Origin of the sequence: Gordonia sp. Swx-4 (assembly GCF_030316175.1) — a bacterium.
Lineage (GTDB): Bacteria > Actinomycetota > Actinomycetes > Mycobacteriales > Mycobacteriaceae > Gordonia > Gordonia alkanivorans.
The window spans coordinates 3621278-3678558 of the sequence record NZ_CP128197.1 but is presented as its reverse complement, the minus strand read 5'-3'; the positions used below and the strand labels follow the sequence as shown (position 1 = coordinate 3678558).

The 57281-nt window shown below is 67.2% G+C and carries 51 protein-coding genes and 3 pseudogenes (1 of these 54 cut by a window edge); 36 read left to right on the top strand and 18 right to left on the bottom strand.

Features of this window, described 5'->3' with window-relative positions; all coding sequences use genetic code 11:
• Positions 1-63: 63 nt before the first annotated feature.
• The gene (locus PWF70_RS16805) at positions 64-690 is read right to left on the bottom strand and encodes a TetR/AcrR family transcriptional regulator (RefSeq protein ID WP_035751209.1); all 627 of its coding nucleotides are present in this window, start codon (positions 688-690) and stop codon (positions 64-66) included.
• Positions 691-801: 111 nt separating this feature from the next.
• Here PWF70_RS16805 and PWF70_RS16800 point away from each other — a divergent pair, with 111 nt between their 5' ends.
• The 5 genes from PWF70_RS16800 to nrdF all read left to right on the top strand — a co-directional run bounded on the left by PWF70_RS16800 (position 802) and on the right by nrdF (position 6069).
• The gene (locus tag PWF70_RS16800) at positions 802-1359 is read left to right on the top strand and encodes an NAD(P)H-dependent oxidoreductase (RefSeq protein WP_006359438.1); all 558 of its coding nucleotides are present in this window, start codon (positions 802-804) and stop codon (positions 1357-1359) included.
• A gap of 414 nt (positions 1360-1773) precedes the next feature.
• Positions 1774-2010, top strand: a complete 237-nt coding sequence (locus PWF70_RS16795) for a redoxin NrdH (protein ID WP_005198719.1) — start codon at positions 1774-1776, stop codon at positions 2008-2010.
• A gap of 226 nt (positions 2011-2236) precedes the next feature.
• Positions 2237-2701 carry a class Ib ribonucleoside-diphosphate reductase assembly flavoprotein NrdI gene (gene nrdI, locus PWF70_RS16790; RefSeq protein WP_286352666.1) on the top strand — a complete coding sequence of 155 codons (465 nt, stop codon included), beginning with the start codon at positions 2237-2239 and terminating at the stop codon, positions 2699-2701.
• Positions 2702-2800: 99 nt separating this feature from the next.
• Positions 2801-4996, top strand: a complete 2196-nt coding sequence (gene nrdE / locus PWF70_RS16785) for a class 1b ribonucleoside-diphosphate reductase subunit alpha (protein ID WP_286352665.1) — start codon at positions 2801-2803, stop codon at positions 4994-4996.
• A gap of 68 nt (positions 4997-5064) precedes the next feature.
• Positions 5065-6069 (top strand): class 1b ribonucleoside-diphosphate reductase subunit beta, encoded by a 1005-nt coding sequence (gene nrdF, locus PWF70_RS16780; protein ID WP_006359435.1) that lies wholly within the window; start codon positions 5065-5067, stop codon positions 6067-6069.
• 47 nt (positions 6070-6116) lie between these two features.
• On the opposite strand, the gene PWF70_RS16775 is transcribed toward nrdF, so the two are convergent.
• Complete coding sequence (locus tag PWF70_RS16775) at positions 6117-6926, bottom strand: SWIM zinc finger family protein (RefSeq protein ID WP_006359434.1); 810 nt, start codon at positions 6924-6926, stop codon at positions 6117-6119.
• Positions 6923-9934 carry a DEAD/DEAH box helicase gene (locus tag PWF70_RS16770; RefSeq protein ID WP_502876414.1) on the bottom strand — a complete coding sequence of 1004 codons (3012 nt, stop codon included), beginning with the start codon at positions 9932-9934 and terminating at the stop codon, positions 6923-6925. The genes PWF70_RS16775 and PWF70_RS16770 overlap by 4 nt, the downstream gene beginning before the upstream one ends.
• 124 nt (positions 9935-10058) lie before the next feature.
• Between PWF70_RS16770 and PWF70_RS16765 the strand changes: the two genes are divergently transcribed.
• Complete coding sequence (locus PWF70_RS16765; protein ID WP_197028031.1) at positions 10059-10217, top strand: hypothetical protein; 159 nt, start codon at positions 10059-10061, stop codon at positions 10215-10217.
• A gap of 81 nt (positions 10218-10298) precedes the next feature.
• On the opposite strand, the gene PWF70_RS16760 is transcribed toward PWF70_RS16765, so the two are convergent.
• From PWF70_RS16760 to PWF70_RS16745, 4 genes and pseudogenes are all read right to left on the bottom strand, one after another.
• Positions 10299-10787: a beta-class carbonic anhydrase gene (locus PWF70_RS16760; protein WP_042375579.1), complete on the bottom strand. Its 489-nt coding sequence runs from the start codon at positions 10785-10787 to the stop codon at positions 10299-10301.
• A gap of 951 nt (positions 10788-11738) precedes the next feature.
• A pseudogene (locus tag PWF70_RS16755) lies at positions 11739-12548 on the bottom strand (IS256 family transposase); the annotation flags it as partial.
• A gap of 8 nt (positions 12549-12556) precedes the next feature.
• Positions 12557-13867, bottom strand: coding sequence for an ISL3 family transposase (locus PWF70_RS16750; RefSeq protein ID WP_006358616.1), 1311 nt, complete (start codon positions 13865-13867; stop codon positions 12557-12559).
• A 140-nt stretch (positions 13868-14007) separates the two neighbouring features.
• A pseudogene (locus tag PWF70_RS16745) lies at positions 14008-14460 on the bottom strand (transposase); the annotation flags it as partial.
• A gap of 1552 nt (positions 14461-16012) precedes the next feature.
• Here PWF70_RS16745 and istA point away from each other — a divergent pair.
• Positions 16013-17524, top strand: a complete 1512-nt coding sequence (gene istA / locus PWF70_RS16740; RefSeq protein ID WP_075863973.1) for an IS21 family transposase — start codon at positions 16013-16015, stop codon at positions 17522-17524.
• Positions 17521-18306, top strand: a complete 786-nt coding sequence (istB, locus tag PWF70_RS16735) for an IS21-like element helper ATPase IstB (RefSeq protein WP_006361228.1) — start codon at positions 17521-17523, stop codon at positions 18304-18306. Before istA ends, istB begins: the two co-directional genes overlap by 4 nt.
• Positions 18307-18793: 487 nt before the next feature.
• Here istB and PWF70_RS16730 read toward each other — a convergent pair whose 3' ends face one another.
• Entirely contained in the window at positions 18794-19771 is a 978-nt protein-coding gene (locus PWF70_RS16730; protein WP_286352982.1) for an ABC transporter substrate-binding protein, read from the bottom strand.
• A 338-nt stretch (positions 19772-20109) separates the two neighbouring features.
• On the opposite strand from PWF70_RS16730, the gene ctaD reads away from it, so the two are divergent.
• From ctaD to PWF70_RS16710, 4 genes are read left to right on the top strand one after another with little or no spacing between them, the layout of a single operon-like run.
• Positions 20110-21894: an aa3-type cytochrome oxidase subunit I gene (ctaD, locus tag PWF70_RS16725; RefSeq protein WP_127962718.1), complete on the top strand. Its 1785-nt coding sequence runs from the start codon at positions 20110-20112 to the stop codon at positions 21892-21894.
• A gap of 3 nt (positions 21895-21897) precedes the next feature.
• Positions 21898-23139, top strand: a complete 1242-nt coding sequence (serB, locus tag PWF70_RS16720; RefSeq protein ID WP_075863831.1) for a phosphoserine phosphatase SerB — start codon at positions 21898-21900, stop codon at positions 23137-23139.
• Position 23140: 1 nt separating this feature from the next.
• Positions 23141-23947, top strand: a complete 807-nt coding sequence (locus PWF70_RS16715; RefSeq protein WP_286352663.1) for an aminoacyl-tRNA hydrolase — start codon at positions 23141-23143, stop codon at positions 23945-23947.
• Between the two features lie 19 nt (positions 23948-23966).
• Positions 23967-24419 (top strand): cupin domain-containing protein, encoded by a 453-nt coding sequence (locus PWF70_RS16710; RefSeq protein ID WP_286352662.1) that lies wholly within the window; start codon positions 23967-23969, stop codon positions 24417-24419.
• A 15-nt stretch (positions 24420-24434) separates the two neighbouring features.
• Here the strand turns inward: PWF70_RS16710 and PWF70_RS16705 are convergent, their stop codons facing one another.
• Positions 24435-25448, bottom strand: a complete 1014-nt coding sequence (locus tag PWF70_RS16705) for an LLM class flavin-dependent oxidoreductase (protein WP_006359425.1) — start codon at positions 25446-25448, stop codon at positions 24435-24437.
• Positions 25449-25544: 96 nt separating this feature from the next.
• Here PWF70_RS16705 and PWF70_RS16700 point away from each other — a divergent pair, with 96 nt between their 5' ends.
• Both PWF70_RS16700 and PWF70_RS16695 read left to right on the top strand, forming a co-directional pair.
• Positions 25545-26378 (top strand): ABC transporter ATP-binding protein, encoded by an 834-nt coding sequence (locus tag PWF70_RS16700; RefSeq protein ID WP_006359424.1) that lies wholly within the window; start codon positions 25545-25547, stop codon positions 26376-26378.
• Positions 26378-27202 (top strand): NUDIX hydrolase, encoded by an 825-nt coding sequence (locus PWF70_RS16695; RefSeq protein WP_042377934.1) that lies wholly within the window; start codon positions 26378-26380, stop codon positions 27200-27202. Before PWF70_RS16700 ends, PWF70_RS16695 begins: the two co-directional genes overlap by 1 nt.
• 4 nt (positions 27203-27206) lie before the next feature.
• Here the strand turns inward: PWF70_RS16695 and ligD are convergent, their stop codons facing one another.
• Positions 27207-28187 carry a non-homologous end-joining DNA ligase gene (gene ligD / locus PWF70_RS16690; RefSeq protein WP_075863830.1) on the bottom strand — a complete coding sequence of 327 codons (981 nt, stop codon included), beginning with the start codon at positions 28185-28187 and terminating at the stop codon, positions 27207-27209.
• A 102-nt stretch (positions 28188-28289) separates the two neighbouring features.
• Here ligD and PWF70_RS16685 point away from each other — a divergent pair, with 102 nt between their 5' ends.
• The 5 genes from PWF70_RS16685 to PWF70_RS16665 all read left to right on the top strand — a co-directional run bounded on the left by PWF70_RS16685 (position 28290) and on the right by PWF70_RS16665 (position 32436).
• Complete coding sequence (locus tag PWF70_RS16685; protein ID WP_075863829.1) at positions 28290-29078, top strand: enoyl-CoA hydratase-related protein; 789 nt, start codon at positions 28290-28292, stop codon at positions 29076-29078.
• Between the two features lie 55 nt (positions 29079-29133).
• On the top strand, positions 29134-30114 hold the full coding sequence (locus tag PWF70_RS16680) for a class I SAM-dependent methyltransferase (RefSeq protein ID WP_127962721.1): 981 nt from the start codon (positions 29134-29136) through the stop codon (positions 30112-30114).
• 111 nt (positions 30115-30225) lie between these two features.
• On the top strand, positions 30226-30483 hold the full coding sequence (locus PWF70_RS16675; protein ID WP_006359419.1) for a hypothetical protein: 258 nt from the start codon (positions 30226-30228) through the stop codon (positions 30481-30483).
• A gap of 61 nt (positions 30484-30544) precedes the next feature.
• Positions 30545-31744: a class I SAM-dependent methyltransferase gene (locus tag PWF70_RS16670; RefSeq protein WP_035751228.1), complete on the top strand. Its 1200-nt coding sequence runs from the start codon at positions 30545-30547 to the stop codon at positions 31742-31744.
• A gap of 59 nt (positions 31745-31803) precedes the next feature.
• Positions 31804-32436: a DUF3887 domain-containing protein gene (locus PWF70_RS16665; protein ID WP_075863827.1), complete on the top strand. Its 633-nt coding sequence runs from the start codon at positions 31804-31806 to the stop codon at positions 32434-32436.
• Positions 32437-32509: 73 nt separating this feature from the next.
• Here the strand turns inward: PWF70_RS16665 and PWF70_RS16660 are convergent, their stop codons facing one another.
• The gene (locus tag PWF70_RS16660; RefSeq protein WP_006359416.1) at positions 32510-33847 is read right to left on the bottom strand and encodes an outer membrane protein assembly factor BamB family protein; all 1338 of its coding nucleotides are present in this window, start codon (positions 33845-33847) and stop codon (positions 32510-32512) included.
• Positions 33848-33938: 91 nt separating this feature from the next.
• Here PWF70_RS16660 and PWF70_RS16655 point away from each other — a divergent pair, with 91 nt between their 5' ends.
• Positions 33939-34700: an acyltransferase gene (locus tag PWF70_RS16655; protein WP_006359415.1), complete on the top strand. Its 762-nt coding sequence runs from the start codon at positions 33939-33941 to the stop codon at positions 34698-34700.
• 4 nt (positions 34701-34704) lie between these two features.
• Here PWF70_RS16655 and PWF70_RS16650 read toward each other — a convergent pair whose 3' ends face one another.
• The 3 genes from PWF70_RS16650 to PWF70_RS16640 are packed head-to-tail and all read right to left on the bottom strand — an operon-like array spanning position 34705 to position 38366.
• A complete protein-coding gene (locus tag PWF70_RS16650; RefSeq protein WP_035751231.1) occupies positions 34705-35994 on the bottom strand; it encodes a glycosyltransferase family 4 protein in 1290 nt (429 codons plus the stop codon).
• Positions 35991-37544, bottom strand: coding sequence for a 1,4-alpha-glucan branching protein domain-containing protein (locus tag PWF70_RS16645; RefSeq protein WP_035751232.1), 1554 nt, complete (start codon positions 37542-37544; stop codon positions 35991-35993). The genes PWF70_RS16650 and PWF70_RS16645 overlap by 4 nt, the downstream gene beginning before the upstream one ends.
• A 3-nt stretch (positions 37545-37547) precedes the next feature.
• Positions 37548-38366, bottom strand: a complete 819-nt coding sequence (locus PWF70_RS16640; RefSeq protein WP_035751233.1) for a class I SAM-dependent methyltransferase — start codon at positions 38364-38366, stop codon at positions 37548-37550.
• A gap of 231 nt (positions 38367-38597) precedes the next feature.
• Between PWF70_RS16640 and PWF70_RS16635 the strand changes: the two genes are divergently transcribed.
• The 11 genes and pseudogenes from PWF70_RS16635 (at position 38598) to ligA (ending at position 49463) form a co-directional block, all read left to right on the top strand.
• The gene (locus PWF70_RS16635; protein ID WP_035751234.1) at positions 38598-39383 is read left to right on the top strand and encodes an electron transfer flavoprotein subunit beta/FixA family protein; all 786 of its coding nucleotides are present in this window, start codon (positions 38598-38600) and stop codon (positions 39381-39383) included.
• Between the two features lie 52 nt (positions 39384-39435).
• The gene (locus tag PWF70_RS16630; protein ID WP_035751235.1) at positions 39436-40392 is read left to right on the top strand and encodes an electron transfer flavoprotein subunit alpha/FixB family protein; all 957 of its coding nucleotides are present in this window, start codon (positions 39436-39438) and stop codon (positions 40390-40392) included.
• A 97-nt stretch (positions 40393-40489) separates the two neighbouring features.
• Positions 40490-41407, top strand: coding sequence for a GNAT family N-acetyltransferase (locus tag PWF70_RS16625; RefSeq protein WP_035751236.1), 918 nt, complete (start codon positions 40490-40492; stop codon positions 41405-41407).
• A 14-nt stretch (positions 41408-41421) separates the two neighbouring features.
• The gene (locus PWF70_RS16620) at positions 41422-42261 is read left to right on the top strand and encodes a lysophospholipid acyltransferase family protein (protein ID WP_035751361.1); all 840 of its coding nucleotides are present in this window, start codon (positions 41422-41424) and stop codon (positions 42259-42261) included.
• 63 nt (positions 42262-42324) lie between these two features.
• Positions 42325-42804 carry a DUF4334 domain-containing protein gene (locus PWF70_RS16615; protein WP_006359407.1) on the top strand — a complete coding sequence of 160 codons (480 nt, stop codon included), beginning with the start codon at positions 42325-42327 and terminating at the stop codon, positions 42802-42804.
• A 125-nt stretch (positions 42805-42929) separates the two neighbouring features.
• Entirely contained in the window at positions 42930-44150 is a 1221-nt protein-coding gene (locus PWF70_RS16610) for a cysteine desulfurase family protein (protein ID WP_155225411.1), read from the top strand.
• The gene (gene mnmA / locus PWF70_RS16605; protein WP_035751239.1) at positions 44150-45268 is read left to right on the top strand and encodes a tRNA 2-thiouridine(34) synthase MnmA; all 1119 of its coding nucleotides are present in this window, start codon (positions 44150-44152) and stop codon (positions 45266-45268) included. Before PWF70_RS16610 ends, mnmA begins: the two co-directional genes overlap by 1 nt.
• Positions 45214-46281, top strand: coding sequence for a uroporphyrinogen decarboxylase/cobalamine-independent methonine synthase family protein (locus PWF70_RS16600; protein ID WP_286352661.1), 1068 nt, complete (start codon positions 45214-45216; stop codon positions 46279-46281). Before mnmA ends, PWF70_RS16600 begins: the two co-directional genes overlap by 55 nt.
• Positions 46282-46344: 63 nt before the next feature.
• Positions 46345-46728, top strand: coding sequence for an MmcQ/YjbR family DNA-binding protein (locus PWF70_RS16595; protein WP_006359403.1), 384 nt, complete (start codon positions 46345-46347; stop codon positions 46726-46728).
• 197 nt (positions 46729-46925) lie between these two features.
• Positions 46926-47294, top strand: a pseudogene (locus tag PWF70_RS16590) (MmcQ/YjbR family DNA-binding protein).
• Between the two features lie 84 nt (positions 47295-47378).
• Positions 47379-49463, top strand: coding sequence for an NAD-dependent DNA ligase LigA (gene ligA / locus PWF70_RS16585; RefSeq protein WP_241548777.1), 2085 nt, complete (start codon positions 47379-47381; stop codon positions 49461-49463).
• A gap of 77 nt (positions 49464-49540) precedes the next feature.
• Here ligA and PWF70_RS16580 read toward each other — a convergent pair whose 3' ends face one another.
• On the bottom strand, positions 49541-50053 hold the full coding sequence (locus PWF70_RS16580) for an O-acetyl-ADP-ribose deacetylase (protein WP_035751242.1): 513 nt from the start codon (positions 50051-50053) through the stop codon (positions 49541-49543).
• Between the two features lie 15 nt (positions 50054-50068).
• Entirely contained in the window at positions 50069-50740 is a 672-nt protein-coding gene (locus PWF70_RS16575; RefSeq protein ID WP_286352660.1) for an ACT domain-containing protein, read from the bottom strand.
• A 186-nt stretch (positions 50741-50926) separates the two neighbouring features.
• Here PWF70_RS16575 and gatC point away from each other — a divergent pair, with 186 nt between their 5' ends.
• Positions 50927-51238: an Asp-tRNA(Asn)/Glu-tRNA(Gln) amidotransferase subunit GatC gene (gatC, locus tag PWF70_RS16570; protein WP_006438859.1), complete on the top strand. Its 312-nt coding sequence runs from the start codon at positions 50927-50929 to the stop codon at positions 51236-51238.
• The gene (gatA, locus tag PWF70_RS16565) at positions 51235-52740 is read left to right on the top strand and encodes an Asp-tRNA(Asn)/Glu-tRNA(Gln) amidotransferase subunit GatA (protein ID WP_035751243.1); all 1506 of its coding nucleotides are present in this window, start codon (positions 51235-51237) and stop codon (positions 52738-52740) included. Before gatC ends, gatA begins: the two co-directional genes overlap by 4 nt.
• A gap of 2 nt (positions 52741-52742) precedes the next feature.
• Here gatA and PWF70_RS16560 read toward each other — a convergent pair whose 3' ends face one another.
• A complete protein-coding gene (locus PWF70_RS16560; RefSeq protein WP_308218282.1) occupies positions 52743-53921 on the bottom strand; it encodes an alpha/beta-hydrolase family protein in 1179 nt (392 codons plus the stop codon).
• A 59-nt stretch (positions 53922-53980) separates the two neighbouring features.
• Positions 53981-54694: a hypothetical protein gene (locus PWF70_RS16555; RefSeq protein WP_279957757.1), complete on the bottom strand. Its 714-nt coding sequence runs from the start codon at positions 54692-54694 to the stop codon at positions 53981-53983.
• Positions 54695-54861: 167 nt separating this feature from the next.
• Between PWF70_RS16555 and PWF70_RS16550 the strand changes: the two genes are divergently transcribed.
• From PWF70_RS16550 to PWF70_RS16540, 3 genes are all read left to right on the top strand, one after another.
• Positions 54862-56145: a sensor histidine kinase gene (locus PWF70_RS16550; protein WP_279958007.1), complete on the top strand. Its 1284-nt coding sequence runs from the start codon at positions 54862-54864 to the stop codon at positions 56143-56145.
• A gap of 10 nt (positions 56146-56155) precedes the next feature.
• Positions 56156-56848: a response regulator gene (locus PWF70_RS16545; RefSeq protein WP_279958008.1), complete on the top strand. Its 693-nt coding sequence runs from the start codon at positions 56156-56158 to the stop codon at positions 56846-56848.
• 77 nt (positions 56849-56925) lie between these two features.
• A protein-coding gene (locus PWF70_RS16540) for a 6-phosphofructokinase (RefSeq protein WP_006359392.1) crosses the window boundary here: on the top strand, positions 56926-57281 show its beginning. It continues 679 nt past the right edge of the window; only the first 356 of its 1035 coding nucleotides appear in the window; it begins with the start codon at positions 56926-56928; the stop codon falls past the right edge of the window.

Sequence of the window (57281 nt, the reverse complement as noted above, 5' to 3'; positions counted from 1 at the left end):
CGCGACCGACGGCGGCGCGCCCCGAAGGCACGGTCGTGACGATGCTGCCCGACCGGGCGGGAGTCAGCGTGAACCGCGGGAGGTCGCGAGCACGGTGACCATGTCCTGCCACTGCGTGGTGATGGTCTCGAGATCGAGGCCGACCTCGACCATCAGGTACCGGACCGATCCGGCGGCCAGCGGAGCCTGCACGGCCAGCGACATGAAGTCGAGATCGTCGGCGAATCCCAACTGCCGCAGCAGGATCTGAACGTGCTGAGTCGACGCGCGGCCCACCGGGTGGGTCATGAAGTCGTCGGTGGCCGCTCCCGCCTCGAGCAGGATGTCGAGGTGGTCGCAGGTCAGTTTGAGCCGGGCGCGGCCGTAGGCCAGCAGCCGGTCGAGCGGCGGCGCACCAGGGCCCAGCGGCTCGGGTCCGGAGAGGTAGGCCTGCTGCATCTCCGATTCGGAGTGGTCGAGGAGTGCGAGCATCAGCCCGGTGCGGTTGCCGAAGCGCCGGAACACCGTGCCCTTGCCCACGCCGGCCTCACGAGCGACCGCCTCCATGGTCACCGCGGCGGCACCGTGGTGATCGATGAGGTTCTTGGCGGCAGCCAGCAACAGACGCCGGTTGCGTGCGGCGTCGGCACGTTCGGTCCCCGAGGTGTTGAAGGAAATCTGGAGCGGGGAGTGGTCTGGCCCGTTCGGCACGTGATGAGGGTAACTCTTCACCCCGATCGGGAATCAATCGGACCCGGGTCCGGTTGCTGGCTTCGTATCCACCGCCCTCAGCGGGCCGGTGCCCTCGTCGAAAGGAATGACATGTCGGATCGAGTCGTCGAACTGGTAGCGCTCGTCGGAAGCCTTCGTGCTGCATCCATCAACCGGCAGCTGGCCCAGGTCGCTGCCGACAACGCTCCCGCCGGAGTTCACATCACCGTCGTCGACCATCTCGGTTCGCTGCCGTTCTACAGCGAAGACGTCGATGTCGAGGGCGCCCTCGACGCCGGTGTGATCGCCCTGCGTGAGGCCGTCGCCAAGGCGGACGGCGTGCTCATCGCCACCCCCGAGTACAACGGCACCATCCCCGCCGCGTTGAAGAACGCCATCGACTGGCTCTCGCGCCCGTACGGCAACGGGGCCCTCAACGGCAAGCCCGTCGCCGTCCTGTCCGCCGCGCTCGGCCAGTACGGCGGCCAGTGGACCCGCGAGGACACCCGTAAGTCGGTCGGCATCGCCGGCGGCCGCGCGATCGAGGACGCCGACCTCGGTCTGCAGATCCCCGCGCTCCCCGAGGGCGGCCTGACCGATCCCGCGATCGTGGAGAAGGTCGTCGCCTCGGTCGCCCGCATCGTCGACGAGGTCGCCGTCAGCGCCTGATCTGTCTTCCGTTTTCCTCGACGCCGCGCCGGGTACATGCCCGGCGCGGCGTCGTCTGTCCGGGTGCACAGGAAGAGGGGTGGCGACCCGGGCCTTGTGGACTGGCGGTGCACATGTTGTGGAGGACCGTTGGACAACCTGTGAGCGACACGCCGGACGCGACCGTGACACGCCGGAATTTATGATCCTGCACCCGTCCGACCTGCATGTCTTCCACCAATGTTATTCACAACCCCTTGTGGTGACCAGAAATGTCAGCCACTAGGTGTAGTGTTTGCCCTACCAGTCAGGCGGACAAGAGGAAGCGGATGTACTCCTCCGGAAACGCCAGGAAGCCGGTGACCCAGATCACCATCTTCACACTGGGAAACTGCACGTCACTGGCGATTCCAACGACCCGAGGAGAACCACTCGATGTCTTCCATCACCGTCTACACGAAGCCGGCATGTGTCCAGTGCAACGCCACCTACAAGGCCCTGGACAAGCAGGGTCTGTCCTACGAGATCGTCGACATCAGCCAGGACCCGGAAGCCCGCGACTACGTGATGGCGCTGGGTTACTTGCAGGCCCCGGTCGTCGTCGCCGGCGACGAGCACTGGTCGGGCTTCCGCCCCGACCGCATCAAGGCGCTCGCCACCGCTGCTGCCTGATCTCCCGCCGTCTGCCGTCACCATCGACCCCGCCGCGGGTGTGATCCGAAGGGGAAGCCGGATCCGCCGCGTCGGGATGTGACAGCAGAGATGAGTGTGGCCATCGGCCCGGATGCGGGAAATGGTCACGACGGTTCCGGCGTTGGAACCAGCAGGCGTCCCGACATCGGGCGCAACGAACAAACGCCATCACAATCGGTCACCGTCACCAGGGTTGGAGGGAGACATGTCGGCCACCTCGCCGTTGATCGTCTACTTCTCCTCGGTCTCCGAGAACACCCACCGGTTCGTCGAGAAGCTGGACATGCGTTCCGTGCGCATCCCGCTGACCGGCGCAGTCGGTGAATTCGGTGTCGACGAGCCCTACGTGCTGATCTGCCCGACCTACGGGGGAGGCAAGGCGACGGGTCAACCCGGCGGCTTCGTCCCCAAGCAGGTCATCCGCTTTCTCAACGACGAACACAACCGATCCCTGATCAGGGGGGTGATCGCGGCGGGAAACACGAACTTCGGTGAGGAGTTCTGCTACGCCGGCGACATCATCTCGCGTAAATGTCGCGTGCCCTACCTGTACCGATTCGAACTGATGGGCACCACCGACGACGTCGACCGCGTCCGCGCGGGACTGGCCGACTTCGCCCAGGGCCCGGCGTTCGCAACCGGTGTGTCGCTGCACGCCACACCAGCCTGACGCCCCGCCGAGCGCGTCACCACCGGACTGTCACACCCCGCCCATACGCTGCCCATGAGGCACTTGGTAAGCCCCCACTATCCGCAGGAGTCATCTGTCGTGTCGCCCACCGCCGCCGCCGTCTCGGACACCTCTTCAGCAAGCAAGTCGGGCGTGCATGCCGGCCCGTCGGGTCATGAACCCGGCGAGCTCGACTTCCATGCGCTCAACGCGATGCTCAACCTGTACGACGCCGACGGCAAGATCCAGTTCGACAAGGATCGCGAGGCCGCGCGACAGTACTTCCTGCAGCACGTCAACCAGAACACCGTGTTCTTCCACGACCTCGACGAAAAGCTCGACTACCTCGTCGAGGAGAACTACTACGAGCCCGAGGTCCTCGACGAGTACGACCGCGAATTCGTGAAGGGCCTGTTCAAGCACGCCTACGACAAGAAGTTCCGCTTCCCGACGTTCCTCGGCGCGTTCAAGTACTACACGAGCTACACGCTCAAGACCTTCGACGGCAAGCGCTACCTCGAGCGCTTCGAGGACCGCGTCTGCATGGTGGCGTTGACGCTGGCCGACGGCGACACCGCCCTGGCCCGCAACCTGGTCGACGAGATCATCTCCGGCCGCTTCCAGCCCGCAACCCCGACCTTCCTCAACTCGGGCAAGAAGCAGCGCGGCGAGCCCGTCTCGTGCTTCCTGCTCCGCATCGAGGACAACATGGAGTCGATCGGCCGCTCGATCAACTCGGCGCTGCAGCTGTCCAAGCGCGGCGGCGGAGTTGCGTTGCTGCTCTCCAACATTCGCGAGCACGGCGCGCCGATCAAGAAGATCGAGAACCAGAGCTCGGGCGTCATCCCGATCATGAAGCTGCTCGAGGACTCCTTCTCGTACGCCAACCAGCTCGGTGCGCGTCAGGGCGCGGGCGCGGTGTACCTGCACGCCCACCACCCCGACATCTACCGCTTCCTCGACACCAAGCGCGAGAACGCGGACGAGAAGATCCGCATCAAGACGCTGTCGCTCGGCGTGGTCATCCCGGACATCACGTTCCAGCTGGCCAAGAACAACGACGACATGTACCTGTTCAGCCCGTACGACGTCGAACGCGTCTACGGCGTGCCGTTCGCCGACATCAACGTCACCGACCGCTACCACGAGATGGTCGAGGATCGTCGTATCCGCAAGACCAAGATCAAGGCGCGCGAGTTCTTCCAGACCCTCGCCGAGCTGCAGTTCGAGTCGGGCTACCCGTACATCATGTTCGAGGACACGGTGAACCGGTCGAACCCGATCGACGGCAAGATCACCCACTCCAACCTGTGCTCGGAGATCCTGCAGGTCTCGACGGCGTCGACCTTCAACGACGACTTGTCCTACTCCCAGGTGGGCAAGGACATCTCGTGCAACCTCGGGTCGTTGAACATCGCCAAGACGATGGACTCACCCGACATCGGCCAGACCATCGAGACCGCCATCCGCGGACTCACCGCGGTGAGCGACCAGACCTCGATCACCTCGGTGCCGTCGATCGAGCACGGCAACAACAACTCTCACGCCATCGGCCTCGGCCAGATGAACCTCCACGGCTACCTGGCCCGCGAGCGGATCTTCTACGGCAGCGACGAGGGCATCGACTTCACGAACATCTACTTCTACACGGTGCTCTTCCACGCACTCCGCGCGTCGAACCGCATCGCCCGCGAGCGCGGTCGGGCGTTCACCGGTTTCGAGAAGTCGAAATACGCGTCGGGTGAATTCTTCGACAAGTACACCGCCAAGGTGTGGGAGCCGGAGACCCAGAAGGTCCGGGACATCTTCGGGCAGGCCGGGATTCACATCCCGACCCAGGACGACTGGCGTGAGCTGAAGGAAGCCGTGCAGCGCGACGGCATCTACAACCAGAACCTGCAGGCCGTCCCGCCGACCGGTTCGATCAGCTACATCAACCACTCGACCAGCTCGATCCACCCGGTCGCGGCGAAGATCGAGATCCGCAAGGAAGGCAAGATCGGTCGCGTCTACTACCCGGCGCCGTACATGACGAACGACAACCTGGAGTACTACCAGGATGCGTACGAGATCGGGTACGAGAAGATCATCGACACCTACGCCGCGGCGACCCAGCACGTCGACCAGGGCCTGAGCCTGACGCTGTTCTTCAAGGACACCGCCACCACGCGCGACGTCAACAAGGCGCAGATCTACGCATGGCGCAAGGGCATCAAGACGCTGTACTACATCCGTCTGCGCCAGATCGCGCTCGAGGGGACCGAGGTGGAGGGTTGCGTTTCGTGCATGTTGTGATCCTTTGCCACACAATGCCTTTCAGTAGCTTTGGCCCCCACTCGACCAGTTAGACGAGGAACCGTCACATGACCTCCACCGAAAGCCACAGCCCCGCCGACGGCGCACCCATCAAGCTGGTCAGCCGGGTCTCGGCGATCAACTGGAACCGCGTCCCCGACGAGAAGGACGCCGAGGTGTGGGATCGCCTCACCGGCAACTTCTGGCTGCCGGAGAAGGTGCCGGTGTCCAACGACATCCCGTCGTGGGGCACGCTGACCGAATACGAGAAGCAGCTCACCATGCGGGTCTTCACCGGCCTGACGCTCCTCGACACCATTCAGGGCACCGTCGGCGCGGTGTCGCTGATCCCGGATGCCACCACTCCGCACGAGGAGGCGGTGCTCACCAACATCGCGTTCATGGAGTCAGTGCACGCCAAGTCCTACAGCTCGATCTTCTCGACCCTGTGCTCCACCAAGGAGATCGACGAGGCCTTCCGCTGGTCGGAGGAGAACGAGCAGCTGCAACGCAAGGCCCGCATCGTCATGGACTACTACCGTGGCGAGGATCCGCTCAAGCGCAAGGTCGCCTCGACGCTGCTCGAGTCGTTCCTGTTCTACTCGGGCTTCTACCTGCCGATGTACTGGTCGAGCCGCGCCAAGCTCACCAACACCGCCGACCTGATCCGCCTCATCATCCGCGACGAGGCCGTCCACGGTTACTACATCGGCTACAAGTACCAGCGCGGCCTCGAGACGCAGACGCCGGAGCGTCGCCAGGAACTCAAGGACTACACCTTCGAGTTGCTGTTCGAGCTGTACGACAACGAGAGCGACTACACCGAGACGCTCTACGACGAGGTCGGGCTCACCGAGGACGTCAAGAAGTTCCTGCGGTACAACGCCAACAAGGCGCTGATGAACCTCGGCTACGAGGCGATGTTCCCGAAGGACGAGACCGACGTGAACCCGGCGATCCTGTCGGCACTGTCGCCCAACGCCGACGAGAACCACGACTTCTTCTCGGGGTCGGGCAGCTCGTACGTCATCGGCAAGGCCGTCAACACCGAAGACGAGGACTGGGACTTCTAGTCCCGCACCGTTTTATAGCCCGAAGCCGCGCCCAGCGCGGGTTCGGGCTATAAGTCTGTGGCGGTCAGGCGGTCGTAGAGATCGCCGAGTTCGTCGATGGTCTCGGCGATGTCGGCCGGCGCCACACCTGTCGCCCGCAGCGCGGCGCGGAGATCCGAACCGTCGAGCGCGGTGAGCGGGTTCATCCGTGGGACCGACGGGAGCGGCGGCAACGGCGACGAGGTGCCGTAGAAGTCGTCGGGCCGCAGCGAGCCCGACGACGAGTCGTCGTCGGCGGCGGGGGATTGTGCGGGCCGCGAGTCGATTTCGGCGAGCAGGTCACGGAGATCGGTACCCATCACCGTCAGCAGTGTCAGCGGAGACCGGTCGATCTCGGCGGCGATCTCATAGCTCGTCACCAGCGCGTGGACGCACCGCGGAGCCTCGTCGGGGCAGGTGCAGTCGGTGGCGATGTCCGCGGATTCGGTGGGCACCAGGAGTTCGCCGAGGATAGGTGGCTGCTCGCCGCGCGTGAGTCGCATCAGTTCCTCGACGCCGCCTCGGTCGCGGAGTAGCCCGGCCAGCGTCGGTGTGTCGACCGTGCGGGTGGTGATGATGACGTCGAACGGTTCCAGTTGCGTGCCCTCCACCGACGCCGTCACCTGGCCCGCACCGATCCGCAGACCGCGCACATGCCGGTCACGGAAGTACCTGCGTGCCTTGGTGATGTGTCGGCTGTCGGCGGCCGCCTCACCGTCGGCGCCGCGGCCCTCGACCACGTCGACGAACGCCCGCGACCACGGCGTGAGACCGTATCCGCGGACGGCGATGGTGCCCCGTTCGCCTTTGCGTTGGGTGCCCTTCTTGCGCACGGTCATTCGCTCACCGCCTCGTCGCGGAGCCGGAAGAGTTCGAAGAGTTCGTCGTCGGCGAGGTCGGACACCCAGTTCTCGCCGGCGGCGACGGTGAGCCGGGACAGTTCGCGCTTCTTGGCGATCATGTCGTCGATCCGTTCCTCGATGGTGCCCACGCAGACGAACCGGTGCACCGACACCTTCTGGTTCTGGCCGATGCGGTACGCGCGGTCGGTCGCCTGATCCTCGACGGCGGGGTTCCACCACCGGTCGACGTGGATGACGTGGTTGGCCGCGGTCAGGTTGAGGCCGGTGCCGCCGGCCTTGAGGGTCGCCAGCATGACCGGGGGACCGTCGTCGGATTGGAAGCCGGCGACCATGCGGTCGCGTTCCGTGCGGCCGAGTCCGCCGTGCAGCAGCGGGATCGCGGTGCCGAACTGTTCGGCGAGCCATCCCGACAGCATCTCGCCGAACGTCGCGAACTGGGTGAAGACGAGTGCGCGGTCGCCCTCGTCGGCGACGGTGGAGACGATGTCGGCGAGCAATTCGACCTTGCCGGAACGATGTTCGCCGTCGCGGATGAGGTCGGTGCCGTCGGCGAGGTAGTGCGCCGGGTGGTTGCACACCTGCTTGAGCCGCGTGAGTGCGGCCAGCACGTTGCGACGACGCAGCGCGCGCTGCTGTTTGTCGCGCAGCGCTGCCATGAGTTCGTCGATGACCGCGCGGTAGAGCGCGGCCTGTTCGACGGTGAGGTTGGCGCGCACCGTGAAGTCCGCCTTCTCCGGCAGATCGGCGGCGATGGCCGGGTCGGTTTTCTCGCGGCGCAGGATGAACGGCCGTGTGATCGCGGACAGTCGCCGTAGGGCTCCGGGGTCGCGGTCGCGTTCGATGGGTTCGGCATAGCGCGCGCGGAACACCGACGCCGACCCCAACAGTCCGGGGTTCACCAGGTCGATCACCGCGCGCAGGTCCTCGAGGCGATTCTCCACCGGGGTGCCGGTCAGCGCGAGACGGCGATCGGCGGGAATGTTCCGGATCGCCTTGGAGGCAATGGTGTTGACGTTCTTGAGGTGCTGGGCCTCGTCGACGACGACGCGGTGCCAGGGATGTCGGGAGAGCAGTTCGAGGTCGCGGCCGGCGATCGCGAAGGTTGTGACGACGATGTCGACGGAATCGCGGATCGTGGTGAAGACCGCGCCGGCGGCTCGCGACGGGCCGTGATGGATGGCCACACGCAGTCCGGGTGCGAACCGCGCTATCTCGCGAGACCAGTTGCCGACCAGCGACATCGGGCAGACGACGAGCGTCGGTCCGGGCCGGTCGGCGTCGTCGGCGATGACGCTGCGCTCGTGGCACTCGAGTGCGATCACCTGGAGGGTCTTGCCCAAGCCCATGTCGTCGGCGAGTACGCCTCCGACGCCGAGGTTCGACAGGTGTGCCAGCCAGTCCAGCCCTCGTTGTTGGTACGGCCGCAGCACGGCTTCCAGATCGGTTGGGGGTGTGACCGGTTCGGGTCGGATGGCGCCGCCTTCGGCGACGTCGTCGAGCCACGAGAGTCCTTCGACCCGGGCGACGGGGACCGGGAGCTTGTCCGACTCGCCGGTCACGAGACCGAACAGTTCGCCGAAGTCCGCGGGCGGCTGGGTTGCGGCGAGAGCACGTTGCGTCGCTACGAAGGCGGCGGCGCGCGTCAGTGCCGAACCCTCGGCGCGGACCCACACGCCACGCACCCGGACCAGATCGCCCTTCTGGCCGGACAATTCGTCGAGATCGGCGTCGGTGAGGGTGATGGCGTCGGATGAATCACCCAGTGCCAGTCTCCATTCGAACTCACGGATCTCGCGGAGACCGACCATGGCTGCGGGCGCCCCGCCGCCGGGTGGTGGCAGGGCACGCAGCGTGAGACTCGGCCGGACCTCGGCGATGGTGCGGGGGAGCAGCACCGGAATCCCGGCCGCGCCCAGTGCCGCGGCGCCGGTGGCGAACAGTTCGGCGGCGACGTCGGTGGGGAGCAGGAAGTCGAGGGAGCCGCGGTCCGGGTCGGCCCGGTCGAGTTCGGGGAACTCGCGTACCGCGGTGGCCAGCGCTGTGGTCAGCTCGTCGAGTTCATGAGCGTCGAGGCGGTGGGGTGCCACCGGCTCGATCTGACCGTCGATGCTGCGCCGGCAGACCTCGAGTCGCCAGCGCGAGGCGTCGGCGACCTCGTCGCGCGTGGGCAGGTCGAAGGTGTCGTCGTCCCACGCGTCGTCCCAATGGCTCTCGGTCAGGTCGTCGTACTCGGGTTCGTGGAGACGGAAGATCAGTGACTGGTCGTCTCGTGGCACGCCGGCATTCCACCGGGACCAGCTCCCCACAGCGGCCGCCAGACGCTCGGGGGAGCAGGGCGGGCCGACGTCGGTGCCGGGCAGCAGCGCGCGGACGACGGGCGACGCCGGACGCGGTTCGCCGAGCCGGGGGATCGAACGAGCGATCGTCGTGCGGCATTCGTAATCGACGAGCTCGGCGAGAAAGTCGTCGAGCGAGGCGTGGGAGCCATTGTGCAGCAATGCATCCGGCGCACTGCCGAGGACGACGGCATGCCAGCTGCGCCACGTCGGCGTCGGAATGACGACCCAGCGGAGCAGCCATTCGCCCGCGACCTGCTCGGCCGACGGCGCCACCGAGCCGGCGGCGACGAACGAACGTACGCCGTCGAGCAGGTAGCGATACCACCGGACATCGCCGGTGACCGTCGCCGACCGAGACGCGTCGAGCAGGGACACCGCCGACGTCAGGCCGAGCGTCGCCGCCCGGACGAACCGTCGGCGATTGCCCTCGCCGACGATCGGGATCTCGCTGCGGAACCGGCGGCCCGACAGGGCGTCGCGCAGCGCCTCGGGCAGGTCTGCCGGTTCGCCGTCGATCCACACGGCCATCCCCACACCGGGCCGCCACAGGACGTGGAGCGGCGCGACGGAACGGGGCCGGTGGATTGAGGGCGAGGGGGCGGAGTCCGGCGGAGTCGGCCCACTGAGCTGCGGTTCTGATGGCATCGAGGATCGCCCGCCAGTCTAACGACGGCCCCCGACACTGCCGGTTTCCACGTCGTCCGACGAGGGTAAGGGAGAAGATCGATTCCGCAGGCTCAACGCGGCACGAGAGTGCGAGGAGGCACCGATGGGACAGTCGAAGGACCAGCAGGCCGAACACGACGAGGGCACTGCCGAGGTTCGCAAGGACCCGCCCGGCCCCAAGGACCACGGACGTGAGGGCGGCATGGCGACCCGGGAGAACGCTCCCGACGCGGTGAAGCGCTCGGACCACTCCGCGGACTGACGGGAAGCGACCGACGAGACGAAACCGACCGGGTACGCGGCACCGCGCGTACCCGGTCGGTTCTGTCTGGAGTCAGATGAGTCAGGAGACCTCGCGGAGGAGGCCGGTCGCGACGTCGAACACGAACCCGCGCAGCGAGCTGGTCTTGGTGATGAACGGACTGTTCTTGATGCGGTTGAGCGACTGCCGCACGTCGTCGTCTACATCGCTGAACGCCTCGGCGGCCCACTCCGGCTTCTGTCCGATCTCGGTCTGGATGTCGCGCTTGAAGTCGTCGTCGGTGAAGGTGAGCATCCCGCAGTCGGTGTGGTGGATCAGGACGATCTCGGTGGTGCCGAGCAGCCGCTGGCTTATGGCGAGGGAGCGGATCTCGTCGGCGGTGACGACGCCGCCGGCGTTGCGGATCACGTGGGCCTCGCCCTCGTTGATGCCGAGGACGCGGTAGACGTCGAGGCGGGCGTCCATGCACGCGACGACGGCGATGTGCTTGCTCGGCGGCAGCGGCAGGGGACCGTTGAAGGTCTTGGCGTATTCGGCGTTGTTGGCCAGGTACTGATCGGTGACAGTCATGCGCACACAGTGATGGATCGATGGTCCCATCGGGGAGGGTTTGACCTGTGCTGATCGGAACCTGTGGACCTCGAACATGTTAGTGCGACTCGATGCTAGGCCGAAGCCGACCCCCGCTCAAGCGAAGGGAGAGCGACGATATCTGCTGGCGGTGTCGTCGACGGTCGTCGCGGAACATGGTGTAGCCGGTGGGCAGAAGATCGTGTCAGTCGCCGAGGACGTGGCGTTGATCGAGGGCGACGACTTAAGCGAGTGCTTCAGGAACAGTCTGCAGCGAGACGCTGACTGAGGTCCGGATGGAGATTATCGCTTCCTGCTCGAAAGTTGAGATCTTGAACTGACTCTGAACACGCTGGGTTATCGCTCTCTAACGAGTGTCTTTCCTAAGCGACAAAGCGTGATTAAGTACAAGCTCGAAGTGCGCCGGGCTCAGGTCTGCGCCTCCCATCTCGAGCATGGTCCTCGAGGTTGACGCCAATGCCGGAGACACTCTTTCTAGCGCGGTGATGACGCCAAGCGCTGCGAGTTCGCACACGACGTTTAGCGCGTTGCCTCGTGCAGTTGCGCTCGACCATTCCTTTTCCTTTCGTTCGACGTCCATCTGGAGCGCGTCAAGGAGTAGTCGTGGCCCTATTGGGTCCAGCTTGCGATGCGCATGCACGTATTCGCCCAAGGCGCGGTTCAGCGGGCTAAGCCTGCCCCATCCCGCAGCCTCGAGCCAGCGACCCGGCGGTGTTTGGGGTGTCTCTAGCTTCTCGGCTCGCGCGGGCTTTGTCACCCAAACCATGATGCGAGAGGACTGCTCCAATACAGTTCGTAGACATGCCATTGCTCGGTCGTCGTCCTCGAGCCACAACCAGTACGCCGAGCGAAGGGCGACAGCGCCCCGTGGGGTGGTGGACTTCGGATCGGCGTGTGCCACGCGTTGTGATCAACGAGTCGTGATGGATGTTAGGCGATTTGGCGTGGCGCGTCGACCTGTTGGGCGGCCTGGTGTTTGGCGGCGATAACCTTGCGCAGCTCGGCCATGCTGATGTCGGAGAGGTAGCGGCGGGTGACTTGCCATTCGTCGTGGGCTTCGATCACGACCGCGGTGGCCAGCCGGAGAAACGCCGGCGGGTTGGGGAAGATCTCCACGACATCGGCGCGGCGCTTGATTTCCTTGTTCAGCCGCTCAATTGGATTGTTCGACCAGATCTTCTGCCAGTGCGCCTTCGGGAACGCCGTGAACGCGAGCACGTCGGGTTTGGCCTCAGCCATCATCGCCGCCACTTTCGGGAACGATGCTTCGAGGGTGTCGGCGACCTGGTCCCACTGTGCGGCGACCTCGGCCGGTTCGGTGTGGGCGAAGATCGTTTTGACCGCAGCGGTCACCACCGGCGCTTGTTTGGTCGAGACCGCGCCATGCAGGTTCCGCATGAAATGCACCCGGCAGCGCTGCCACGCTGATCCGGTAAACTGCTGGGCCACTGCCGTTTTCAACCCTGCATGGGCATCGGAGATCACCAGATGCACCCCTGAGAGTCCTCGGGCTTTGAGTGAGGCGAGGAACTCACGCCAGAACTCGAAGGATTCCGAATCACCGACTGCAGTGCCGAGCACCTCACGAGTTCCGTCCATCGACACCCCGGTGGCCACGACAAGGGCTTGGGAGACGACGTGGGCGCCGACTCGCACTTTGCAGAAGGTGGCATCGGCGAACACATAGGGGAACTCGGTGTGGGTCAGAGGCCGTTCCCGGAACGCCGAGATTTCTGGCTCTTCCGGATTCAGAGTGCATGCAGGTGTTCTGCGAGTTGGCCGGAGTGGATGAGTGACCGCAAGATGTAGTGGGTGAGGTTACGGAACCCGAGCGCGATCCCGCGCAGATGCTCGAGGCGCCCGTTGATGGCTTCGACCGGCCCGTTGGAGGCACCGGTGTCGAAGTAGGCGAGGATCTCGGCTCGCCGGGCCCACAGGGATCGGCCCAGCTGCGCCATTTCAGCCAGCCCGGTCGGCAGACCGGTGTGGATGCGTTTGAGCAGCTTGTACATCGCGATCTTCCCGTCCCGCTTGTTCGGTTGGTCGTAGGCGTCGATGAGGTCTTGGTAGATCGCGTAGGTGACCGCAACGGCCACATGCTCGTCATGGGCGTCGAGGCCGGTGCGCAGGCGGGTCTTCTGTTTGTCGGTGAGCAACCCGATCCGGGTCAGCAGGGTCCGACGGATACCGTAGAGGGGATCTCCACTGCGACCCCGATGTCCACACGTATCCTGTTGCACCCGTTGGCGACACAGGGTGAGTTTCTCCGCGGCCAGGTGCACCACGTGGAATGGGTCCATCACGGCCCGCGCCTTGTCGAGGGACTCTGCGGTGGCGGTGCGGTAGCCGCTGAACCCGTCCATGGTGACCACTCGGATTCGATCGCGGAACGCCTGATCGCGAGCGTCGAGCCAGTCCTTCAACGCGGCTTTCGACCGGCCGGCGACCATGTCCAACAAGCGGGCCGGACCGGTCCCGTCGACGATCGGGGTGAGGTCGACGAGGACGGTCACGAAACTTGAATCACCCTGGCCACGAACATGTTTCCACTTGTGCTCATCAACCCCTAAGACCCGCACACCGGACAGCCGGACGGGTGCAGTAGCCAGGGTCCGGGCCGCTTCGCAGGCCAGGGTGTTGACGGTGTTCCAGCTCAACCCCACCGCCGCGGCCGCGGCCGAGACCGACATTTTGTCGCAGATCATCGCCCGCATGATCCAGGTGGTGGTGCGGCGGGTGACCTGCGCACGCGAGGCCACGATCGCACTGAGGTCGGCCCGGAAGATCGACGTCGCGCAGTCGCTGGTGGCGCATGTGTAGCGCGGTACCGTCAGATGCAGCCGGGTCGGATGCCCCACGATCGGCAGATCGGCGACCTCCCGGTCGACGTGATCACGCAGCCGACCCACTCGCCCGCAGGTCGGGCACGTGTTCTTTGGGTCCAGGAGCTGGCAGAACAGGTGGGTGCGGTCCTCGCCGTCGACGGCGGCATCGGTGATCGTGACGCCGAGTTCGATGGTGCGGCAAATCGTGTCGGCAATAGCGCTACGCTGCGTCATGGGTCCTGTGAGTGTTCGGATGAGTGTGTAGGAGCTTTCATCCTCACACCACAGGACCCGCCCACATCACGCAGAGGCTCACACCCGCAAATCCGACCTACATCTTGTGGCCAGTAGAACCTGTTTCACGCACCGTCAATCCGGAAGAGCCAGATTTCTTTGTCGAGGCCGGCGCAGATACGGGACACCTCGGACTTGGAGATCCCGGCCGAGACGCCGAGGGCGTTGACGAGGTCATCGACGCTGCGGGTGGACACACCGTGTACGTAGGCTTCCATCACCACCGCGTGCAGGGCTTTGTCGATGCGGCGGCGTCGTTCGAGCAGGCTGGGGAAGAATGACCCGGACCGGAGCTTGGGGATCTTGACTTCCACATCGCCCGAGGTCGTCGATACGGTCTTAGTTCGGTGGCCGTTGCGGTGGGTGGCGCGTTCCGCGGAACGCTCATACCGGCCGGCGCCGATCTTTTCGGTGGCCTCGGCCTCGATCAGTGCTTGCAGGCCAGCTCGGATCAACTCGGCGAACACCGCCCCGGAATCGGCGGAGGTGAGTGCATCGAGCTGGGCGAGCAAGGCAGAATGGTCCTGGGTCATCGTGTGGTGTGTCCTTCTGTGAGTCACTTGGTAGGTAACTCATTGACCACTACGCGATGGCCCGCCCAACAGGGTCACCGACACGCTCAGCAGCAGCTCACCTCAGCCCCGAAACCCCACCACCTCAGGGGACTTACCCCGAAGGGCTGACGAAACGTTCTGAAGTGCCGCTGATACAACGTTGCTCGTCCAGATACTAGTTACTGCAGCCAATTCGGACACCAGTACGTAGAGTGCGCCTCGGTCTGCGAGGGACTGAAGGTCGAAACCATCTCCGAGGACGAGCGCTTCTTCCTCGAGCGCGTGCTCCGCGAAACGTGTTGCGCTACAGCGATGTGCGTCGAAAACGAGCGTTAGTAACTCGTCATCTCGATAGAGGCGACCCGCGGGTCGAATACCGTCGGTAACACCTAGGTATTCGCTTTCGCGGGTGCGAAGGAAGCTGACGACGTCGCTGCGAAGACCCTCTGATGGGGCCAGGGGCATGATCGCAGCCAGATTAGGGGCGACAGCGTCGCCGGGCACTTCGCGCCTGGGGATTTCGCGATCGCCAATTCGCGCTGGCGTCCAGAATTCGCGGGCCTCTGATTGGAGGTCTCGTTGGGTTAATCTGTGATGCCAGGAACGATAGTCCGCGAGAAGGTGAGCTCGGGTGTGACGGCCTGCGTGATGAAGTGCAGCAGCAGTAGCCATGCCGATCTGGATCAGGCACAGCGAAATTGCGTCTGAAACTGCGCCGACCGCTACGGCCACTCCTATCGGGATGTCCCGTGGACGGAGCAGTTGTTGTGCGTCCCACGTTGTGACGTCCAGGCATTCCCTTGCGTGCAATATCTCAGACAGGGCGACGTAGACGACTGCGGGACAAACCTCTGTTCCATCAGAGAGCCCGACGTGTGTGTGGTCTACAAGCGGCTCTTCTGTCCCGCCGAGCCTAGGTTCGCCAAGATCGGCGCCGGAGTCGACCAACGGAAGGTCGCCAGCCAGATCGTCGGAGCTGGCAGTTACGAATCCTGTCCACGCACGAGCAACATACTCGGCGGTATCCTCGCCTGGTTGCTGACATAAATCCAGAACGCTTGCGAGGACAACTGTCCATCGTTCCAGCTGATGTCGAGCGATCGCAGCTGCCCCGACTACTTGCCCCGCTAGGAGCAGGCGTGTGGCAGCAACGGCGCTATCCACTCCCCACGCAAGGTCTCGCTGCCAAGCACCTGTATACAGCACCGGAACGCGTGGAAGGGGCTGCCCTAGTTCACGATGTGCAGCGTCGAGGAGTGGGACCGGCCCAAGCGATTCGATAGACTTAACACGGTAATAACCTGGCAGCGCCATCAGGTTTTCCATCCGCTGATTGTGCCGAGCTACCAGAGTTTCCGCGAGACGGTTGTCCATGGCCATGAGAAAGTCCCCACTGGTGGCCAGGTCGAGGTCCCCGCTGGTGGCCAGATAAAAGTCCCCACCCTGTGTTCGTCGTGTCGACCCGGAACTGAGGGCCCAGGCGATGACGGTGAAGGTGCCAACCGATCACCATCACCGCCTGGGAGTTCCATTGAAGTCTGCGAAGGACCGTATGGACATCATTTCTGCTTACCGAGAACTCGGAAGCTATCGCGCCGCAGCCGAGGTGTGCGGCACCACCCACAAGACCGTCAAACGTGTGGTCGACCGGTTCGAGGCCGACGATCAACCACCCGATCGCAAGGAACGGGCCCGCAACTACGACACCGTCGCCGAGCTGGTCGCCGAGCGAGTCGAGCGGTCACACGGCCGGATCACCGCCAAACGTCTGCTACCAGTAGCGCGAGCGGCGGGCTATGCAGGCTCGGCCCGCAACTTCCGTCGTCTCGTCGCCCAGGAGAAAACACAGTGGCGCCGTGATCACCATCGTGGGCGTCGCCCGGCAGTGTGGGCTCCGGGTGACTACCTGGTCATCGATTGGGCCGTGATCGGCGGCCTGCACATGTTCTGCGCGGTGTTGGCGTTCTCACGCTGGCGGTTCGTTCGGTTCGCCACCAATGAAACATCCACCACCACACTCGGATTCATCGCTGAAGCCTTTGAGGAGATCGGTGGAGTACCTAACAAGGTACTCGCTGATCGGATGGGCTGCCTCAAAGGTGGAGTCGTCGCCAACGTCGTCGTACCCACCCCCTCGTATGTGCGGTTTGCCACCCACTACGGGTTCGCCCCGGATTTCTGTCACGGCGCCGATCCGGAATCGAAAGGGATCGTGGAGAACCTCTGCGGGTACGCGCAGTCAGATCTGGCGCAACCGTTGTGGACCGAAGCCAAGATCGCCGCTGGTCGTGACGACGTGCAGCTGGATGTGCACGCAGCGAACCGGGCCGCGCGGGACTGGTGTGTCGAGGTCAACACCCGCCGCCACAGCGACACACTGTGCGTGCCTGCTGAGCAACTCGATGTGGAACGAGAAGTGCTGTCGACGTTGCCATCTCTGCGGGCCCAAGTCGGCCCACCGCCGGTCACCCGAAAGGTCGATCGCCTCTCATGTATCCGGTACGCCTCGGCCCGCTACTCGGTACCCAACCGGCTCATCGGCACCACCGTGACCCTCATCCAGGACGGTGAACGGCTCCTGATCGCCGAACCCGCCTCAGGCGAGGTGATCGCCGAACATCTGCTGGCCGCACCCGGAGAGGTCGTCCTCAACGATGACCACTACGGCGGGCCACGCACACCGCCCAGTCGTGCACCACGACCCAAAACCGCAGCAGAGAAGCAGTTCTGCGCTCTCGGTGAGGTTGCTGAGCAGTTCCTGGTCGGTGCCGCCGCGATCGGTAACACCCGCCTAAGCGGTGAACTCGACGACATCCTCGGGCTCGTCACCTCCCACGGCCACGAACAGGTGCTCACCGCCCTGACCAGGGCGGTGGCATTCCGACGGTTCAAGGCCGCCGATGTGCGTTCGATCCTCGATGCCGGAGCCGGCACCCCCAACCCGCGACCGGCCGGCACAGCACTGCTCGGGCACCTGCCTACCGCGCCCACCCGCTCGCTGGATGCCTACAAGCTCGGCGCCGGCGACAAGGAGGTGTCATGACCACCACAACATCGACATCAGTTGCACCAACAGTGCCGCCACTACCGGCCGACCTCGACCAAGCGCTACGCCGATTGAAGCTCGCCTCGATCCGCCGCACCGCACCCGAGGTACTGCTCACCGCGAAAACCCAGCGATGGACACCCGAAGAAGTGCTGCGGACCCTGGTCGAAGCCGAGATCGCCGCTCGTGATGCCTCCAACATCCGCAACCGACTCAAAGCTGCCGGGTTCCCGGTCACCAAAACCCTGGAATCGTTCGACGTGGCCGCATCCTCCATCCCGGCCAACACCTTCGAATACCTATCCTCACTGGAATGGGTTCGAGCCCAACACAATCTGGCCTTGATCGGCCCAGCCGGGACTGGCAAGAGTCACACCCTGATCGGGCTGGGGATCGCCGCAGTACACGCCGGACACAAAGTGCGGTACTTCACCGCCGCCGACCTCGTGGAGACCCTGTATCGCGGACTGGCCGACAACACCGTCGGCAAAACCATCGACACCCTGCTACGCCAAGATCTGCTCATCCTCGACGAGATCGGATTCGCACCACTCGACGACACCGGCACCCAACTACTGTTCCGGCTCGTCGCCGGCGCCTACGAACGCCGCTCTCTCGCGATCGCCAGCCACTGGCCCTTCGAACAATGGGGACGATTCCTGCCCGAACACACCACCGCCGCCAGCATCCTCGACCGGCTCCTACACCACGCCACCATCGTCATCACCGACGGCGACTCCTACCGCATGACACACCGAACGGAGGTACCACCCACCTAGAACATCCCGCACAGGGTGGGGACTTTTACCTGGCCACCAGCGGGGACATCAAACTGGCCGTTGACAACGGTCGGGTCTATCGCGAGCCACGCGCTCGTAGTCCTTGACGGTCGCTTTGACACGCCGTCCCCGCAGGTCAGCCTTCTCTGCTCTCCGGTGACGGCGACTATTCCCCGGCAGTTCCTGCTCTGTCATTCCGGTCCCTTCGCTAACCCGTCCTTATCTCCAAGCAATTCGTATGCCTGTGATGACACGGCGATACGTACTCCTAGACCTTTAGGAACGCCTCTTTCACCGAATCTGGCTGGCGGCATTAGGCAAGGAGACGGCAACGTCTTAATGTCGTCACAGTTAACACTGCCCTGAGTTCGCAATGGCGTTCTCGTGCTCGAATCGACTGGGAAAGACGGGACGCGCTCTCTGCGTCGCGGGAGTCTGGAGCCCAAACCAACGCTGTGCCTGTGTCGACGAGGCGCGAGCCTGCAGCTCAGGAGTTCCCGTCGAGCGAACCCTTGACGTCGTTGAGGACCAGCCAGGCGGCAGCGAGGCCGGAGGAGTCGTACCAGACGGCGTCGTCGACGGCGAGCACGCGCTTCCACATCGAGGCACCCAGACCCAGCCACTCGTCGCTGAGCAGGACCTCTTCGCCGTGCTCCTGGCCCTTCTCACCTTCAAAGCTCACATAGATGAGGTCGCCTTCGGCCTCACGGAAGTTCGCGGAGTTGACGGCGAAGGAATCGGGGACCCGTTGCGGACCGGGCCGCTGGACGCCGATCTCACCGAGGACCTGGCCGGCGAAGGTGTCCATGCCGGCGATGGTCTCCGAGTCCTCGCCGAACCGGACCAGTGACACCTGCGTATGTGAGGCGTCCATGCGCCTGCCGGTCTTGGCGGCTTCGGTCGTGAACTCGGCCAGACGCTGCCGCCCGGCTTCGCTGCGGCCGACGGCGTCGGCGACGGCCTGGAACTGCTCCTGCCAGTCGCCGGCGGGGATCGTGGCCGAACGCACCGAGCCGAAGGGCTTCGACGACGCGGCGGTCTCGGGAGTGAGGAGGACGAGGTCGGCGTCGGCCTGCGACACAGCTGCGGCGTCGGGCGCGGTCCCGATCGCCGGCACCGACGACAGTCGGGGTCCGAGATAGGCGGGCACCGAACCAGGGGCAGCGGTCACGGCCGTCACCTTGTCGCCGATGCCGAGTGCACACAGGGCGTCCAGGAGCGCCGGATCGGTCACGACGATGCGGGTGGGATCGGTGGCGGCGTCGTCGGCCGGGGTGGGCGCGAGGCAGGTCTTCGAGAAGTCACGGTCGGCGGAGACGATGTTGACCTCCGCGACGCGGGTGACAGTGGTCGAGATGGTGGAGCCGTCGGGAGTGGTCAGCGGCTCGTCGCCGGAACACGCTGCCGACGCCGCGACGACGACCACGCCGAGGACCGCTGCCCAGACCGGCCGGCGTCCCCGCATACGACGAACACGTACATCCGTGACCCCGTTACCCCTGCTCTGCACCCGCCCAACCTAGCACCGGCGCCGGGGCGTCGAGCGTAGGCTTCCACGGGGCCGCCAGACCGTCGGCCGCAGACACCGAGCGGGGTCCCCAGACCACCCGGCGCGTCGAAGGAGGAAAAGGGTTTGAGCACGGCCGATGTGGTGCGTCGGGCGTCGAATACGACAGATCGTAGGACCCGTTCGGCCCGGGCGTCGGGAAGGGTTTAGGATCAGTACTCAGCGCTCGGTTTGTGTTCATGTGCCGACCGACGTTCGAAGGGGTTCGACGTCGAGCTCGCGCAAGAGGAGGATCTGTGACCGCGGTAGACCAACCCACCACGCAAGTGGCTCCAGTGCGACCATTCCCGGAGCGCTATCAGCCCAAGGGTTCGTTCATCTACAAGCTGTTGACGACGACCGATCACAAGCTGATCGGCATGATGTACATCACTGCATGTTTCGCGTTCTTCCTCATCGGCGGCCTGATGGCCCTGCTGATGCGTGGTGAGCTCGCGGCTCCGGGCATGCAGTTCCTGTCGACAGAGCAGTTCAACCAGCTCTTCACGATGCACGGCACCGTGATGCTGCTGATGTACGCGACCCCGATCGTCATCGGCTTCGCCAACTTCGTGTTGCCGCTGCAGATCGGTTCGCCCGACGTCGCCTTCCCGCGACTGAACGCACTCGGCTTCTGGCTGTTCGTCTTCGGTTCGACCATCGCCATCGCCGGCTTCATCACCCCGGGCGGTGCCGCCGACTTCGGTTGGACGGCGTACACGCCGCTGACCGACGCCGTGCACAGCCCCGGCCTCGGTGCCGACCTGTGGATCATGGGTCTGGGTGTGTCCGGTCTGGGCACCATCCTCGGCGCGGTCAACATGGTCACCACCGTGGTCTGCCTCCGTGCACCCGGTATGACGATGTTCCGCATGCCGATCTTCACCTGGAACATCCTGGTGACCAGCGTGCTCATCCTGCTGATCTTCCCGCTGCTGACCGCTGCCCTGATGGGCCTCGAGGTCGACCGCCAGTTCGGCGCCCACATCTACGACCCGGCCAACGGCGGTGTCATCCTGTGGCAGCACCTGTTCTGGTTCTTCGGACACCCCGAGGTGTACGTCATCGCGCTGCCGTTCTTCGGCATCGTCTCGGAGGTCTTCCCGGTCTTCTCGCGTAAGCCGATCTTCGGATACTCGGGCCTGATCTACGCGACCCTGGCCATCGCCGCCCTGTCGGTCGCGGTGTGGGCGCACCACATGTACGTCACCGGCGCCGTGCTGCTGCCGTTCTTCTCCTTCATGACGTTCCTGATCGCGGTTCCGACCGGCGTGAAGTTCTTCAACTGGATCGGAACGATGTGGCGAGGTCACATCACGTTCGAGACGCCGATGCTGTTCTCCGTCGGCTTCATCGTGACCTTCCTCTTCGGTGGTCTGACCGGCGTCCTGCTCGCGAGCCCGCCGCTGGACTTCCACCTGTCCGACAGCTACTTCGTGGTCGCGCACTTCCACTACGTGCTGTTCGGCACCATCGTGTTCGCCACCTACGCCGGCATCTACTTCTGGTTCCCGAAGATGACCGGACGCATGCTCGACGAGCGCCTCGGCAAGATCCACTTCTGGCTGACGTTCATCGGCTTCCACATGACGTTCCTGGTGCAGCACTGGCTGGGCAACGAGGGCATGCCGCGTCGCTACGCCGACTACCTGCCGTCGGACGGCTTCACCACGCTGAACACCATCTCGACCATCGGTGCGTTCATCCTCGGCCTGTCGACCCTGCCGTTCCTGTGGAACGTCTTCCGCAGCTACCGCTACGGCGAGGTCGTGACCGTCGACGATCCGTGGGGCTTCGGCAACTCCCTGGAGTGGGCGACCTCGTCGCCGCCGCCGCGCCACAACTTCACCGAGCTGCCCCGCATCCGTTCGGAGCGTCCGGCCTTCGAGCTGCACTACCCGCACATGATCGAGCGGATGCGTGCCGAGGCTCATGTCGGCCCGGGTCACGACGCGGGCAAGGATCGCCAGATGGAAGAGGCTCGTCGCGAGCCGTTCACCGTGGGATCGCACGAGGGATCGCCTGATCCCGATCCGCGCTGACCGGTGGGCAACGACTCAACAGGCACTACCGGTACGACCGTTCTCTTCACTGTCACCGGTCCCGACCGGCCAGGTGTCACCTCTGTTCTCATGGGTGCCCTGGCCGGTCAGGCCGTTGCACTGCTCGACGTCGAGCAGGTGGTCATCCGCGGTCAGCTGACGCTCGGCGTGCTCGTCTCCGCGAACGGAGATCCCGAGACGCTGCAGGAGATCGTCGAGCAGGCGATGGCCTCCATCGGCTTCGACGTGCGGGTGGAGATCGGTGTGGATTCGGGTAGCCGTTCGACCTCGTCTCATGCCGTCGTGATCCTGGGCAGTCCGGTCACGGCCACCGCCTTCAGCGCGGTCGCCGCGAAACTCGCCGGTCAAGGCGGAAACATCGACTCGATCCGCGGTATCGCCGACTATCCGCTCACCGGCCTCGAACTGATGGTCAGCGTGGCCGGCCGCGGCGGGGTCGCCGCCGACGCCGCCCTGCGGAAGGGGCTCGCCGAGGTCGCCGCCAAGCATTCGGTCGACATCGCCGTCGAACGCGGTGGTCTGGCCCGGCGCGCCAAGCGCCTCATCGTCTTCGACGTCGACTCCACCCTGATCCAGGGTGAGGTCATCGAGATGCTCGCCGCGAAAGCCGGCCGTGAAGCCGAGGTCGCGGCGGTCACCGAAGCCGCCATGCGCGGTGAGCTCGACTTCGAACAGTCACTGCACCAGCGCGTGGCGGCCCTCGCCGGGCTCGACGCCGGGGTCATCGACGACGTCGCGAAGTCGCTGCAGCTCACGCCGGGCGCCCGCACCACGATCCGCACGCTGCATCGGCTCGGGTTCCACTGCGGCCTGGTGTCGGGTGGTTTCCGTCAGGTCATCGACGGTCTGGCCCACGAACTCGAACTCGACTTCGTGCGCGCCAACACTCTCGAGATCGTCGACGGCAAACTGACCGGACGCGTGATCGGCGAGGTCGTCGACCGGACCGGCAAGGCCCGTGCGCTGCGTTCCTTCGCCGACCAGGTAGGCGTCCCGATGGAGCAGACGATCGCCGTCGGCGACGGTGCCAACGACATCGACATGCTCAGCGTCGCCGGACTCGGCATCGCCTTCAACGCGAAGCCCGCGTTGCGGGAGGTCGCCGACGCCACACTCAATCATCCGTTCCTCGACGCCGTGCTGTTCATCCTCGGGGTGTCGCGCGACGAGATCGAGGCCGCGGACGCCGCCGACGGCGTGTACCGGCGGGTTCCGCTGGGCTGACGTGTCGGACACGACAGACAACGCCGACGTGACGGGCTTGCCCGTCACCCGTGACGCCGTGACGCGGCCGCCGGTCATCCCCGATGCGGTCGTGGCGAACCATCGACGCCTCGTCGGATACGTCGGGGGCGGTGAGGATCCTGAGGATCCGGCCGACGTCCTGGCGATGGCGATGGTGCTGCGCGTCGAGAAGTCCGATCCGCCGGATCGCGCCGACCTGTTGACCGCGGCGGCACGGGCCGTCGCGCTGCTGTGTCTCGACGACCGCGCAGCCGGTGACGGTCCGTGGGCGGCGGCGATGGACGACTGGTGTCAGGCTCGTATCCGTAAGATCGCTCGTCGGGCCCGTGGCGCGCAATGGGCTGCGGCGCAAGAGGTGTGGGGCGTGACCGCGACCGAGGGTGGCGCCGAGGCGCGCGCGTTCGTGCCCGGCCGCGTCGGCGATCTCGACCGTCGGGTCAAGAAGCTGCAGATCGGCGGCACCGAGGTCGACGGCGAACTCCCCACCGAGAGGCCGGATCACGGCGTGGTGCTGTGGACGAATCCCGGGCTCGACATGACCGTCGGCAAGCTCGCCGCGCAGGTCGGTCACGCATCGATGCTCGCCGCCAAACTTCTCGACGCCGACGAGGCGATCCGGTGGCGGCTCGACGACTGTCCGCTGGCGGTGCGTGAGGCCACGCCCGAACGATGGCGGGACCTGCTCGAGGCCGATGCGTCCGGCACCGCGGTCGCGGTCCGTGATGCCGGGTTCACCGAGATCGCGCCCGGTTCGGTCACCGTCATCGCCGAAGTCGTCGGGAACTGATCACGAGACAGGGGAGCAGATGAGCGCCACCGAACTACCGGACTGGGCGAAAAGCCTTGACCTCCAACCGCACCCGGAGGGTGGTTGGTACCGCCAGACCTGGCGGAGCGAGGTCGGCGTACCGCAGGCGGTGCTCCCGGCCGGTTACACCGGTGACCGGGCCGCCGGCACCGCGATCTACTTCGTCCTGACGCCCGGCCAACAGTCCGCGTGGCACACCGTGCGCGGCTCAGAGCTCTGGCTGCACCATCGCGGGGCGCCGGTGCAGCTCGATCTGGGCGGCGACGGCGATGCCCCCGGCGATCCGACCCCGATCATCGTCGGGCCCGACATCGAGGCCGGGAATCAGCCGCAGGCGCTGGTGCCGCCCGGCATGTGGCAGCGTGCGCGCCCCGTCGGCGACGAGGCGGCACTGGTCAGCTGTGTCGTCGTGCCCGGCTTCGACTTCGCGGACTTCCGGCTCGAGGACTGAGACTCGGCTCCGGGATCAACCGCCTACGGCCACCGGCGAATTCGCCGGGGCGAGATGCCCGAGAGTGCTCATCCAGACGTCGCGACTCGGTGCCAGCGACGCAACGATCAGCTCGTCGGCATCGGCATGTCCGGCGAACCAGCTCAGGTACTGTCGCACCTCATCGGGCGTCCCGATACCGGCGTAGGTGAGCATCTCGTCGATCTGGCGGCCTTGGGGCATCGACAGCACCGCGTCGGCTTCTTCGTCGGTGAATGTGCGGCCGCGTCCGTAGAGCAGGGAGACGCGCTGACGGCGGGCGATCTGCAACTGCTGCTGTGCGACGTCGGGATCGTCGTCGGCGATCACGCCGACACCGGCGATCACGTACGGCTCGGCGAGCACCTCCGACGGCCGGAACTCGCGGCGGTACAACTCGACTGCCTGCGTCAGGGCCTGCGGTGCGAAGTGCGACGCGAAGGCGTAGGGGAGTCCGAGGGCGGCGGCGAGCTGCGCGCCGAAGAGCGACGAACCCAGGATGTAGAGCGGTATGTGGGTCCCGGCGCCCGGCGTGGCGCGGACGCCTTCGATGCGGGACTCGTCGCCGAGGAACGCCTGCAGTTCGAGAACGTCGTGCGGGAACCGTTCGGCTGACGCGTGGGTGCGACGCAGGGCCTGGAAGGTCTGCTGGTCGCTGCCCGGGGCGCGGCCGAGTCCGAGGTCGATGCGGCCGGGATGGAGTTCGGCGAGGGTGCCGAACTGCTCGGCGATGGTGAGCGGGGCGTGGTTGGGCAGCATGACGCCGCCGGCACCGAGGCGGATGGTCGAGGTGTGGGCGGCGATGTGCGCGATGAGCACAGCAGGCGCCGACGACGCGATCGCCGACATGTTGTGGTGTTCGGCGTACCAGATCCGCTTGTATCCCCACTTCTCCGCGTTCTGCGCGAGATCGACACTGGCGGCGAGACTTTCCGCGACGGTCTCGTCGCGGCCGACGGTGGCGAGATCCAGGATGGACAGAGGAAGGTGTTGAGCGGTCACGTAGTCCATCAACCCGGCGAACCGGTCGGTGTATTCCCGTGACGTGTATCGGACACGGCTGAGCCGAACCGGTCGAACGGACGGGCGTGAGGCAGGATAGGGGTCGTGACCGAATCCGATCCCGACCTCTTGATCGACTTCCGCGACGTCGCGATCGTCCGTGGCGGCAAAACGCTTGTCGGCCCGCTGTCCTGGCAGGTCGAACTGGACGAACGCTGGGTCATCATCGGGCCCAACGGTGCCGGTAAGACGACACTTCTGCGACTGGCGGGTGCCGAACTGCACCCGACGTCGGGCACCGCATTCGTGCTGAACGAGAAGCTCGGCCGGATCGAGATCCGCGAACTCGCGACGCGGATCGGCGTCGCCAGTCCCGCCCTCGTCGACCGCGTGCCCGACCACGAGGTCGTCAGCGACGTCGTCATCTCCGCCGGCTACGCCGTCCTGGGGCGCTGGCGCGAGGCCTACGACGACATGGACCGCGACCAGGCCGTCGAATCGCTGGAGTCGATGGGCGCGGAGCATCTCGCCGACCGCACCTTCGGCACCCTGTCGGAGGGGGAGCGCAAGCGCGTGATCATCTCCCGCGCCCTCATGACCGACCCCGAACTCCTGCTGCTCGACGAGCCGGCCGCCGGTCTCGACCTCGGCGGCCGCGAAGAACTCGTCGACCGCCTCGCGACCCTCGCCGCCGACCCCGACGCTCCCGCCATCGTGCTGATCACCCATCATGTGGAGGAGATCCCGGAGGGGTTCACGCACGCGCTGATCCTGTCCGAGGGTGGCGTCGTGGCGCAGGGCCTCCTCGAGGAGGTGCTGACCAGTGAGAACCTGACGGCCGCCTTCCGGCAGCAGATCATCCTCGACAAGGTCGACGGCCGGTACTTCGCTCGACGCCGTCGCCGCGCGGGCGGTCACCGTCGAGCAGGAGGCAACTGATGACATCCACCGATCAGGGACCCGAGGTCGTGTCCGCACCGATCCGCGATGCCGCGACGGTCGTCCTGGTCCGTGACTCCGCCGACGGCATCGAGGTGTTCCTGCAGCGTCGGGTGAAGCAGATGGCTTTCGCCGGCGGCATGACCGTATTCCCGGGTGGCGGCGTCGACAAGCGCGACGCCGGCGCCCACGTGGCCTGGACCGGGCCGCAAGCGGCGTGGTGGGCCGAGCAGTTCAACACCGATGACGAGCTCGCCCAGGCGCTCGTGTGCGCGGCCGTCCGCGAGACCTTCGAGGAATGCGGCGTTCTGCTCGCGACCACCGCCGACGGTTCTTTCGCCGACCCGGGCGCCCTCGCCGACGACCGGCAACAGCTCGTCGAGAAGTCTCTGTCCTTCGCCGAGTTCCTCACCGCGCGCGGCCTCACCCTGCGTGCCGATCTGCTGAGTCCGCTCGCGCACTGGATCACCCCGGTCAACGAGAAGCGTCGCTACGACACCCGGTTCTTCCTCGCTGCCATGCCCGAGGGCCAGCAGGCCGACGCCGAGACCACCGAGGCCGAGGTGGCGCGCTGGGTCAACGCCCGCGTCGCGATCGACGCCTGGGCCGACGGCAAGCACTTCCTGATGCCGCCGACCTGGGCGCAGCTGCACTACGTCAGCGGCTTCCCGAGTGTCGATGAGCTGCTGGCCGCCGAGCGGTCCGTCGAGTGCATCCTGCCGAACACCACCCCGGGCGCCGGGCTCGCCGGACTCGGGTTCCCCGGCTCCGACGAGTACTTCCGCACGCTCGGCGATCAGACGCCGCCCGAGATCACGCTGTAGATCCTCACGGCTCGTCGAGATCGACGGCGTCGTCCTCGTCCTCGGCGATGTCCTCGCGATCCGCCCAGTCGAGCAGCGTGTCGAGCCGGTGGGCGACGTCGTCGATCTCGGCGTGCAGGTCGCCGAGTTCGGCGAATCGCGCGGGCACGGTGGCGATGGTGAAGTCGTCGGGTTCGATGTCGTCGATCTCGTTCCAGCGGATCGGCGTGGACACCGTCGCGCGTTGGTTGCCGCGCACCGAGTAGGCCGACGCCATGGTGTGGTCGCGGGTGTTCTGGTTGTAGTCGACGAACACGGCTGCCGGGTCGCGATCCTTGCGCCACCACGTTGTCGTGACGTCTTTGGGTGCCCGGCGCTCGACCTCGCGGGCGAACGCGAGCGCGGCGCGCCGGACCTGAGGGAACCCCCACTCGGGGGCGATGCGCACGTAGATGTGCAGACCGCGACCACCCGAGGTCTTCGGGAAGCCGCGCATGCCCAGCTCGTCGAGAACCTCCTCGACGACGTGGGCCACCCGCTGGATGCGTGAGAAGGTGCAGTCCGGCATGGGGTCGAGGTCGATGCGCCACTCGTCGGGGGATTCGGGGTCGGCGCGGCGTGAGTTCCAGGGGTGGAACTCGACCGTCGACATCTGTACCGCCCAGATCACCGATGCCAGCTCGGTCACGCACAGCTCGTCGGCGGTGCGTCCGTAGCGGGGGAAGTAGATCTCGGTGGTCTCCAGCCAGTCCGGTGCGCCCGCCGGGACCCGCTTCTGGTGCACCTTGTTGCCGCTGACGCCCTTGGGGAAACGGTGCAGCATGCAGGGACGTTCGCGCAGCGCCCGCACGATGCCGTCACCCACCGACAGGTAGTACTCGGCGAGGTCGCGCTTGGTCTCGCCGCGTTCGGTGAAGTACACGCGATCAGGGCTGGACAGGCGGACGGTGCGGTAACCCACCGTCAGCTCGATCGGCTCACCTGCGGAACCCGCGCCTTTGGCCATGTCGCCAACTGTAGGGCGCGCGGATGTGACGCGTGGGTTGTCGCAGGCTGATGACACCGGGCTGCGACACCGCGCCGACTTACCAGACGGTAGCCTTCGAGGATGCCTGAGTTCGTGACCCTCGAAACGTCCGACGACCATCCCGGCGTGGGCACCATCCTGCTGGCCCGCCCGCCGATGAACGCGTTGAGCCGCCAGGTGCAGGCCGAACTGGCCGCGGCCGCCGAGGAGGCGACCCTCCGCGACGACATCAAGGCCGTCGTCGTCTACGGCGGACCCAAGGTCCTCGCCGCCGGCGCCGACATCAAGGAGATGAACGACCTCAGCTACGCCGAGATGAGCAAGGTCGCCGGTCGTCTGCAGCGCGACCTCGGCGCCATCTCCGAGATCCCGAAGCCCACGGTCGCGGCCATCACCGGCTACGCGCTGGGCGGCGGCCTCGAAGTCGCGCTGGGAGCCGACCGCCGGATCGCCGGTGACAACGCGAAACTCGGCGTGCCCGAGGTTCTCCTCGGACTCATCCCCGGTGGTGGCGGTACGCAGCGTCTGGCGCGGCTCATCGGACCGGCCAAGGCCAAGGACCTCATCTTCACCGGCCGGTTCGTCGGCGCCGAGGAGGCACTCGCGATCGGCCTGGTCGACGAGGTCGTCGCCCCCGACGAGGTCTACAACGCCGCACTGGCCTGGGCGGGTCAGTTCACCAATGCCGCGTCAGTGGCGATCGCCGCCGCCAAGAAGGCCGTCGACCAGGGGCTCGGCGTCGACCTCCACACCGGACTCAAGATCGAGGAGCAGCTCTTCGCGGCGCTGTTCGCCACCGAGGACCGTGCCATCGGTATGAAGTCGTTCGTGGAGAACGGTCCCGGCAAGGCGGAGTTCACCGGTCGCTGACGGCGCGGCCCCACCAACATCACGACTGACCGACCCACGCGACAAGGAAGCGATCATGACCACCGACGCCACTCCGGGTATCGATCCGGCGCCGAATCCGCATGCCACCGAGGAACAGGTGCAGGCCGCTCTGAAGGACACCAAGCTCGCCCAGGTGCTCTACCACGACTGGGAGGCCGAGACCTACGACGAGAAGTGGTCGATCAGCTTCGACGAGCGCTGCATCGATTACGCGCGTGGACGTTTCGACGCCATCGAGATCGACGAGCCGCTGCCGTACGGGCGCGCGATGGAACTCGGTTGCGGCACTGGCTTCTTCCTGCTGAACCTCATGCAGTCGGGTGTCGCCGACAAGGGTTCGGTCACCGACCTGTCGCCGGGCATGGTGAAGGTCGCACTGCGCAACGCCGAGAACCTGGGACTCGACGTCGACGGCCGGGTTGCCGACGCGGAGAAGATCCCGTACGACGACAACACCTTCGACCTCGTCGTCGGACACGCTGTGCTGCACCACATCCCCGACGTCGAGCAGGCGCTGCGCGAGGTGCTGCGCGTGCTCAAGCCTGGCGGTCGTTTCATCTTCGCCGGCGAGCCGTCGACCATCGGCGACTTCTACGCGCGCTGGATGAGCCGCGCGACGTGGGCCGTCACCACCAACGTGACCAAGTTCGGGCCGCTGCAGAGCTGGCGGCGTCCGCAGGAGGAGCTCGACGAGTCCTCGCGTGCCGCGGCTCTAGAGGCCGTCGTCGACATCCACACCTTCGATCCCGACGAGCTGGCCGGCATCGCCCGTTCCGCCGGAGCCGCCAAGGTCGCCACCGCCACCGAGGAACTGGCCGCCGCCATGCTCGGCTGGCCGGTCCGCACCTTCGAGGCCGCGGTGCCGCCGGAGAAGCTCGGCTGGGGCTGGGCGCGGTTCGCGTTCGGCGGCTGGAAGCGCCTGACCTGGCTCGACGAGAACGTCTTGCGCAAGGTCGTGCCGCAGAAGTTCTTCTACAACGTGGTGGTCACCGGCACCAAGCCCGGCGATTCGTAGAAAGCGCAGGGTTATAGCGCGCATTCTCTCTACCGATCGGGTCGTCGCCTCTGCGGCGGCCCGATCGTCGTTTTCGGGACCGGGGCCGCTTCCTGCGTGCAACCATGGGCTATGGCCACCCTGCTGACGTCCGATGAGTTCGAGATCCGTCTGCTCTTCAGTGATCCGGTACCGGAGGTGAGGCAGTTCCTCCACGAGGTCATCGCGAAGCGTGAACCGATCGCTCTCGACGTCGAGGGCACGGTGCATCTGCTGAACGTCGCCAACGCCAGACACGTGGTGCTGGCCGATCAGGACCCGGACGACGAGTCGCTGGCGACCGGCGATCGGACCACGATCGTCACATCCCTCGTGGAGCTGCGTCAGTAGGCTCTGCGACGCGGCGGGCGGCCCGGGGAGACGCGGGCCACGACGGTAGCCTGCAAGGATCATGAGCTACTCCTTCAGTCTCGACGACGTCGCCTTCCTGCGGTCGCGGCATGGTGAGAAGGCCCTGGAGACGGTGTCGGCTCTGGCCCTCACCCCGGCGTCGATGCTGTCCGACATCACCGAGGTCCGCAGCCGGTATGCACCGCATGATGCCGCGCTGATCGAGACCGTCCGGAACCGTCGACGAGCCGCGTCGAAACTGCGGGACCCGGCCGAGTTGTTGCTCACCGACGACGGCGTGCAGCAGGCGACCGCCTCGGTCGTCGCCGCGCACCGCGCCGCTGAGATCGCCGCCCGGTTTCCGGCGTCGGTGGTCCACGACATGACCTGCTCGATCGGTGCGGAGCTACGAGAACTGGTGCGCGTCAACGGGATCACCGGAGTGATCGGCAGCGACCTCGACCGCGTCCGGCTCGCGATGGCGCGCCACAACGTACCCGACGCGACGCTCCTCGTCGCCGACGCGCTCACCCCGACCTCGACTGCGGACGTACTCCTCGCCGACCCCGCGCGACGGTCCGACGCCGGCCGGATCTTCCGCCTCGACCAACTGACCCCACCGCTGCTGGAACTGCTCGCCACCTATGCGGGCCGCGTACTGATCGTGAAATGTGCTCCCGGACTGGATCATCAGTTGCTGCGCAATCGGTTCGGATTCGACGGCGAGGTCCAGGTGACCTCGCTCGACGGCGGTGTCCGGGAAGCGTGCCTGTGGTCGGGGCCGGGGATCGAGACCCGGCGCCGGGCAACGGTTCTGCGTACGCGGCCCGACGGGACGGTGTCGCAGTTCGAGATCACCGATCACGAGGACGACGACGTGCCGACAGGCGAGGCGGGGGAGTGGATCGTCGACCCGGATGGTGCCGTCGTGCGTGCCGGTCTCGTCAAGCACTACGCCCACCGTTTCGGCCTGTGGCAGCTCGATCCCCAGATCGCCTACCTGACCGGCGATTCGGTGCCTGCGGGGGCACGTGGGTTCCGCGTGATCGAGCAGGTGGGGGTGACGGAGAAGGTTCTCCGCAAGGCCCTGGCCGCGCACGGTTGCGGGCCGCTCGAGATCCTCGTCCGCGGCCTCGACGTCGATCCCGATCAGCTCCGCAAGAAGCTCAAACCCAAGGGCGCCCGGCCACTGTCGGTGGTGCTCACCCGGATTGGACGCAAGGGAACCGCCTTCATCTGCGAGCCGGGAATCAGGTTCTGACCCGATCGCTTGTAAACCGGAGCTTGACACCCGGGTGCTTGTAAACCTATCCTTTACAAGTGTCCGAGGTGGAAGAAACAGCACGGGAGATCGAGCGATACGCGCGCAGCGTGGCGACCGGACCCGGTTCCGAACCGGGTGACCCGGGTGCCCGCGAAGCGGCTCTGACCAGAGTCCATGACGCACTCCAATTGGGCCGTCGCGCAGAGGAATTGCTCAGTGCCACGGCTCGTTCGGCGCGCGAGTTCGGGTGTACCTGGCAGGAGATCGGCGACGTCGTCGGCGTCACCCGTCAGGCGGCGTTCCAACGCTTCGGCAAACCCATCGATCCCAGAACAGGAGCACCCATGCAGAAAGTCACGATTGCCCACGCCGACGCCATGGCCCTTGACGTCATCGAGAAGATCACCGAGGCCGAGTGGGCGACCGTCACAGCACGTTTCGACGAGACCATGACGGCTGCCCTGTCCGACGCCGCACTGGCCGACGCTTGGGCGTCGGTGGTGGCACTCCACGGTGAACTCGAGAGGACCGGAACGCCTTTCGTGCGCGGTCACGGCCTCCACACGGTGGTAGACGTGCCGCTCGAGCAGGAGGCCGGGGAGATGGTTTTCCGCGTGGCGTTCGACGCCGACGGCCGGATCGCGGGATTGTTCTTCCTCAATCCCGACGCAGCGAGCCAGGAGCTCTGAGCGACCACGCACAAACACGATGCGGGCTGAGTGCCGGTTTCCGGCACTCAGCCCGCATTCTGGTTCCGGCGCTTTATCCCAGGTTGGCCTTGCTGTCGAAGAAGTACACCTCGCCGAGGTTGGTCGCGGTCGCGATCTGGCCCCAGTAGGAGACCGAGACGCCGGTCGCGAAACCCGACGAATTCGGCAGTGGCAGGGTGCGTTTCGTCGCCCCGTCGTCGGTGGAGACCTCCACCAGCGACAGCGTGTCCTTGCCGGCGTCGCGGACGACCGTCCAGGCGGTCTTCTGCTGGGTCAACGCAGACAGGCTCACCGTGGCGAGATCGGTGCGCTGCCACACCTTTTCGGCGCGGTCACCCGCGTCTCGGTACAGCGTGAGCGGGGCACCGAGCGAACCGGTGGGGATGATCAGGCCGTCGGGCGACACGGTCATCGTCGCGAAGCCGTGGCCGCCGATGTCCTGGGTCCACTTGGTCGACCCGTTCTCGGTGTTCAGGGCGACGATCTTGCCGTCGCGCGAGAAGGCGTAGAGCGTCGCACCGTCGGCGGACAGGGTCGGCGTACCGATGACGCCGCTCGGGACGTCGGTCTGCCACGCGGTTCGCACCTCGCGCTTGCCGGCGACCTTGTTGTACTTCATCGCCCGGATCTGCGACGACGCCGCGCCCTGCGGGAAGAAGTTGAGGTAGAAGCGTTCCCGGTCGGTGTCGACCGCCGCGGGTGCCGGGATCGCGCACTGCGGTCCGTTGCGCACACAGTCGCCGAAGCCGAGGAGCGGCTCCTCCGGATCGGCGTCGTCGCGCAGCTTCACCTCGGGGGCGACGAGCTCGTTGCGCTGGGTGTCGATCAAGAGGATCTGGCCCTGCGTCGTCGTCACCAGCACCTCGTTCGGCGCAGCGAACTTCGCCGACAGCGGGACACCGATCACGCCGGCGCGCCAGCGGATCGCACCACCGGCGTTGAACGCGAGGAAGGTGGCCTCCTCGCCGAGGTACGGCTGGTCGTACTGGTCGACGAGCATCGCGTTGACCTCGACCCCGGCACGCATGTCCTTGCAGAAGTTCTTGCGTCCCGACCGGCCGTCGAGCACCAGGACGTTGCAACCCTGGGTGGCATTCGACGTGACCCCCACATTGCCCTTGCCGGAGATCGTGACCGGCGCCGTGACCGGACCGCCGGTGGGTCGGGTCCAGCTGAGGGTCAGATCATCGGGGACGTCGGCGTAGGCGAAGTTCGCGTTGCCGGGCACGCCGCCGTAGCTGGGCCAGCCGACGCTCGGGATCGAGCGTACGTCGATGTGACCGTCGGAGCAGCCGGCGAGCACCAGCGAGCTCACGGCCGTGACGGCGACGAACAGGCGGGTCAGCGCAGATCGGCGGTGTCGGGACACCTGCGGTCGTGCCAAGGCCATCGGCGCTCCTCATCGTCGGTCCTCACCGGCACGCGTCGTGCCAGCAGTGAGCCTATCGTGCGCGATTTTCGGGTCGTTTAGGGTTTGTCCCATGACCACCATGTGGAACGCCTCCTACCGGTCCCGACGCCGCGCCGGCCGTCGCCGCGACCCCGAGCAGGCGCGATTCCTCACTCTCGATTCGCTGCGCTGGGTGAAACGCAACCGCGCGTACACCCCGTGGTACCTGGTCCGTTACTACCGTCTCGCGAAGTTCCGTCTGGCCAACCCGCACGTTGTGCTGCGCGGCATGGTGTTCCTCGGCCGCAACGTGGAGATCCACTGCACCCCGGAGCTCGCCCGGATGGAGATCGGCCGCTGGGTCCACATCGGCGACGGCAACTCGATCCGCTGCCACGAGGGCAGCCTGAAGATCGGCGACAAGACCGTCTTCGGCTGCAACAACGTGGTGAACGCCTACCTCGACCTCGAGATCGGTGGATCCACCCTCGTCGCCGATTGGTGCTATATCTGCGACTTCGACCACAAGATGGACGACATCACGCTGCCCATCAAGGATCAGGGCATCGTGAAGGGCCCGGTCCGCATCGGCCCGGACACGTGGGTCGCGGCCAAGGTGTCGGTGCTGCGCAACACCATCGTCGGCCGAGGCTGTGTCCTCGGCTCGCACGCGGTGGTCAAGGGGATGATCCCGGACTACTCGGTCGCGGTCGGGGCGCCGGCTCGCGTGGTCAAGAACCGCATGGACGACTGGGCCGAGAACGCCGAGCAGCGCGCCGAACTCGAACGCGCCCTCGCCGACATCGAACGCAAGAAAGCGGCGGCGGAAAAGGCTGCGGCGGAAGGGCGGTAGGCGCTCAGGGAACGGGGTGGTCGGGCTTCGCCGGGTCGCGTTCGGGCAACGGACGCATCGGAATGTCCGGTCGTCCGACCGGATGGCGCACCCGGCGCTTGGCGGCCAGGTGCACCGACGCGGTGCGTTCGGCAACCTCGGCCCAGGAGAACTCGGCGGTCAGTCGGGCCCGTGCGCGGACAGCCCGTTGCGCTGCGGCGCCGGGGTCCGAGAGCGTCGCCCGTACCGCAGCGGCGAGCCCGGCGACGTCGGCCGGTTCGAAGGTGAGGCCGGTGTCGGGTTCCTGCACGGCCTCGCCCAGGCCGCCGGCGGTCGAGACGATCAGCGGGATGCCGGTGGCCGCCGCCTCGAGGGCGACGATGCCGAACGGCTCGTAGCGGCTCGGCAAGACGATCGCGTCGCAGCGGTGCATGAGGGTCACCAGCTGGTCGTGGTCGACGGCGCCGATGAACCGCACCGCCTTGCTCACACGATGCTTGCGGGCCTGCTCCATCAGCCACTCCCGCTGGGTGCCGTCACCGGCGATGGTGAGAGTGGTACCCGGGTGGCTCCGACGGATACGGGGGAGTGCGGCCAGCAGGTCCTGCACACCCTTCTCGTACTCGAGGCGACCGGCGAACAACAGTTCCGCCGGGCCGACGGTCCGCGTGCGGGCCGCGAACGGCCATGTGCGGATGTCGATTCCGTTGTGGATCACCGCGATGTCGGCGGCGTCGTAACCGAAGAGCCGGTTCACCTCGTCGCGCATGGATGCCGAACAGGTGATGAGAGCGTCGGATTCGGCGACGAGCCACCATTCGACCGAGTGCACCTGCCGATTGGTGCGGCCGCTGACCCAGCCGCTGTGCCGACCGGCTTCGGTGGCGTGGATGGTGGAAACCAGTGGCACGTCGAAGAATTCGGCCAGCGCGATCGCCGGGTGGGCGACCAGCCAGTCATGCGCGTGCACGACCTCGGGGATCCATCGTGCGGTGGAATCGGCGAAAGCCCGTTCGCCGGCCAGGATCCTGAGCCCGGCACGGATGAACGAGTGTCCCATGGCGAGAGTCCAGGCCATCATGTCCTGACCGAACTCGAACTCCGGCGGGTCCTCGGCGACCGCGATCACGCGCACGCCGTCGACGACGGTGTCGGTCGTCGGATGGCTGACCGCATCGGTGCCCGACGGGCGTCGGGTCAGGACCGCCACATCGTGTCCGGCGGCGGCCATCTCGGTGGCGAGGTGATGCACATGCCGACCCAGTCCGCCGACGACGACGGGTGGGTACTCCCACGACACGAACAACACTTTCATCCGATGCTCCCCTCGGCATCCGCGGTCAGGATCGCGTGCAGACGGCGCGCGTCGAGTGCGGGGAAGAGATTGTCGGCCCGCGCCCAGTTCTGCGCGAGCGCCGCCGCCGCGTCGTCGCGACCACGGAGTGCGGCGTCGCTGATCTCCCGCGTGGCGTGCGCGTGCGTGTGCGCACGGGAGACAGCGTACTGCGCGGCAGTGTCCTTCGACACCATGAAAGGCCAGTCGGAGGACACCGTGAGCAGCGTCTCCCGGACGATCTGATCGGCGACACGGCTGCGCTCTCCGCCACCGGCGAGGAGTTTGGCCACGGCGTCGAGGGCGGTCTCGGTCACCTCCTCGTTGAGGGTGACGAGATGCTGCACCTGTGGACCGTTCCACACGCGCCAGTCCTTACCCGACCCCCACGACGACGCGGGGAGATCGACCGGCTCGCCGACGAGTCCGGATCGCGTTGCGCCGGCGAGGGTTCCGACCTTCACCCCGACCTCGGGCAGGCGACGAAGGACGCGTTCGAGCCAGATCGGACCCTCATGCCACCAATGCCCGAAGAGCTCGGTGTCGAAGGCCGCGACCACCAGGGCGTCGCGGCCGATGCGCGTCGACTCCACGATGAGGCGCTCGCGGACATGCCCGACGAAATCCTCGACGTGTCGGTCGATCACTGCGTCGACGTGTGCCGGGTCGTAGGGCTTCTTCTCGTCGCCCGGCACCGAGCGACCCGTGACGCGGAACCGCTTGAGTCCCGATTCGTGGTCGTAGGTGTGGAAGTCGCGGTAGGCGGCGTGGCCGGGATAGCCCGACTTCGGCGACCACACGCGGTAACTCACCGTGAGGTCGCGTCCATAGGCGATGACACCGCTGTCGCCGACCGGGCGGCCGAGTGCGGTGTCGCCGTGGAGGGTCGGGCCGTCGACCATGAAGTGCCCGACGCCGGCGCTGGCGTACTCGGCTTCCATGCCCGGCGCGAAGGCGCATTCGGGCGCCCAGATGCCTGCGGGGTCGAAACCCCAGCGCGCGTGCGCGTCGTGGAGACCCTCACGGAGGAAGAACGTCCGCAGGCGTGGATCGAGCAGCGGAGCGAACGGATGCGCGAGCGGTCCGCCGAGGATCTCGGCGACCCCGCTCGAGGCGACGCGACGAATCAGCGGCGAGGCGCCGTGTCGCCACTTCGTCTCGAAGGTCTCCAGCGCTCGCTGGGCTTCGAGGTACTCACGGCGACCGGCGTCGGCGCGGTCGGCACCGTTCGACGTCGCGGCCTCGGTCGCCCGCAGCTGCCAGTCGGCCAGCCATTCGTACATCGACGACGCACAGTGCGGGTCGTCGAGCTGCGCGGCCAGGACCGGGGTGATCCCGAGGGTCAACTGGTCGGTGAGACCGTCGTCGGCGAGGCGCTCGAGGACGTCGAGCAGTGGGATGTACGACGACGCCCACGACTGGTAGAGCCATTCCTCACCGACCGGCCAGCGACCGTGATTTGCCAGCCAGGGCAGGTGGGAGTGCAGGACGAAGGTGAACTGTCCCGGAACCTCGGGGGTGCTGATGGTCATTGCTCAGGCCCGGGTCGCCACCGCGAACAGGTCGAGCGAGGCATCGATGTCGGAGTCGCGCGCGTCGAGCACGGCGAAGTCCTCGGCGGCCACCCCGGCGACGTCGTCGACCAGGTCGGCCGGCCACGGTTCGCCGGCGAGGGCACGCTCGATCTGGGCGTCGATCAGCGATCCGCCCCACTTCTCGTCGAGCGCGGTCAGCCGCGGTCCGTGGTGCACGCCGAGCATCGCGTCGAGGGCGAACCCGCCCTCGACGATCAGTGCGGTGAGTTCGGCGGCGTTCAGCTCACGGGTGTGGAACGGGTTGAGAGGGGTGTCGCGGCCGGGGGAGAAGGTGATCCGGTTGGGCGTCGAGATCAGCAGCTCGCCGCCCGGACGCAGCACGCGTCGGCATTCGGCGATGAATGCGGCCTGGTCCCAGAGGTGTTCGATCACCTGGAAGTTCACCACGAGATCCACCGAGGCGTCGGCCAGCGGAAGATCGATCAGATTGCCCTGGTGCACGACGAGCCCGGGGTAGCGGCGACGGGTGTGTTCGACCGCCGAGGTGTCGTAATCGACGCAGACCACCGACGACGCCCCGGCGTCGGCGATCATCGCGGCCCCGTAGCCCTCGCCGGATCCGGCTTCCAGGATCTCGCGTCCCCGGCAGCGGTCGAGGATGTGGCGGTAGGCGATCTCGTGGCGGCGGAACCAGTAGTTCTCCGCGGGGATGCCCGGAACCGTCCGTTCACCGGTCAGCGCCAGCTGTTGGTCGGCGTCGAGGGACTCCAGACCGGTCATCCCGGCCGTCGGCGGAGAACCGAGGTCTGCGTCAGTCATCTGCAAGAGCGTAGGGCATGGGGTCGCGGCCTCCCGGTTCGTCCCGGCGGCGCGACCGACCGAGCGATCGTGCGTGATCGCTGCAGGGTTCCCTGTCCAGGTACGACGCCGGTCCAAAGTGTGAGGTAGTCAATGTTTAGTGAGAACATAGGAGACGCTAAAGTGGTGGAGACCCATGGCCTTACCCGCCGGTAAGTTGCCGAACCCGACGCAGGAGGTCGACGTAGACCAATGACAAACATTGTCGTACTGATCAAGCAGGTTCCCGACACGTGGTCCGAGCGCAAGTTGTCCGACGACGACTACACCTTGGACCGCGAGGCAGCTGACGCGGTTCTGGACGAGATCAACGAGCGCGCCGTCGAGGAAGCGCTGAAGATCAAGGAAGCCGACGGCGGTGAGGTCACCATCCTGACTGCGGGTCCCGACCGCGCCACCGACGCCATCCGCAAGGCTCTGTCGATGGGCGCCGACAAGGCGATCCACATCAAGGACGACCAGCTCCACGGCTCGGACGCGGTCCAGACCGCCTACGTCCTGGCCCGCGCACTGGGCACCGTCGAGGGCGTCGAACTCGTCATCGCCGGCAACGAGGCCACCGACGGCCGCGTCGGCGCGATCCCGGCCATGATCGCCGAGTACCTCGAGCTCCCGCACCTGACCCACCTGCGCAAGCTGACCCTCGAGGGCGAGACCCTCAAGGGCGAGCGCGAGACCGACGAGGGCATCTTCCACGTCGAGGCACAGCTCCCGGCGATCGTCTCGGTCAACGAGAAGATCAACGAGCCCCGCTTCCCGTCCTTCAAGGGCATCATGGCCGCGAAGAAGAAGGAAGTCACCGTCGTCTCGCTGGCCGAGATCGACGTCGAGCCGACCGACGTGGGCCTGGAGAACGCCGGCAGCGTCGTGAACTCCTCCACCCCGAAGCCGCCGAAGACCGCGGGCGAGCGCGTCACCGACGAAGGCGACGGCGGCACGAAGGTCGCCGAGTACCTGGTCGGCCAGAAGATCATCTGATCTTCCCCACCAGTCCATCCGGCGAACCCCAGACATTCAGGAGAAAACCAACATGGCAGAAGTACTCGTGCTCGTGGAGCAGGACGCCGAAGGCGCCCTGAAGAAGGTCACCAGCGAGCTCATCACCGCCGCCCGCGCTCTCGGTACCCCGTCGGCTGTCGTCGTCGGCAAGCCCGGTTCGGCCGACGCGATCATCGACGGCCTCAAGGAAGCCGGCGCCGAGAAGGTCTACGTCGCCGAGTCCGACGACGCGGCCGGCTACCTGATCAACCCGCAGGTCGATGTGCTGTCCTCGATCGCCGAGAGCGCTGCTCCGGCAGCGGTCCTGGTCGCGGCCACCGCCGACGGCAAGGAGATCGCCGGTCGTCTCGCCGTGCGTCTCGGCTCGGGTGTGCTCGCCGACGTCGTCGACGTCAAGGAAGGCGGCGTGGGCATCCACTCGATCTTCGGTGGCGCGTTCACCGTCGAGGCGCAGGCCAAGGGCGACACCCCGGTGATCTCGATCCGCCCCGGTGGCGTCGAGGCCGCTCCGCAGGCCGGTGCCGGCGAGCGTGTCGACGTCGAGGTCCCGGCAGCTGCCGAGAACGCCGTCAAGATCACCAAGGTCGAGCCGAACATCGGTGGCGACCGTCCCGAGCTCACCGAGGCGTCGATCGTCGTCTCCGGTGGTCGCGGTGTCGGTAGCGCCGAGAAGTTCTCGGTCGTCGAGGAGCTCGCCGACGCGCTCGGTGCCGCTGTCGGCGCCTCGCGCGCCGCCGTCGACTCCGGCTACTACCCGGGTCAGTTCCAGGTCGGTCAGACCGGTAAGACGGTGTCGCCGCAGCTCTATGTCGCCCTGGGCATCTCGGGCGCCATCCAGCACCGCGCCGGCATGCAGACCTCGAAGACCATCGTCGCCGTCAACAAGGACGAAGAGGCGCCGATCTTCGAGATCGCCGACTACGGCATCGTGGGCGACCTGTTCAACGTCGCCCCGCAGCTGACCGAAGAGGTCAAGAAGCGCAAGTGATCCGGTAGATCACGCAGTACCCCGGTGGCCCCTGACGTTCGCGTCGGGGGCCACCGTGCGTTCGCGGCCCGTTCACCCGAGGTCGCCGGAGCGGCACGTGTTCATCCGGATCGCCCCGACACGTCACGCGGCCGTGGTCGTGGCGACGCCGGCGGTGGCTTTCATACGGGGCATGAACGCTCTACAGTCCATCGCCACCGCCGCGGCAACCGATTCCGCCGTCTCGGCCACCCTGCTGACCGCCGGACCCGTGCGGGTGCTGGTGTCCGACGACGCGGCCGACATCCTTGCCGCCCAACGACTTCGCTACCGGGTCTTCGCCGATGAGCCCGGCTTCTCCGACCGTATCGGCGACGCGACCACCGGCTGCGACGCCGACCGGTTCGACGAGTTCTGTGAGCACCTCGTCGTGCGGCACGACGACCACGGCGTCATCGGGTGCGCACGGCTGCTGGCACCTCCGCGTGCGATCGCCGCCGGCGGCTGGTACTCATCCACCGAGTTCGACCTGAGTCGATTGGCCGACATCTTCTCCGAGACAGTCGAACTGGGGCGCGCCTGCGTGGACGGCAGGCATCGTGACGGATCGGTCACCGCCCTCATGTGGGCGGCCCTGCTGCAATACATGGATCTCGCGGGCTACCGGTACCTGATGGGTTGCGTGTCGGTGCCGCTGCACAGCCCGGGGGAGTGGATGCCCGGGTCCGTGCTGCGCGCCGTCCGCGACCGCCTGCGCGAGGAATATGCCGACGCCGATCGACGAGTCACCCCGCTGACGCCAGCACGCATCGGTGGGCGGCTCCTCGACGACATCACGCCGTCGGACACCATCGGGATGCCGCCCCTGATGCGCGGATACCTGCGGATGGGCGCCCGTATCTGTGGTGAGCCCGCCGTCGACGACGTCTTCGATGTCGCGGACTTCCTCACCCTCATCGACCGGGAGGGCGCCAACCGGCGCTATCTCGACCGCCTGCGATCGAGTGCCCAGCGTCTCGGCTCGGCAGGGGCCTGACCGCGGTGACCATCATGCCGGTGGAGCGTCACCCGTGGTTCCCGGTGAGCACCTGCGGGCATGCCTGCCTCGGTCCGCGGGCCGAGAGGCGGGCAGCCGACGCCGTGGTCACCGGTGGGCGGTTGTGTCGTCTGGCCGCGATCGCCGGCTGGATCGTCGCGACACCCATTGCCGACGGGACGATGGCGCGGCTCCGGAGGCGGCCCCGACGAGCCCTGCGTGCGCGGGCCGCGGGTCCGCTGCTCGCCGCGCTCGGCATCAGGGTCGTCGTCGACGACCGGCGGAGGGATCCGCGCGCAACCGGACTCATCGTCGCCAACCACATCTCCTTTCTCGACGTCCTCGCGCTGGCTCTCGTCAGCCCGGCACCGGTGGTGGCGAAGTCCGACGTCGTCGACATGCCGGTGGTGGCCGGGCTCGCGCGCCGGTTCGGGGTGATCGCGGTAGACCGTGGGACGCTGCGCGGACTCCCGGCGGCAGTGGGTGAGGTCTCCGCGCGCCTGGCAACCGGATCGTCGGTGATCGTGTTCCCGGAGGGGACAACCTTCTGCGGCCGGACCGGCGGTGCGTTCCGGCCCGCGTTCTTCCAGGCGGCGGTCGACGCCGGGGTGCCGGTGTTCCCGGTTCGCCTACGGTTCCTCGGGCCCGACGGGCGTGCCGCGACGGCCCCGAGCTTCATCGGCGACGACTCACCGCTCGACACCTTGCGCCGGGTGCTGCGGGCCCGCGGACTGACGGTGGTCGTCCGCCTCGAACACGCCGAGGTGCCGGGCGCCGACCGTCGCGAACTGGCCCGGCGTTGCGAGCGTGTGTTGAGCGCCGCGGAAAGTGACATCGAACGTTCTCTGATATAGGTTCCTTCGCAAGCGGCCGCGCACGCGGCCGAGGAGATCGCCGTATGTCGAAGGAGTCCGACGATGACGTCCACCCTGACCCGAGAAGCGGCCCGCGCCAAGTTCTTCGAACTGCGGGAAGCGGAAGGGCTCGTCGACGACGCGGTCCTCGACACCGTGTGGGCAGGACTGGCGACGCTGCGTCCCGAGGAGATGCTCGGCGCCTGGAAGGGCGGTGAGTTCACCACCGGCCACGCCATCAACGGGATGCTGGCGAAGGCCAACTGGTTCGGCAAGACCTTCACCTCGCGCAGCGATGTGCAGCCGCTGGTCTGCCGTGACGAGAACGGCAAGCTGTTCTCCAACGTCAAGCTCGGCAAGGGTGAGGCGAGCCTGTGGGCGGTCGAGTTCCGCGGGGAGATCACCGCGTCGATGGTCTACGACGGCCAGCCGGTCATCGATCACTTCAAGCGCGTCGACGACACCACCGTCATGGGCATCATGAACGGCAAGGGCGGCGTCATCGACGGACGGCACCTGTACTTCTACCTCGAACGCGTCTGAGACGTCCGAGAAGGCGGCCGCGGGGTCTGGTCGGGTGGTCGGGCGCCCGATGACCAGCGCGTGCACACAGCGCTCACAAGTCGCGGAATTTGTCGACGTCCGCCGCGCGTTTATCCTTGCTAGCGATGCCCCTGTCAACCCGAGTGCCGCCGCGCACATCCGTCTACCTCGACCACGCCGCTTCGACGCAGATGCTGCCCGAAGCCGTCGAGGCGATGACCGCTGTCTTCGGTGCCCCGGGCAACGCCTCGTCACTGCACGGTTCCGGCCGAACCGCCCGACGCCGCCTCGAGGAGGCGCGCGAGGCGATCGCCGCGGCCGTCGGTGCACGTCCGTCGGAGGTCATCTTCACCGGCGGCGGCACCGAATCGGACAACCTCGCGATCAAGGGCATCTACTGGGCCCGTCGCCGCGCCGATGAGCAGCGTCGCCGCATCATCGTGTCGGCGGTGGAGCACCACGCGGTCCTCGATCCCGCCCAGTGGCTCGCGGCCGACGCCGGCGCAGAACTCGTGGTGCTGCCGGTCGGCGCCGACGGCGTGGTCTCACCCGCCGAGCTCCGGGCCGAACTCGAGGCAAACGCCGACCAGACGGCCCTCATCTCGGTCATGTGGGCCAACAACGAGGTGGGTTCCATCCAGCCCATCGCCGAGATCGCCGCGCTCGGAGCCGAGTTCGGCGTACCGGTGCACTCCGATGCCATCCAGGCCGTCGGCCACCTGCCGGTCGACTTCGCCGCCAGCGGACTGTCCGCGCTGAGCCTCGCCGCCCACAAGTTCGGCGGTCCGCAGGGCGTCGGCGCGCTGCTGCTCGGCCGCGAGGTCGCCTGCGTCCCGCTGCAGCACGGCGGCGGCCACGAACGGGACGTGCGGTCGGGAACCCAGGATGTCGCCGGCGCCGCCGGCATGGCCGCCGCGCTGACCTGGTGCGTCGAACACCTGGAGGAGAACACCGCCCGCGTGCGCGCCCTGGCGTCGCGGCTCTCCGAGACCCTGCTCGGTGTCGAAGGGGCGGTACGCAACGGCGCCGCACCAGATGCACGGCTTCCGGGAAACGTCCACGTCTCCTTCATCGGCTGCGAGGGCGACTCTCTGCTCATGCTGCTCGACGCCAAGGGCATCGAATGCTCCACCGGTTCCGCCTGCACGGCGGGTGTCGCGCAGGCCAGCCATGTGCTGCTCGCGATGGGGCTCGACATGGCCGACGCCCGGTCGTCGCTGCGGTTCTCGCTCTCCCACACGACCACCGACGCCGACATCGACGCGGTGGCGCAGGTCATCGACGAGGTCGTGGATCGAGCTCGCGCCGCCGGCCTCGTCTCCGCACCCGGCGGAAAGGTCTCGTGATGCGCGTACTCGCAGCAATGAGCGGCGGCGTCGACTCGGCGGTCGCGGCGGCACGTGCCGTCGACGCCGGGCACGAGGTCGTCGGCGTCCACCTCGCTCTCTCCACCGCGCCCGGAGCCCTGCGCACCGGATCGCGCGGCTGTTGCTCGCGGGAGGACGCCTCGGACGCCCGCCGCGCCGCGGACGTGCTCGGAATCCCTTTCTACGTCTGGGATTTCGCCGACCGGTTCAAGGACGACGTCATCGACGAATTCGTCGAGGCCTACGCCGCCGGACGCACCCCCAACCCCTGCCTGACGTGCAACGAGAAGATCAAGTTCGCCGCGCTCGCCGACAAGGCGATCGCCCTCGGCTTCGACGCCCTCGCCACCGGTCACTATGCGCAGCTCGTCGACGGCGAGCTGCGTCGCGCCGTCGACCACGACAAGGACCAGTCCTACGTGCTGGCCGTCCTGACGCGCGAGCAGCTGTCCCGCGCGCTGTTCCCGATCGGTGACACCCCGAAGGCCGAGATCCGGGCGGAGGCGGCACGCCGCGGTCTCGCGGTGGCCGACAAGCCCGACTCGCACGACATCTGCTTCATCCCCAGCGGCGACACCCGCGCCTTCCTCGGTGCCAAGATCGGCATCCGTCCGGGCGCGGTCGTCGACGCCTCCTCCGGCGAGCGCCTCGCCGACCACGAAGGAGTCCACGGCTTCACCATCGGACAGCGCAAGGGCCTCGGCATCGATGCGCCCGCAGCCGACGGCAAGCCGCGCTACGTCACCGAGATCGACCCGGCGTCGGGCACCGTCACGGTCGGCACCGCCGAGGACCTGCAGGTCTGGGGCATCACCGCGACCCGTGCGGTGTGGACGTCGGGCATCACCCCCGACGAGCCGTTCGAGGCCGTGGTCCAGGTGCGTGCACACGGCGGGCTCGCACCCGTCACCGCGACCCCGACCATCGTCGCCGGCGAACCCGCGATCGACATCGCCCTGCACGAACCGCTGACCGGCGTCGCACGCGGTCAGGCCGCCGTGCTGTACCTGCCGGACGCGGAGCACGGCGACCAGGTCGTGGGATGCGGGCGGATCGCGTCCACCTCGTCGCAGCCGACCGCCGTCGCGACTCGGTGACCACACCAGGCCTGCCCACCGGCGTCGGAACCGGCGTGGGCTCGATGCCCGGCACCGATCCGCGCGCGGCGGCCGCCGTGGTCAACGGTGAGCTCGACCTCGCACACCTCGTCGAACTCCCCGGTCGCGGGGCGGGTTCGGATCTGATCGGCCGGATGGCCGCGATCCTCGTGGACCTCCCGATGGACACCGCGACCTGGGGATACCGTCTGGCGCAACGGGAATCGCAACTGACCCGCCGCGCCCGCGACTTCCTCAAGGAGGATCTCGACGTCGTCGAGGAGCTATGGGAGACAGCGGGATTCGTCGGTACCGGGCGTCCGTTCAAGGTCCAGGTCGCCGGTCCGTTCACCACCTCGGCTTCTGTAGAACTGCCGAACGGCCATCGCGTGCTGAAGGATCCGGGAGCGGTCCGCGACATCGTCGCGTCGACTGCCGAAGGGCTCCTTGAACACGTCGGCGAGATCAAGCGCCGCCTCGGCGCACAGGTCGTCGTCCAGATCGACGAGCCGATGATCGGTCGAGTCATCGACGGAACCGTCAAGCCCCTCACCCGGTTCGACCCGATCCGGGCGGTCCCCGCCGTCGAGGCGGCGCGGGCCCTCACCGAACTCATCGAACACGTCGACGCGCCGGTGGTGCTCCACGACTGCAACCGGCCCCGCTGGGACCTCCTCGAACACCTTCGGGGCGTGGCGTACTCGATCGACGTCACCGCACCCACCGACGCCGACCTCGACGGCATCGGGATGCTCATCGACCGCGGGGACATCCTCGTGGCCGGCCGAATCCCGTCCACCGCGCCTAAGCGACCGGTGAACGCCGACACCGTCGCGACCGACCTCGCCGCCATCGCCGACCGCATCGGACTCAACCGAAAAGTGTTGTCCGAGAACGTCATCGTCACACCGACCTGCGGTCTCGCCGGGGCGTCGGAGAGCTGGGCGAAAAAGGCTCTCGCGGTGACCGCCGAAGCGGGTCAGCTGCTCGGCACCGACCCGACCGCGCTCTGACCTCCTGGAGCCGGTGCCCTGGAAGCTCTGCGGAACGCCGCCTGCCGGAACTATCCTGCGAGGGTGCCGCATCCGATCATGTTCGACGACGCGGACCCGATCCTGGGTCGCGTCCGCGAGATCGCGCTCGCGCTGCCCGACGCCACCGAGGTCGTCGCGCACGGTCGCCCGACGTTCCGGTGCGGCAAGATGTTCGCCAACTACGGCGGCGGCCTCAAGGGTGGCAAGGTCCGCTATGACCAGTCGATCCTGTTCATTCCCGACGAGTCGGAGAAACCGGCCCTTGAGGAGGACCCGCGGTTCTTCGTGCCCGCCTACTACGGCCCCTACGGCTGGCTGGGCCTGATCCTCGAGGACACCACCGACTGGGACGAGGTCGCCGAACTCCTCGACGCGAGCTACCGGCAGGTCGCGCCGAAGCGCTCCCTGGCCAAGCTCGACGGCTGAGGTTCTGTGGATTTGAGGGCATGCCCCGAGACTCTCCCGTGACCGGCGGCGAGGTGCTCGGAAGACTCAGACCCACACATACCCCCGGATTCTCGTCCCCGTGACAGGCACCCGAGGGCAAGTTGCCCTCGACAGTCACTGAGGGGGACGAGATTTCGCGTCCGGCGGAACTATCCTGCGAGGGGCCGCATCCGATCATGTTCGACGACGCCGACCCGATCCTGGGTCGCGTCCGCGAGATCGCCCTCGCGCTTCTCGACGCCACCGAGGTCGTCGCACACGGCCGCCCGACGTTCCGGTGCGGCTAGATGTTCGCCAACTACGGCGGCGGTCTCAAGGGTGGCAAGGTCCGTCACGACCAGTCGATCCTGTTCATTCCCGACGAGGCGGAGAAACCCGCGCTCGAAGAGGACCCGCGGTTCTACGTACCCGCCTACTACGGCCCCTACGGGTGGCTCGGACTGATCCTCGACGGTGACACGGAGTGGGACGAGGTCGCCGAACTCCTCGATGCCAGCTACCGGCACGTCGCGCCGAAACGGTCCCTGGCCAAGCTCGACGGCTGACCCTTCGAGACGCCCTCCGCAGGCTCCGGGCTCCTCAGGGAGCAGAGAGGCGAGCCTGTCCGAGCACTCCGATACCCTCGGGACGTGGCAGAAACAACGGAGTCGGGGGCCATCGAGCAGTCGGGACCCGAGGCAGACCTGCGCGAGGAGTGGGCGGCTCTCGCCGAGGAGATCCGCGACCATCAGTTCCGTTACTACGTGAAGGATGCGCCGGTCATCACCGACGGCGAGTTCGACGAGCTGCTGCGCCGCCTGCAGGATCTCGAGGAGCGCCATCCCGAGCTCGCCACCCCCGATTCGCCGACCAAGCTCGTCGGCGGTGGTTTCTCGACCGCATTCTCCCCGGTCGACCATCTCGAGCGGATGATGTCGCTGGACAACGTCTTCGACTACGAGGAGATGACCTCCTGGGTCGAGCGGGTCAACTCCGACGCCGGCGTCGAGGCCGAGTTCCTCTGCGAACTCAAGATCGACGGGGTCGCGCTGGCGCTGGTGTATCGCAACGGTGTCTTGGAACGCGGTGTCACCCGCGGCGACGGGCGCACCGGCGAGGACGTCTCCCTCAACGCCCGCACCATCGAGGACATCCCGCAGCGCCTCACGGCCTCCGACGAGTACCCGATCCCGGACGTCCTCGAGGTGCGCGGCGAGGTCTTCTTCCGGGGGGAGGATTTCGAGGCGCTCAACGCGTCCCTGGTGGCCGACGGCAAGCCGCCGTTCGCCAATCCCCGCAATTCGGCGGCCGGTTCGCTGCGTCAGAAGAACCCGCAGGTCACGGCTCGTCGCAAACTGCGGATGATCTGTCACGGTATCGGTCACACCGAGGGCTGGCGGCCGGAGTCGCTGCATGATGCGTATCTCGCGCTCGGTGCATGGGGGCTACCGGTGTCGACGCACACCACCAAGGCTTCGGGCGCTGCCGAGATCCTCGAGAAGATCTCCTACTGGGGCGAGCACCGTCACGACGTCGAGCACGAGATCGACGGCATCGTGGTCAAGGTCGACGACTTCACCCTGCAGCGCCGCCTCGGTTCCACCTCGCGTGCACCGCGATGGGCGATCGCCTACAAGTACCCACCGGAGGAGGCCACCACCAAGCTGCGCGACATCCAGGTCGGCGTCGGACGCACCGGTCGCGTCACACCGTTCGCGGTGCTCGAACCGGTCCTCGTCGCCGGCTCGACCGTCTCCCGGGCCACCCTGCACAACGGCTCGGAGGTCAAGCGCAAGGGCGTCCTCATCGGCGACACCGTGACCATTCGCAAGGCCGGCGACGTGATCCCCGAGGTCCTCGGACCGGTCGTCGACCTGCGCGACGGCTCCGAGGTCGAGTTCGAGATGCCCGAGCGCTGCCCGGAATGCGGTACGCCGTTACGTCCGGAGAAGGAATCCGACGTCGACGTCCGGTGCCCGAATCAGGAGAGTTGCCCGGCACAGTTGCGGGAGCGGCTCTTTCACCTCGCCGGGCGCGGCTCTTTCGACATCGAGGCGCTCGGCTACGAGGCGGCGACCGCGCTGCTGTCGGCCAAGGTGATCCGCAACGAAGGAGACCTGTTCTCCATCACCGCCGACGATCTCGCCCGCACCGATCTGTTCACGACGAAGGCCGGCGCGCTGTCGGCGAACGGAAACCGTTTGCTGGCCAACCTCGACAAGGCCAAGGACGTCGCGCTGTGGCGGGTGCTGGTGGGTCTGTCGATCCGCCATGTCGGTCCCACTGCCGCGCGCGCGCTGGCCACCGAGTTCGGCTCGCTGGAGGCCATCGAATCCGCCGACGTCGAACAACTGGCCGACGTCGAGGGCCTCGGCATGACCCTCGCACAATCGATCCACGACTGGTTCACCGTCGACTGGCATCGCGAGATCGTCGAGAAGTGGCGTGCGGCAGGCGTTTTGATGAAGGACGAGCGTGACGAGTCGATCGCGCGAACGCTCGAGGGCAAGACCATCGTCGTGACCGGATCGCTGGTGGACTTCTCCCGTGACGGCGCCAAAGAGGCGATCCTGCAGCGCGGGGGCAAGGCGTCGGGTTCGGTGTCGAAGAAGACCGACTACGTGGTCGTCGGCGATTCGCCGGGAAGCAAGGCCGACAAGGCCGAACAACTCGGCGTCCCGGTACTCGACGAGGACGCGTTCAAGCGACTGCTGGAGACCGGCAGTCCTGAGTAGACGGGGTCACCGCCAGACGCGGCCGGCAGATCGGTGATGCGTTCGCTTGGTAGCACTGCCACGAAGAGCAGGCAGCGTCAACCGTTCAGCGCCTTGTCGAAGGCGCGATATGCCCGCGGGTCGAACAACACGAACCGGATCTCCGTCATCATGGTGTCGGCGGACCGGACCGTGTCGACCGCCCGGCGTGCGCCGTCGTCCATCGGCCAGCCGTAGACGCCGGTCGAGATGGCCGGGAAGGCGATCGTCGATGCACCCAATTCGTCTGCGACACGCAGAGATTCGCGATAGCAGGAGATCAGGAACTCGGAACGGTCCTCGTCGTAAGAGTGCACCGGCCCGACGGTGTGGATGACCCAGCGTGCGTCCAGATCGCCCGCAGTGGTGGCGACCGCCTCGCCGACCGGTAGACCGCGCTTGTAGCGACCGGCCCGGAGGTCCTTGCACTCGGCGAGAATCGCGGGACCCCCGCGACGGTGGATGGCCCCGTCGACCCCGCCGCCGCCGAGCAGCGTCGAATTGGCGGCGTTGACGATCGCGTCGACCGACTGAAGGGTGATGTCTCCCTGCACGAGCGTGATGGAGGTCATGGCTCCATCATCGCGCTATCCGTCGGCGCGCAACACCGTACTGACGATGCCTGCCAGGTAGCCGAGCCGGGCGACCTCGGATGGCCGAAAATCGGGTCCGCCGATGCGGCCGAGCAGGACCGCCTTGTCGTTGGAGCCGATGGGCACCGCGGCGAGTCGGGTGTCCATGTCCTGCCAGGCATCCGGTACCCAGTCGCCCTCCGCGTCGAGCTGTGCCGCATGCTCCAGCGGGAGCCAGTCGGCCCGGGTGAGCGGGGTTTCCGGCGCCCCGGAGGAACCGAACAGCTGCAGTACGCCGCCGCTGGCCTTGGTGATGACCATCGCCCACGACACCCGCAGTACGCGCGGGGCGTTGTCGACGAGGACCTGGAGCCGGTCGTTGCGCTTGGCGGTGGCGACCTGGTCGACGAGTTCGAGTTCACGATGGGTGTCGAGCACACCGGAGTACGGGCGGATGGAATCCACCCGGACGCCGTTGACCTTCTCGGCGGCCGTGATCAGGCTGTCGGGCAGTGAGCCCGGCGGGACCTCGACGACGAGGTCGTCGACGGCGTAACCGTTGCCGCGTTCGACCACCTCGAGAGACAGGATGTCTGCACCGACCGAACCGAGTTGCACGGCGAGCACGCCGAGACTGCCGGGACGGTCCTCGAGGTAGACGCGCAACAGGTAAGACACGTGGGCCATTCTCGCACTCGTGAGGGTCGGGCGCGCACCGCCGGGGAGGGGCGGACCGAGCCCGGGCGTGCAAACGGTGGCTGAAGTGAGTCGGATCGGCGCGTTCCCATAGGCTGGAGAGGCACATCTGCGTCGCGAAGGCGCCGCGGTGGGCATTCATTCCCGAGCAAGTGATGGTGAGAAAGGGCGATGACGGTGGCTGGCGAACCGAAGTCCATATCGCGAGAAGAGGTCGCGCACCTGGCGCGATTGTCGCGACTGGCGCTGAGCGAGGACGAACTCGATGTCTACGCCAAGCAGCTGGACTCCATCCTGACCCACGTCGCATCGGTGTCCGAGGTGGCTGCCGACGACGTGCCCGGCACCGCCCATCCGGCCGAGCTCGCCAACGTGCTGCGCCCCGACGTCGTCGTGCCCGGTCTGAGCACCGACGCCGCGCTGTCCGGTGCGCCGGCCGTCGAGCAGGACCGTTTCGCCGTTCCGCAGATCCTGGGAGAAGAGCAGTGAGCCCCGCGTCGCACGCCGCAGCGCCTCGTCCCGCCGGTGACCTGACCGGTCTGTCCGCCGCCGAACTCGCCACCAAGATCGCGACCCGCGAGGTCAGTTCGGTGGAGGTCACGCAGGCACACCTCGATCGCATCGCCGAGGTCGACGGTGAGCTCGGTGCCTTCCTGCATGTCAGCGGCGCCGAGGCGCTCGTCGCCGCCAAGGCTGCCGACGATGCGATCGCCTCGGGCGACGCGGTGTCGTCGCTCGCCGGTGTGCCCATCGCGCTCAAGGACGTCTTCACCACCACCGACGCCCCCACCACGTGCGGTTCCAAGATCCTCGAGGGATGGGTGCCGCCCTACGACGCCGCGGTCACCGAACGTCTCCGCGCCGCGGGCATCCCGATCCTGGGCAAGACCAACATGGACGAGTTCGCCATGGGCAGCTCGACCGAGAACTCCGCCTACCAGCTGACCCGAAACCCGTGGGACCCCACCAAGATCCCGGGTGGCTCGGGTGGTGGCAGCGCCGCGGCACTGGCCGCGTACGAGGCGCCGCTGGCGATCGGCACCGACACCGGTGGCTCCATCCGTCAGCCGGCCGCGGTCACCGCGACCGTCGGCGTCAAACCCACCTACGGAACCGTCTCGCGCTACGGACTCGTCGCCTGTGCGTCGTCGCTGGACCAGGGTGGCCCGTGTGGTCGTACAGTTCTCGACACCGCGATGCTGCACGAGGTCATCGCCGGGCACGACCCGCGCGACTCGACGTCGATCAACGTCCCGGTGCCCGACGTGGTCGCCGCCGCCCGCGAAGGTGCCGAGCAGGACCTCAAGGGTGTCAAGATCGGCGTCGTCACCGAACTGCAGGGCGAGGGCTACCAGTCGGGCGTGCTCGACTCGTTCCACCAGGCCGTCAAGCTCCTCACCGAGCGCGGCGCCGAGGTCGTCGAGGTCAGCTGCCCGCACTTCACCTACGCGCTCGGCGCCTACTACCTGATCCTCCCCTCGGAGGTGTCGTCGAACCTCGCACGCTTCGACGCCATGCGATACGGCCTGCGTGTCGGCGACGACGGTTCGCATTCGGCCGACGAGGTGATGGCACTGTCCCGCGAGGCCGGGTTCGGACCAGAGGTCAAGCGCCGCATCATGATCGGCACCTATGCGCTGTCGTCGGGTTACTACGACGCCTACTACGGTCAGGCACAGAAGGTCCGCACCCTGATCTCGCGCGACTTCACCAACGCCTTCGAGAAGGTCGACGTGCTGATCTCGCCGACCACGCCGACCACCGCCTTCCCGATCGGGGAGAAGGTCGACGACCCGCTGGCGATGTACCTGTTCGACCTCTGCACACTGCCGGTGAACCTGGCCGGGATCGGCTCGATGTCGGTGCCGTCGGGTCTGTCCGAGGACGACGGCATGCCCGTCGGCCTGCAGATCATGGCGCCCGCCCTCGCCGACGATCGGCTCTACCGCGTCGGCGCGTCGTATGAGGCGGCTCGCGGCGCGATCATCTGAGGTCATCGCGGCAGGCCGGTAACCCAATGCGCCTGCTCCACCCCGTAGCGGTGTCCGACGCCGGTGGGCCCGTCGAGTGCGGCCAGCAGGTCGACGCTGGTCTGCAGGAAGCTGATCACCGGCAGCCAGGGGACCTGGGGCACCCTCGGTCCGCCGAGTACGGTCCCGTCCGGCGTCGTCGCGGGACGCCACAGCGAGCTGAGCGACCACCGGATCACCGGATCGGTGCGATTGGCCACGACGACCCGCGGTGAGTCCGACTCCGCGGCCACCGTCTCGGCGGGCGGTGCGGTCAGCACGGTCTCGGCGAGCAGTCCCGGGTGGCGGTCCTCGAGCCAGGTGCGGGCGGCGTCGGCGCCGACCGCGCCCAGGCTCTGGCCGTAGAGCACCAGCAGGGGCCGGTCACCAGCGGGTCGGCCCTGCAACACCTCCGCGACCTCGCGAACCAGCGCGATCGACGACTCCGTCGCCGCGGCGTCGTCGGAGATGAACGCCTGCCACGACGGGACGTCGGCGTAGGGGAGCACCAGGATTCGGACGTCGGCGCCGAAGCGGTCGACGAAGCCGGTGACCGCGGCCGGGTCGACCCAGCCCGATCCGGTGGGGACGGCCACGATCACCGCCCGCGCCGACAGTCCGTCGGCGCCCAGCCACGTCTTCACCAATCGTGTTGCCGGACGCTCGAATTCCGGTGCCGAGAGCTCCCCGCGCAGCAGTGTCCCGGATTCGGAGACGGTACGCGGCAGCGGTTGTCCTTCGTCGGCACCCGCAGAGGCTGGGGTGAGGAGGCCCGCGGTGAGCGCGACCGCCGCCGCCGCGATGACCGCGGTGACACGAGGGACGACCACGGTTGCGGCAACGACCGCGACGGGTGCGAGCGTGGCGCCCGCCCACCAGTCGGGGCCGACCGGCAGTGCACCGACGGCAGCACGGATCAGGTTCTGCCACCACACTGCCAGTCCCGCACCGCCGGCCGCGACCAGCACGCCGACACCGAGGACGTCGCGTCGTGTCTGCCCATCCGGTTGCCCGTGGCGTCGGGATACCCATCGCGCCAACAGCATTCCGATGACCGCGCCCAGTGCCGTGACGCCGGTCGTCACGACCGTGGTCGTCATCGCATCGCGCGGAAGTGTGCCAGGGTGGAGGGCGACGAGATATGCGACGACGACGCTGATCACGAGGACAGGGTGAGGCAGGTGTCGCCCGGTGTGCGCCGACGTTGGTGCGGGCGAGGCCATCACGAGAGCTCCTCGGTGGTGGTCCCGGTGCGGGGGTGCCGGTCGACGAGTGCGCGTTCGACCGTGGTGGACACCAGTTGCGGGATCGATTCGTGCCGGGTCGGCGGTCCGCCGAACTGACGCCAGGTGTTCCAGGACAAGCCGATCCGGGCGACGCGTGCCGCGGCGTCGCACGCCGGGTTGCTGCACGAGCGCTGCATCGCGTCGATCAGCATGCGGTCCAGGGCGAACCGCGCCCACGAGCCCAGTGGACGACCGTCGGTGGCCGCCGCGCGCAGCAGGTCGTAACCGAGATCATGTGTGCGGCAGAGCGGTGTGAACCGGTCGGGGAGCGGTACCGGGGAGGAGCAGTCGCCGTTCGGGTCGCTGGGCACACCCGCCACGACGGCCGGCGTGTAACCTATGTGCACGTCGAAGGTCGCGGGCAGGACGCCCATCGTCGTGGCCGGGGCAGGCCCCGTCAGCGCCACGACGGCGGCGGCGTACGGGTTGTCGGCGTCCTCCGGGTCGGGGACGACCACACCCATGGTCGAAATGACGTCACCGGCGACCGCGTGCGCCGTCGACATCCACTGTCCGGCAAGGAGAAAGGTCAGTGTCAGTGCGGCGACCAGCCAGCGGTGCGGACGTCGTGGGCGTGTGCGACCGGCATGATCGGTGAGTTGAGAAGTGTTGGCCGAAGGACATTTCCGCAGTGGACCTGAAGGGTTCATGGGCATTGACGCTAGGGAGCGCAACCGCCTGGCCACATCGCTCCGACGGGCGGTTCCCGCTCACCGGTCGGGGCGGGGATCCGGAGTGCGGACACCACTCGGGAACGAGTGCATCTCCCCCGAAAGTATGAGGACTGCCGGTCCTCACCGGGCCTAGGGTGAACCTCATGTTCGGTTTACGCAAGCATCTGCGCGCGGCCGGCGGCGACTTCGTTGACTGGGCGTCCACCGCGCCCATCGCCCAGGACCCCGCGGTGCGTGCCTACTTCTCCAAACGGGTCAACTGGTTCTTCTTCGTCGTCGCCTTGATCATGTACTCGATCGCCTGGCCGACGCTGCCCGTCACGCATGCCGTGCCCGTCTTCCTACTGCCTCTTGTCGCGGCGTTCGCGGCACTGCCGATCGCGCTCGCCTGGTCGGCGCCACTGGTCGGCTGGGCGATCTCGGTGGTCTCGGCTCAGGTCATCGGCTTGATCGTGCCGACGCACAGCGGGTGGGAGCTGACCATCCAGGTCACTCACTTCATCGAGTTGCTCGTGCTGACCTTCATGGTCATGCTCCGCTGCCAGCTGCGGTGGATACCGGTGGTGTGGCTGACGACCTCCCTCGTCGTCGCCTATGCGGTTCACCCGGCGTGGATCGTCGGGATCTCGGTGCTCGCGGTGGTCGTGACACTGCTCCGCGGACTGATGGCGTCACGACGGCAACTCGCCGTGCGCACGAAACAGACCGAGGAGGCGGAGGCGGAATCCGCAGTGTTGCAGGAGCGTGCACGCATCGCCCGCGACCTGCACGACGTGGTGGCTCACCGGATGTCGATGGTCGTCGTCATGTCGCAGACCGCGCGGTACCGGATCGACGACGTCTCACCCGCTGCGGCAGTCGAATTCGACGCCATCGCCGACGCCGCCCGGACCTCGCTCGACGAGGTGCGGCAGCTGCTCGGGGTGTTGCGGATCGAGGGTGCCGAGACCGTCGCGGCCCCCAATCCGGGACTGGCGCAGGTCGAGTCGCTCGTCGACGAGACCCGTCGGGCCGGCTCCGAGGTCACCCTGAACCGGGAGGTCGACGATGAGATGGTCGGTGAGTCGGCGGCACTCGTCATCTACCGGATCGTCCAGGAGTCGCTCGCCAACGCCACCCGGCACGCGCCGGGCAGCCGCACCCTGGTGAGCGTCACCCCGGGGGAACACGGCACGGTCGAGGTGGCCGTGGTCAACTCGGCTCCGACGGCGGCGCCCCTCGGGATCGGCGGTAACGGCGTCGGCATCCCCGGAATGCTCGAACGTGCTCAGACAGTGGGCGGTTCGCTCCTCGCGGCACCGACGGTCGAGGGCGGGTTCGCGGTGCGCGCGCGTATCCCGGCGACACCGCCACGGGACGGCATCCTGCCCGACGCGGCCCGGTCCGTAACGACGCCGAAGGTCCCCTCACCGGCCTCCGACCAGTAGCGTGTCAGGCGTGCCGATCAACGCGGAACCGCTACAAGCACAGGGCAGCTCCCGCCCGATCACCGTCGTCATCGCCGACGACCAGGCGATGGTCCGACAAGGCTTCTCGGCCCTCCTCGCCGCTCAGTCCGACCTGTCTGTGCTCGGGGACGCCGCCGACGGTGTCGAGGCGGTCGAGGTGTGCAAGCGTGCGCGGCCCGACGTCGTCCTGATGGACGTGCGGATGCCACGCAAGGACGGACTCTGGGCGGCCGAACAGATCCTGTCGGCGGGACTCGAACCGCCGACCCGCGTGCTGATGCTCACCACTTTCGACATCGACGACTACGTCTACGAGGCCTTGCGGATCGGCGCATCGGGGTTCCTGCTCAAGGACGCGCCGGCCGACGAACTCGTGCGTGCGGTGCGGGTGGTCGCCGCCGGTGAGGCCCTGCTCGCGCAGTCGATCACCAAGCGGCTCATCACCGAGGTGACCGCCCGGCGTCGACGCCCCGCCCGGAACCCGGCGCTGGAACACCTCACCCCGCGGGAGCGGGAGGTGCTGGACCTGGTGGCCGACGGCAAGTCGAACGCCGAGATCGGCGCCGACCTCTACGTCACCGAACAGACCGTCAAGACCCACGTGAGTAGTCTCCTGGGCAAGCTGCGACTGCGGGACCGCGCGCAGGCGGTCGTATTCGCCTACGAGAACGGCATCAAGTGAATTCGTGCTCAGCGGGCAGGGCACCCGCGCACTAGATTGGGTGTGTTCGTCGCGTTCGAGAGGGAGGGTCTCACCACATGGCCAAGAGATTCGGCATTCTCACCTCCGGTGGTGACTGCCCCGGCCTGAACGCCGTCATCCGCGGTGCGGTGCTCAAGGGTGAAACCGTCTACGGTCACGAGTTCGTCGGCTTCAAGGACGGCTGGGCGGGTCTCGTCTACGGCGACATCATGGAGTTGAACCGCTCGACGGTCCGCGGTCTGTCCCACGAGGGCGGAACGATTCTCGGCACGAGCCGATTCGGGCCCTACACCGAACCCGACGGTGGTCCCGACAACATCAAGAAGGTGCTCAAGAACCTCGGTATCGACGGGGTGATCGCGATCGGCGGCGACGGCACGGCCGCGGCGTCGAAGCGTCTGTTCGACGACGG

Bases quoted from the DNA above. Each gene is read 5' to 3' on its own strand.
- PWF70_RS16800 (WP_006359438.1), top strand. From the start codon at position 802: ATGTCGGATCGAGTCGTCGAACTGGTAGCGCTCGTCGGAAGCCTTCGT.
- PWF70_RS16795 (WP_005198719.1), top strand. From the start codon at position 1,774: ATGTCTTCCATCACCGTCTACACGAAGCCGGCATGTGTCCAGTGCAAC.
- nrdI (WP_286352666.1), top strand. From the start codon at position 2,237: ATGTCGGCCACCTCGCCGTTGATCGTCTACTTCTCCTCGGTCTCCGAG.
- nrdF (WP_006359435.1), top strand. From the start codon at position 5,065: ATGACCTCCACCGAAAGCCACAGCCCCGCCGACGGCGCACCCATCAAG.
- PWF70_RS16775 (WP_006359434.1), bottom strand. From the start codon at position 6,926: ATGACCGTGCGCAAGAAGGGCACCCAACGCAAAGGCGAACGGGGCACC.
- PWF70_RS16770 (WP_502876414.1), bottom strand. From the start codon at position 9,934: ATGCCATCAGAACCGCAGCTCAGTGGGCCGACTCCGCCGGACTCCGCC.
- PWF70_RS16765 (WP_197028031.1), top strand. From the start codon at position 10,059: ATGGGACAGTCGAAGGACCAGCAGGCCGAACACGACGAGGGCACTGCC.
- PWF70_RS16760 (WP_042375579.1), bottom strand. From the start codon at position 10,787: ATGACTGTCACCGATCAGTACCTGGCCAACAACGCCGAATACGCCAAG.
- PWF70_RS16750 (WP_006358616.1), bottom strand. From the start codon at position 13,867: ATGACGCAGCGTAGCGCTATTGCCGACACGATTTGCCGCACCATCGAA.
- istB (WP_006361228.1), top strand. From the start codon at position 17,521: ATGACCACCACAACATCGACATCAGTTGCACCAACAGTGCCGCCACTA.
- PWF70_RS16730 (WP_286352982.1), bottom strand. From the start codon at position 19,771: ATGCGGGGACGCCGGCCGGTCTGGGCAGCGGTCCTCGGCGTGGTCGTC.
- PWF70_RS16710 (WP_286352662.1), top strand. From the start codon at position 23,967: ATGAGCGCCACCGAACTACCGGACTGGGCGAAAAGCCTTGACCTCCAA.
- PWF70_RS16705 (WP_006359425.1), bottom strand. From the start codon at position 25,448: ATGGACTACGTGACCGCTCAACACCTTCCTCTGTCCATCCTGGATCTC.
- PWF70_RS16695 (WP_042377934.1), top strand. From the start codon at position 26,378: ATGACATCCACCGATCAGGGACCCGAGGTCGTGTCCGCACCGATCCGC.
- ligD (WP_075863830.1), bottom strand. From the start codon at position 28,187: ATGGCCAAAGGCGCGGGTTCCGCAGGTGAGCCGATCGAGCTGACGGTG.
- PWF70_RS16685 (WP_075863829.1), top strand. From the start codon at position 28,290: ATGCCTGAGTTCGTGACCCTCGAAACGTCCGACGACCATCCCGGCGTG.
- PWF70_RS16680 (WP_127962721.1), top strand. From the start codon at position 29,134: ATGACCACCGACGCCACTCCGGGTATCGATCCGGCGCCGAATCCGCAT.
- PWF70_RS16675 (WP_006359419.1), top strand. From the start codon at position 30,226: ATGGCCACCCTGCTGACGTCCGATGAGTTCGAGATCCGTCTGCTCTTC.
- PWF70_RS16670 (WP_035751228.1), top strand. From the start codon at position 30,545: ATGAGCTACTCCTTCAGTCTCGACGACGTCGCCTTCCTGCGGTCGCGG.
- PWF70_RS16660 (WP_006359416.1), bottom strand. From the start codon at position 33,847: ATGGCCTTGGCACGACCGCAGGTGTCCCGACACCGCCGATCTGCGCTG.
- PWF70_RS16655 (WP_006359415.1), top strand. From the start codon at position 33,939: ATGACCACCATGTGGAACGCCTCCTACCGGTCCCGACGCCGCGCCGGC.
- PWF70_RS16650 (WP_035751231.1), bottom strand. From the start codon at position 35,994: ATGAAAGTGTTGTTCGTGTCGTGGGAGTACCCACCCGTCGTCGTCGGC.
- PWF70_RS16645 (WP_035751232.1), bottom strand. From the start codon at position 37,544: ATGACCATCAGCACCCCCGAGGTTCCGGGACAGTTCACCTTCGTCCTG.
- PWF70_RS16640 (WP_035751233.1), bottom strand. From the start codon at position 38,366: ATGACTGACGCAGACCTCGGTTCTCCGCCGACGGCCGGGATGACCGGT.
- PWF70_RS16635 (WP_035751234.1), top strand. From the start codon at position 38,598: ATGACAAACATTGTCGTACTGATCAAGCAGGTTCCCGACACGTGGTCC.
- PWF70_RS16630 (WP_035751235.1), top strand. From the start codon at position 39,436: ATGGCAGAAGTACTCGTGCTCGTGGAGCAGGACGCCGAAGGCGCCCTG.
- PWF70_RS16620 (WP_035751361.1), top strand. From the start codon at position 41,422: ATGCCGGTGGAGCGTCACCCGTGGTTCCCGGTGAGCACCTGCGGGCAT.
- PWF70_RS16615 (WP_006359407.1), top strand. From the start codon at position 42,325: ATGACGTCCACCCTGACCCGAGAAGCGGCCCGCGCCAAGTTCTTCGAA.
- PWF70_RS16610 (WP_155225411.1), top strand. From the start codon at position 42,930: ATGCCCCTGTCAACCCGAGTGCCGCCGCGCACATCCGTCTACCTCGAC.
- mnmA (WP_035751239.1), top strand. From the start codon at position 44,150: ATGCGCGTACTCGCAGCAATGAGCGGCGGCGTCGACTCGGCGGTCGCG.
- PWF70_RS16600 (WP_286352661.1), top strand. From the start codon at position 45,214: ATGCGGGCGGATCGCGTCCACCTCGTCGCAGCCGACCGCCGTCGCGAC.
- PWF70_RS16580 (WP_035751242.1), bottom strand. From the start codon at position 50,053: ATGACCTCCATCACGCTCGTGCAGGGAGACATCACCCTTCAGTCGGTC.
- PWF70_RS16575 (WP_286352660.1), bottom strand. From the start codon at position 50,740: ATGGCCCACGTGTCTTACCTGTTGCGCGTCTACCTCGAGGACCGTCCC.
- PWF70_RS16555 (WP_279957757.1), bottom strand. From the start codon at position 54,694: ATGAACCCTTCAGGTCCACTGCGGAAATGTCCTTCGGCCAACACTTCT.
- PWF70_RS16550 (WP_279958007.1), top strand. From the start codon at position 54,862: ATGTTCGGTTTACGCAAGCATCTGCGCGCGGCCGGCGGCGACTTCGTT.